31 protein-coding genes, 1 tRNA gene and 2 pseudogenes are annotated in these 48,482 nt (G+C 45.4%); 20 read left to right on the forward strand and 14 right to left on the reverse strand.

Annotated features, from left to right (window positions below; all coding sequences use genetic code 11):
- Positions 1–354: 354 nt before the first annotated feature.
- Entirely contained in the window at positions 355–2,772 is a 2,418-nt protein-coding gene (locus DXA15_RS12930; RefSeq protein WP_128134303.1) for a hypothetical protein, read from the forward strand.
- A gap of 84 nt (positions 2,773–2,856) precedes the next feature.
- Here the strand turns inward: DXA15_RS12930 and DXA15_RS12935 are convergent.
- From DXA15_RS12935 to DXA15_RS26475, 3 genes and pseudogenes are all read right to left on the reverse strand, one after another.
- Positions 2,857–4,403, reverse strand: a pseudogene (locus tag DXA15_RS12935) (ATP-binding protein).
- Between the two features lie 154 nt (positions 4,404–4,557).
- Complete coding sequence (locus DXA15_RS12940; protein ID WP_233567246.1) at positions 4,558–5,226, reverse strand: AraC family transcriptional regulator; 669 nt, start codon at positions 5,224–5,226, stop codon at positions 4,558–4,560.
- Positions 5,160–5,459 carry an AraC family ligand binding domain-containing protein gene (locus DXA15_RS26475; protein ID WP_233567247.1) on the reverse strand — a complete coding sequence of 100 codons (300 nt, stop codon included), beginning with the start codon at positions 5,457–5,459 and terminating at the stop codon, positions 5,160–5,162. Before DXA15_RS26475 ends, DXA15_RS12940 begins: the two co-directional genes overlap by 67 nt.
- Before the next feature lie 164 nt (positions 5,460–5,623).
- Between DXA15_RS26475 and DXA15_RS12945 the strand changes: the two genes are divergently transcribed.
- Both DXA15_RS12945 and DXA15_RS12950 read left to right on the forward strand, forming a co-directional pair.
- Positions 5,624–8,950: an SUMF1/EgtB/PvdO family nonheme iron enzyme gene (locus DXA15_RS12945; RefSeq protein WP_128134304.1), complete on the forward strand. Its 3,327-nt coding sequence runs from the start codon at positions 5,624–5,626 to the stop codon at positions 8,948–8,950.
- Positions 8,947–9,834 (forward strand): hypothetical protein, encoded by an 888-nt coding sequence (locus DXA15_RS12950; protein ID WP_128134305.1) that lies wholly within the window; start codon positions 8,947–8,949, stop codon positions 9,832–9,834. Before DXA15_RS12945 ends, DXA15_RS12950 begins: the two co-directional genes overlap by 4 nt.
- Positions 9,835–9,848: 14 nt before the next feature.
- Here the strand turns inward: DXA15_RS12950 and DXA15_RS12955 are convergent, their stop codons facing one another.
- The 3 genes from DXA15_RS12955 to DXA15_RS12965 are packed head-to-tail and all read right to left on the reverse strand — an operon-like array spanning position 9,849 to position 14,069.
- Positions 9,849–11,150, reverse strand: coding sequence for a PAS domain-containing sensor histidine kinase (locus tag DXA15_RS12955; protein WP_128134306.1), 1,302 nt, complete (start codon positions 11,148–11,150; stop codon positions 9,849–9,851).
- An 11-nt stretch (positions 11,151–11,161) separates the two neighbouring features.
- Entirely contained in the window at positions 11,162–12,541 is a 1,380-nt protein-coding gene (locus tag DXA15_RS12960; RefSeq protein ID WP_128134307.1) for a sigma-54 dependent transcriptional regulator, read from the reverse strand.
- Positions 12,542–12,584: 43 nt separating this feature from the next.
- Positions 12,585–14,069, reverse strand: coding sequence for a TolC family protein (locus DXA15_RS12965; protein ID WP_128134308.1), 1,485 nt, complete (start codon positions 14,067–14,069; stop codon positions 12,585–12,587).
- A gap of 899 nt (positions 14,070–14,968) precedes the next feature.
- Here DXA15_RS12965 and DXA15_RS12970 point away from each other — a divergent pair.
- The 3 genes from DXA15_RS12970 (at position 14,969) to DXA15_RS12980 (ending at position 16,846) form a co-directional block, all read left to right on the forward strand.
- On the forward strand, positions 14,969–15,244 hold the full coding sequence (locus DXA15_RS12970; RefSeq protein WP_128134309.1) for an HU family DNA-binding protein: 276 nt from the start codon (positions 14,969–14,971) through the stop codon (positions 15,242–15,244).
- Between the two features lie 103 nt (positions 15,245–15,347).
- The gene (locus DXA15_RS12975; RefSeq protein ID WP_128134310.1) at positions 15,348–16,004 is read left to right on the forward strand and encodes a hypothetical protein; all 657 of its coding nucleotides are present in this window, start codon (positions 15,348–15,350) and stop codon (positions 16,002–16,004) included.
- Positions 16,005–16,114: 110 nt separating this feature from the next.
- Entirely contained in the window at positions 16,115–16,846 is a 732-nt protein-coding gene (locus DXA15_RS12980) for a M20/M25/M40 family metallo-hydrolase (RefSeq protein WP_128134311.1), read from the forward strand.
- Positions 16,847–17,184: 338 nt separating this feature from the next.
- Here the strand turns inward: DXA15_RS12980 and DXA15_RS12985 are convergent, their stop codons facing one another.
- Positions 17,185–19,953 (reverse strand): family 78 glycoside hydrolase catalytic domain, encoded by a 2,769-nt coding sequence (locus DXA15_RS12985; RefSeq protein ID WP_128134312.1) that lies wholly within the window; start codon positions 19,951–19,953, stop codon positions 17,185–17,187.
- A gap of 37 nt (positions 19,954–19,990) precedes the next feature.
- Positions 19,991–22,798: a glycosyl hydrolase gene (locus tag DXA15_RS12990; protein ID WP_233567248.1), complete on the reverse strand. Its 2,808-nt coding sequence runs from the start codon at positions 22,796–22,798 to the stop codon at positions 19,991–19,993.
- 242 nt (positions 22,799–23,040) lie between these two features.
- Here DXA15_RS12990 and DXA15_RS12995 point away from each other — a divergent pair, with 242 nt between their 5' ends.
- The 14 genes and pseudogenes from DXA15_RS12995 (at position 23,041) to DXA15_RS13045 (ending at position 35,951) form a co-directional block, all read left to right on the forward strand.
- On the forward strand, positions 23,041–24,687 hold the full coding sequence (locus DXA15_RS12995) for a family 78 glycoside hydrolase catalytic domain (RefSeq protein ID WP_128134314.1): 1,647 nt from the start codon (positions 23,041–23,043) through the stop codon (positions 24,685–24,687).
- Between the two features lie 41 nt (positions 24,688–24,728).
- Positions 24,729–25,238, forward strand: coding sequence for a DUF2867 domain-containing protein (locus DXA15_RS13000; protein WP_128134315.1), 510 nt, complete (start codon positions 24,729–24,731; stop codon positions 25,236–25,238).
- A 163-nt stretch (positions 25,239–25,401) separates the two neighbouring features.
- The gene (locus tag DXA15_RS13005) at positions 25,402–26,451 is read left to right on the forward strand and encodes an SMP-30/gluconolactonase/LRE family protein (RefSeq protein WP_128134316.1); all 1,050 of its coding nucleotides are present in this window, start codon (positions 25,402–25,404) and stop codon (positions 26,449–26,451) included.
- 21 nt (positions 26,452–26,472) lie between these two features.
- A complete protein-coding gene (locus tag DXA15_RS13010) occupies positions 26,473–26,856 on the forward strand; it encodes an electron transporter RnfD (RefSeq protein ID WP_128134317.1) in 384 nt (127 codons plus the stop codon).
- Positions 26,853–27,332: a hypothetical protein gene (locus DXA15_RS13015; RefSeq protein WP_128134318.1), complete on the forward strand. Its 480-nt coding sequence runs from the start codon at positions 26,853–26,855 to the stop codon at positions 27,330–27,332. Before DXA15_RS13010 ends, DXA15_RS13015 begins: the two co-directional genes overlap by 4 nt.
- Before the next feature lie 16 nt (positions 27,333–27,348).
- Positions 27,349–28,148: pseudogene (locus DXA15_RS26480) on the forward strand (FGGY-family carbohydrate kinase).
- A gap of 2 nt (positions 28,149–28,150) precedes the next feature.
- A complete protein-coding gene (locus DXA15_RS26485) occupies positions 28,151–28,870 on the forward strand; it encodes an FGGY-family carbohydrate kinase (protein ID WP_233567249.1) in 720 nt (239 codons plus the stop codon).
- A 2-nt stretch (positions 28,871–28,872) separates the two neighbouring features.
- On the forward strand, positions 28,873–29,067 hold the full coding sequence (locus DXA15_RS26490) for a hypothetical protein (RefSeq protein WP_233567250.1): 195 nt from the start codon (positions 28,873–28,875) through the stop codon (positions 29,065–29,067).
- A gap of 80 nt (positions 29,068–29,147) precedes the next feature.
- The gene (locus tag DXA15_RS13025; RefSeq protein ID WP_233567251.1) at positions 29,148–29,924 is read left to right on the forward strand and encodes a zinc-binding dehydrogenase; all 777 of its coding nucleotides are present in this window, start codon (positions 29,148–29,150) and stop codon (positions 29,922–29,924) included.
- Positions 29,925–29,936: 12 nt separating this feature from the next.
- Positions 29,937–30,632: a deoxyribose-phosphate aldolase gene (gene deoC / locus DXA15_RS13030; protein ID WP_128134319.1), complete on the forward strand. Its 696-nt coding sequence runs from the start codon at positions 29,937–29,939 to the stop codon at positions 30,630–30,632.
- A gap of 135 nt (positions 30,633–30,767) precedes the next feature.
- The gene (locus DXA15_RS13035; RefSeq protein WP_128134320.1) at positions 30,768–33,257 is read left to right on the forward strand and encodes a hypothetical protein; all 2,490 of its coding nucleotides are present in this window, start codon (positions 30,768–30,770) and stop codon (positions 33,255–33,257) included.
- Between the two features lie 5 nt (positions 33,258–33,262).
- A complete protein-coding gene (locus DXA15_RS26500) occupies positions 33,263–34,456 on the forward strand; it encodes a hypothetical protein (protein ID WP_233567252.1) in 1,194 nt (397 codons plus the stop codon).
- Positions 34,443–35,057 carry a cytochrome c gene (locus DXA15_RS26505; protein ID WP_233567253.1) on the forward strand — a complete coding sequence of 205 codons (615 nt, stop codon included), beginning with the start codon at positions 34,443–34,445 and terminating at the stop codon, positions 35,055–35,057. Before DXA15_RS26500 ends, DXA15_RS26505 begins: the two co-directional genes overlap by 14 nt.
- 123 nt (positions 35,058–35,180) lie before the next feature.
- On the forward strand, positions 35,181–35,951 hold the full coding sequence (locus tag DXA15_RS13045; RefSeq protein ID WP_233567254.1) for an aryl-sulfate sulfotransferase: 771 nt from the start codon (positions 35,181–35,183) through the stop codon (positions 35,949–35,951).
- Positions 35,952–36,005: 54 nt separating this feature from the next.
- Here DXA15_RS13045 and DXA15_RS13050 read toward each other — a convergent pair.
- From DXA15_RS13050 to DXA15_RS13075, 6 genes are all read right to left on the reverse strand, one after another.
- Positions 36,006–36,079: transfer RNA gene (locus tag DXA15_RS13050), tRNA-Arg, on the reverse strand.
- A gap of 67 nt (positions 36,080–36,146) precedes the next feature.
- The gene (locus DXA15_RS13055; RefSeq protein WP_128134321.1) at positions 36,147–38,498 is read right to left on the reverse strand and encodes a BamA/TamA family outer membrane protein; all 2,352 of its coding nucleotides are present in this window, start codon (positions 38,496–38,498) and stop codon (positions 36,147–36,149) included.
- 169 nt (positions 38,499–38,667) lie between these two features.
- Positions 38,668–44,205: a T9SS type A sorting domain-containing protein gene (locus tag DXA15_RS13060; RefSeq protein WP_128134322.1), complete on the reverse strand. Its 5,538-nt coding sequence runs from the start codon at positions 44,203–44,205 to the stop codon at positions 38,668–38,670.
- Positions 44,206–44,415: 210 nt separating this feature from the next.
- The gene (locus DXA15_RS13065; protein WP_233567255.1) at positions 44,416–45,720 is read right to left on the reverse strand and encodes a hypothetical protein; all 1,305 of its coding nucleotides are present in this window, start codon (positions 45,718–45,720) and stop codon (positions 44,416–44,418) included.
- A gap of 70 nt (positions 45,721–45,790) precedes the next feature.
- Positions 45,791–46,813: a FimB/Mfa2 family fimbrial subunit gene (locus DXA15_RS13070; protein WP_128134323.1), complete on the reverse strand. Its 1,023-nt coding sequence runs from the start codon at positions 46,811–46,813 to the stop codon at positions 45,791–45,793.
- Positions 46,814–46,832: 19 nt separating this feature from the next.
- On the reverse strand, positions 46,833–48,335 hold the full coding sequence (locus DXA15_RS13075) for a fimbria major subunit (protein ID WP_233567256.1): 1,503 nt from the start codon (positions 48,333–48,335) through the stop codon (positions 46,833–46,835).
- Between the last annotated feature and the right edge of the window lie 147 nt (positions 48,336–48,482).

Below are 48,482 nucleotides of genomic sequence, written 5' to 3' on the forward strand. Positions count from 1 at the left end.
AGACCTCTTATAAGATCTCACGAATCATAGTCAAGAGACTTTGGTTTGCAAAATCTTCACGTAAAAAATCCAGTCGTTAAGGTTCTATTTTCATAGTTAAGACTTTTCTATCTGCAAGATTACCTTTATTCCCCAATTACACAACTTTTTTTGAAATATTTTAATGATTTATGCCACAAAACATATTTTAATAGAAATTTTGGTGCGGTTGCCCTGCATTCAGGATCAGATGCTTTTCATGTATAAAGAAAAACTATTATCTTCGCTCGTCTTTTGCCCGAAGACTCAACAACAAGCAAATAAGAATCATCAATCGGTGAAATAAAAATAGATAAACACTTTAAACGAACGAACATGAAACAACTCTCTGTAATTGGCAGACTAGTGCTGCTTTTTGCCTTCGTGCTGGTTTTTCAGACCAGGGCCCAGCATGTAAATCTGAAAACCCGTTCCACCCAGATAGGGATAAACAATGAAGGTTACTTTTCTTCTATCCAGGTAGAAGGCAAGGACATTCTTCACACGGGTAAATATCCGCTCGTAACGGCCTGCACAGACAACAAACTCATAACACCGTCCAAAATGAGCGCCAGCGGAAACCAACTTAAACTAACGATGTCCGACGGCGGCACAATCACACTAAAACATAAGGAAAGCGATGTCTGCATCACATTGGAGGTAGCAAATATTCCGGAAAAATACGACGTATTGCTGTTCGGCCCGTTGGCCGTTACGATCAATGAAGTTGTTGGAGACGTAGTCGGCGTTGCGCAGGGTAACGGTGTTGCTTTCGGTATACAGGCGCTGAACATTAAAACGAATGCCGGCATCCCTGACGAATACGGACAATTGATTACCAGCACATACGGTTATAAAGGAAAATCTGCTGAACTGTCGGTAGCCAGCATCCCTGACTTCAAACTGGCAGCCGCCGATATTTCTGACGGGACGGTATTCCATTTCTCCGCCCGCAGAAGAAACAAACAGGAATATCGCAAAGTACAGCAAATACAGAAATCACTGGTCCTCCCGGTCGAAGGGGAAGACGGACTGATAAAAGGTTCAAAAATAGCCTTCTTCGGCTGTAAGAATACAGACGCGCTGGCCCGTATCGGCGAGATTGAAATCGAGCAGGGACTTCCCCACCCGATGTTCGACGGCGAATGGGGGAAAACAGCCCGCGCAGCCATGAAATCTTATCTGATCTCTGATTTCTCGGAAGACAATTTTGATATGATCCTGGACAAGGCTAAGATTGCCGGTTTCGAATATGTTTACCATAGTGACCCGTTCCTGGACTGGGGACATTTCAACTGGGACCCCAAATTCACCAAAGGCGGGGATGAAGGCGTAAAGAAGATGGTAGACAAGGCAAAGGCACAGGGTATCGCTGTCGGTGTCCATACACTCAGTAACTTCACGACTACAAACGACGCCTATGTAACACCGATTCCTTCCGACCACTTGCTGAAACAAGGCATACTCACCCTGACAGCCGACCTGAACAAAGACCAGACCGACATTACAGTCAAAAAGTCGGACCTGTTCTCCATGCCGATGACGCTCAACACCCTTCAGATCGATAAAGAGCTGATTACTTACGGCACAACAGAAGAGCAGGGAGAAAACATTCTGTTGAAAAACTGTAAAAGAGGCGCCTGGGGAACAACAGCCGCCAGCCATTCACAGAAAACACCGCTGTACAAACTCTGGGACTACCCTTACAAAACCCTCTTCCCTGATCTGGTCCTGCAAGACAAATACGCTGACCGCCTGGCTGAGATAATGAATAAAACAGGTATCCGCCAGATATCCTTCGACGGTTTGGAAGGATGTTCCTATACCGGTCAGGACGAATATGCAAACAACCGTTTCGTCTATCGCTTCTACAACCAGCTCGACCAGAATGTGCTTAACGACGCCAGCCGCCTCAGCCACAACTTATGGCACATCCATACCCGTATGAACTGGGGCGAACCCTGGGGTGAAGCGATGCGCACCGGCCAGGTTGAAAACCGTATCAAGAACCAGTCATTCTTCCACCGCAACCTGTTCCCGCGTATGCTGGGTTGGTTCCTGATCCGTCTGGCCGACCGTAATTTCGAATGTTCTTCCCTCGAAGACCTGGAATGGGCATTATCCGAATCAGCCGGTTTCGATGCCGGTTATGCGATGACAATCAACAGTAACACATTGCGCCGTCACGGACAAATCGATAAATTACTGGAAGCGATTAAAAACTGGGATAAGCTGCGCGAAGCAGAAGCATTCACGGACGAGCAGAAAGCCCGTCTGAGAGATCCTCAGACAGAATGGCACCTGGAAAAAACAGACGAACAGAACTACAACCTGTATCCGCTCTATATATCCAAACATTTCCGGTGCAACCTGTCCGAAATGCAACCGGGACAACCGGGCGGTGCCGACTGGTCATGGAGCAGTCCTTATGAAAGCACATATGCCATCCGCCTGAAAGTAGAGGGAGACGGAACCATCAAAGACCCGTCATTCACCACACCTCAAGGGGTGATTAAGTTCCCCTGCGAGATTTCAGACCGCCAGTATCTGCTTTACACATTCGACGGTAAGGCCGTAGTAACCGATAAGAACTATAATGTAATCAGCGAAGTGCAGCCCCAGGGAAATGCCGTACTTCCCGCAGGTTCTTCTGCCGTAGCCTTCTCCTGTGAGCAGACCAGTGAAGACGCTCCCGAAGTAATCATCCGTTACATTACCAAAGGGACTCCGGAAGTGATAAAACTTAATAAATAACAACAATACACAAATCGTCCGGCAAAAGAGGTAAAACTGAATACCTCATTTGGCCGGACGTATTTATTTCACTCTTTTACTCAGTCACTCTACAATCCACTTTTCGATATTACGGATCTTCGCACTGAAATTGACACCTATTTTAAACAATTTACGTCCATCCGCTTCAAAGGGCTGTGCATACTGTTTTTCGTTTATTTGCTGCAAGGCCTCCTCTGCCGTGCCATCCAGTTTAAACTCCATGACGTAAATGTATTTATCTGTTTGCAGGACAAGGTCGATGCGGCCATAGGATGTATGGTATTCCGCTTTTACATAAAAGCCAACCAGTTTGAAGACGATAAAGAGCACATTCTGATAATGCAGTTCCAGATCTTTTACCAACTCATAAGGCGTATCAGCAAAGAAACTTTGCAGGCGGCGGAAAAAGGTATCGATCTCGCCAGCACGTATCTCGCGGACAAATTTCTGTATCTCAAACGGAGCTTCAATCTTATTAAACCGTGTGTAGAAAGGCATCAGGAATTTGATAAAACCTTCTTCCACCTCTTCATTGGGAAAACCGAGACGATAAAGGCCAAATTCCTCGTCATACCCTTTTATCGTCAGATAACCACTCTGGAAAATGACCGGGATAGGCTGCTCATCGCCATAAATACTATTCAGCACATCGACATCAGTCTCTTCATGTGCCATACGTTCCAGATCATAGTGGCTGCGTTTCAATAATTCCACAAGGTAGGTAGGGGTGCCTGTTTCAAACCAGTAACTACCAAACTTCATCTTGTAAAAGGTATTCAATAAACTAAATGGATTATAGATACCTCAGTATTTTCCACAAAATGATAACCGTCATAACGTTTCTTCAATTCGGCAAACGCTTCCTCGTAACTCATTTTCAGCTTATCAGCCAGTTCTTGCAAATCTTCTTTCAGGTTATCACGTATCTCCTGCCCAGTTACTCCGCACAAAGAGACATAACGTTCATCCATCGAAATATCGATTAAATTGTTCAGATCACTGAAAACGCTTACCTTACCAAACTTCGTGACACCTGTCAATATAGCGAATTTGATGCAACCGTCCATTGTTTTGAGCACGCCATAAAACGGTTTCAGGGTATTCCTGTATTCCTTTTGTAAAGCCTCATTACCTATGGCTTGCAGTAAAGGTTTATCGTATTCGTCTACAAGGATAACAACGCGCTGGCCGGTCTGCTCACAGGCACGTTTCACAACACCTTTGAAACGCAAGGCAAGAGTAACCTCTCCAGGGCCTGTACCATAAAGAATTTCCCAATTCAGAAGAGCTTCGTTCAGGATTTTATCAAGGCTGTCCGGTGTATCATATTTCCCGATATTGAGATCCAGATGCAGTATCGGATGCTTTATCCAATCCTTTTCCAGCTTTTCCATTGCCAGGTCCTCAAACAGTTCCTTCTTTCCTTGGAAATAGGCTTCGAGGGTGGAAATCATCAGACTTTTACCAAAGCGGCGCGGACGGCTCAGGAAGTAATAACGTCCTGTTTTCACCATCTGATAGATCAACGCCGTTTTATCTATATAGAAATAACCGTCTTTGCGAAGACTTTCAAAGTTCTGTATGCCGATGGGGTAAATCTTACTGCTCATACATTTTTTATTTTAACCGGATAATGACTCTGACAAAAGTACGAAAAAGAACACTGCCTACATCCTTTTTTCGAAGATAATCCTTTTTTTGACATCAGTAGAAGTTCGTGTCCCTACCTTATATACGGCATAATCGGGCATGTAACACATCAACTCACATAGGATGATTATCCGACTTCAATTCATTGAATTGTTTCACACGATACTCTCTCGGGGAACAACGGACCATTTTTGAGAACAAGCGGGAAAACTGAGAAAGATTGGTGATGCCTACTTTTTCCGCAATTTCGATAATCGACATATGGGAAGTAAGCAGTAAAGTTTGTGCCCGTTCGATTCGTTTCATCTGGATATATTCGCAAGGGGGCATGCCAATAATCCGTTTAAAGACTTTGGAGAAATGGTCGGGAGTAATACACATCAAATCAGCCAAGACCGAAACAGAGATACGCTTGTCCAGATGCTTATTTATATATTGTATAGCCACATCCAGTTTTTCATACAAGCTGTTCGCCTCCGGTGAAAGCAAACACTCTTCCGTTATAAAGCGGGAAAACAGTTGCAGCAGGATACCGCTACTCTCCACCAGGTTGGAGAATGTCGAAACCGAAACCTCATCTTCCCGGGTATAAATATTCCTGTCGTTATCATAATGCTTCGGGTCGGACGTCGGCAACGACTTATACGGGTTCAGCGCCAGAAAACGTTCCATCAGGGAATAATCCATCGGGGTAGCCTCGACCTGCAAATCCATTTTCATCGGATTGCTGATACCTTTCCCTCCTTTCGTCTCATCGAAAAAACAGATATAATAATGCTCCATAAAATCATCACATTCATAACTATGGAAAGCAAACTTGGTATAAGGAAAAGTTGCCCGGGCAATAATTCGTATCCCTTCTGATTAATATAGACTTTTCCTTTCCCTTTCGTAATCAGGTAAAGTCGGTAAAACGGACTGATGACATCCTGATAATTCCACCAGGTTTCAACCCGGGAATAGTCGGCATAAAGCAAGGGCAACGACAGGTCGTATGGAGAATAAGAAACAAGCATATCAGACATTTATTAGTTAACCGGTGTAAATATAGGAATAATATTTAAATGCACAATATCGGATTATGCAAAGTATTCATCTTATTTTGTCAAAGATTATAGCCGAATAGCCTTTACTTTTGTAATTACTAAACTTCATCTTATCACATAATTCTAATTACACTATGAAACGGCTTATAACAGCATTACTTATCGTGTCCGGACTATGTAGTCCGTTCCTCCTTTCGGCGCAGGACTCCTGGCAAAGCCTGATTAACAGGCTTACCTATTACTCACCGGAAAAATACAAATCGGCAATAGATAACCTGAAAAAGAAATATCCCGACAGTTACCGCCCCGATAAAGATTGGGAGAAAGCGCTCAACGAACTGAAAACCGATAAGGAAACACTTATCAGCGGTTTGAAGGCCAAAGACCCCAAAGCGGAAAAACAGGCAAAGAAACTGTTGAAACAACTGGACGCTGCCCTGCTGGCTAACCCTTTGCTAGCAGACAAACAGGTGGTAGCCATCCGCCGGACGCTGGGCGATAAGGCCCGTACAGCCATGAGCGGGCAACTGGGCATCGCCCCTTCCAATTTTCAGAATAATTCGGAGATTGGAAATCCGAAAGCAGGCTGGACCAACGAGTTTGTTTCATTGACCGTCAATCCGGATAAAATAAAACAATCGCTCCTGTACAAACCGGAAGACGGAAAAATCATCACCGACCCGGAACCGCACTTCGACGGGAAAAGACTAATGTTTTCTTCCATCGGCACCTCCGACCGCTGGCATCTGTTCGAACTCGACCTGACCACAGGTAAAACCCAACAACTAACCCCGGATACATATAAAGATTTCGACAGCTTCGACGGTTGCTATACACCGGACGGACGATACATCTTCTGTTCGACAGGTACCTTCCTCGGACTGCCTTGTACAGATGGAGGAAATAAAATGTGCGGACTATTCCTGTATGATCCAAAAACAAAACAAACCCGTCAGTTGACATACGACCAGGACAGCAATTGGGGACCGGTCATGATGGACAACGGTACCGTGCTCTACCAGCGTTGGGAGTATGCTGACCTGCCCCATTCCAATTCGCGCCTGCTGTTTACCATGAATCCGGACGGCACCACACAATCGGCTTTCTATGGTTCCAACTCCTACTTTCCGACTTCATTCTTCAATGCTCGCCCCATACCGGGACGACCATCAGCCGTGGTTGGCATAGCCTCCGGTCATCACAGCGTTTCGCGCAGCGGACGCATGCTGATCATCGATACCAATAAAGGCCGCCACGAAGCGGACGGAGTCGTTGCCGAAATCCCGTATGCCGGCAGAAAAGTGGAAGCTGTCGTTCGCGACCGCCTGCCCGACGGTATATGGCCGCAGTTCCTGCAACCGTATCCATTGAACGATACATACTTTTTGGTTTCCATGAAGGAAAACCCGGAAAGCTTGTGGGGACTTTATCTGGTCGACACGTTCGATAACCGTACTCTGATTGCTGAAGAGGAGAACGTAGCTTATCTTGAACCGGTGTTGATGGACAGTCGTAAATCACCGAATGTAATTCCCGACCGTATCAATCTGGCATCTTCAACTTCCACTGTTTTCCTGCAAGATATTTATGAAGGTGAAGGACTAAAAGGTATTCCACGTGGTACAGTAAAGAAACTACGCATCGGCTCTTTCAGCTTCAGCCCGTGGGGTCAGGGCGGATTGCTGGGCACTATTGGTATGGACGGACCGTGGGACATCAAGCGAATCCTGGGCGAAGTGGATGTTGAAGAAGACGGCTCGGCCATGTTCACAATCCCTGCCAATACGGCCGTATTCGTACAACCGCTGGATGCAGAGGGAAAAGCATTACAGATTATGAGAAGCTGGTTTACCGGAATGCCGGGCGAAACGGTCTCTTGTATCGGTTGCCATGAAGAAAAATCAACAATAGCCATTCCGAAGCGGACAAAAGCATCCCTGCAAAAACCGCAAGCCATCAAAGAATGGTACGGAAAAGAGAGAGGATTCAGCTACCGTCACGAAGTACAACCCGTTTTGGATAAATATTGTATCTCCTGCCATAATCAGGACAAACCCGGAAAGCCGTACCTGAAAGGAGACAAATGGATTAATGACTGGACTTCAAACATATCGGGAAGAGCCTGGAAAAACGGCGGACATTTTACACTTTCGTATGCCAACCTGCACCGTTACGTACGTCGGCCGGGTATTGAGAGCGATATGCACATGCTGGTTCCGATGGACGTACATGCCGATCAGACCGAACTGATGCAGATTCTCCAGAAAGGGCATTACGGCGTTAAACTGGATAAAGAGTCTATGGAGAAGCTTGCCTGCTGGATAGACTTCAATGCTCCTTTCCACGGACGTCGTTCTGACATTCCGAAGTTTGAAGATGCAGAAAAGAGTAATGAACTTCGGGAATTATACCGCGAAATGTTCGGTGCCCCGGAATCGACAGCCGAATGGTTACCGGAAATCCCACAGAATATAGAACCCGTCAGATTTGAAAAGGAACAGAAACTTTTAGGCGATACCCTGCTGGCTAAATGGCCTCTTTATAACCCAACCGAAAAATCATACGCACAATGGGACAACACGCAATGGAAGCAATTGGCATTAGGTAACTTCCAGAAAAGCATCCCGCTGGGTAACGGTATTACTTTGGAATTGGTGAAAATCCCGGCAGGTTCCTTCATCATGGGTAGCGACCGGCATCCGGACGAATTGCCCCAGACAATCGTACAGGTAGACAAACCTTTCTGGATGGGACGTTTCGAAATCACTAACGCACAGTTCAGGGCCTATAACCCGGCACACGATAGTCGCGACGAACACCGCCACGGCTACCAGTTCGGACGCAAAGGCTATTCCATGAACCATCCCGACCAACCGGCCGTACGCATCTCCTGGCAAGAAGCGATGGAGTATTGCAAATGGTTATCCGAAAAGACAGGTATGAAGTTCTCGCTTCCAACCGAAGCGCAATGGGAATGGGCTTGCCGTGCCGGAAGCGATACGCCTTTCTGGTATGGTGATATGTCGACCGATTTCTCACGCTATGCCAACCTGGGAGACATCAAGCTGAAAGAGTTCGCCGCCTGCACCGCTTATAAATTCTACGAAAGCGCCATGGTGGTAGAGAATCCCAACAAATACGACGACTGGATCCCACGCGACACGACTTACAACGACGGAGGTTTCATCTCCGAACCGGTAGGACGTTACGTCCGCAACCCATGGGACTTGTTCGATATGCACGGAAATGTATGGGAATGGACCTTGTCTTCCTATCTGCCTTACCCGTACAACGAAAATGACGGACGAAACGAGTTGTCTTCAGAAAACGGCAAACGGGTTGTACGCGGAGGTTCCTGGTACGACCGTCCTTACCGTTCGACATCTTCTTTCCGCCTGCCGTACCGTGAATATCAGAAAGTATATAATGTTGGATTCCGTGTAGTAATGACTGAAGAATGATAGAACGCTATTTTAAATATCTGTTTTGCATTGTAGTAGTAATTAGCACTTGTTGCTCGTGCAGCAATACCAGAGAAAAGTTGCTTGTTTCCGGCTGTGGCTGGAAACAAGTAGCAATTCTCGACAAAAAAACAGGAGAGATAGAATGGAGTCACCCGCTTAACAAAGGGGAAGACTGCAACGATGTTGAAATAACCAGGGAAGGAAATATCCTGTATGCCTACACTTCCGGTGCCCGGATGATTACCCGTGACCAGCAGACGGTGTGGGACTTCAAAGCGAAGAAAGGGGAAGAATTATTCACCGCAACCCAGCTGCCTTCCGGCCATTACATGCTAGCAATCTGCGGCACCCCTTCCCGCATCATCGAACTCGACCCGCAAGGTCATCCTGTCGAAGAGATTGAGTTTGACACCAGCATCACCGGTGTGCACGACCAGTTCCGCCAGATTGTAAAGACACCGCAAAACACTTACCTGATACCACTGATGGGAAAAGGGGAAGTAGTTGAAATGACTAAAGAAAAGGAAATTATCAACAGGGTCGAATGCGGTGGCAATCCCTTCGCCATCCAGATACTGAAAAACGGAAACTGGCTGGTATCCTGCGGCGATGCACATAATTTCGTGGAGATAGACCCTGCCGGCAAACAGATTGTCAGAAAAGTCGGAAGCGACGACTTACAGAACATCTCTTTGTTGTTTGTTGCCGAACTGGTCCGGTATGACAACGGAAACACGCTGATAAGCAACTGGAACGGACATAGTAAAGACAAATCGCAACCACTACTGGTAGAAGTAACTCCGGACAATACAGTTGTCTGGACGCTTCCGCTACATCAGGACATTATCAATATCTCAGCCGTCTATTCATTCAAGGAATAGACGTTGTTCCCGGTTTATTCAAACAATATACGGAACCTTGTCAAACCGTCCGTATAAGTACGCAGGGAAAAAGAGCAGTTCTGTTTCTGCAATACTTCGCGTATAAAGATCAGGCCGATCCCCTGCCCGTTCGGTTTGGTGGAGAAGAAAGGACTGAACAGCTTCTTTTCAGTTTCTTTGTCTATTCCTTTGCCGGTATCTGCTATTTCCAGGCAGACAGGGTTACGTGAAGTACGTATGTAAATCTTGCCGTCGCGCCCGATCGACTCGGCGGCATTCTTTATAATATTGACAAGCACCTGTTCAAAAAGCGAACTATCCAGCCGCACGACAGGAGACACTTCATCCAGCTCCATAATGATTTGGATGTTGCGGTTCTGGCAAACCGTCTCCATAAACCGCTTACAGGAAGTCACCACCGTATTTAATTCATGGTTACGTATTTGCGGTTTAGGGATGCGCACCACATCGGCAAAGTTTGTAATGAAATGACTCATGCTGTAACAGCGTTCGATGGAAACACGCAACACGTCGCATATATCTTCCGTATTTTCCATCTCGCTGAAAGTGGATTCCAACGTATCCAATGTAGATATAATACCGGCAGTTGTATTATTTACCTCATGGGCTATCATGCGGATTACCTTTTCATAGGCTTTCTTTTCTGCCTTAAATACTTCCTGCGTCAGTATTTCCACCAGATAGAATGAGTGATGGAATCCCCGGTCGACAAAAGAGGAATGCGTACATTTATATATATTGGCATCGTTCAGGCGAACAGTCTGCGATTCATACAAAGGAATACGCGCCAACTCCACTGCCAACGGGGAATCTATCTCTGTAAAAGATTTTCCGGCGAAATCGACCGACAAAGGTTGTCCGAACATCTTGCGGGCAGCGGGATTCAGCGATATGATCTCATTATCCAGATTCAGCATAATCACTCCCATAGGAGAAGCATTGATCAGCAAATCCAGGAAATGATTCTGTTCCCTCAGATGCAGGCGTTCGTTTTTCAACTGTTCCATCATCTTATTGAAGATGTCCACGATACGGTCGGCCTCCTTCTGCCCGACACGGCTCAGGCGGGAACTGAAGTCCTGCTCTTTCAGCAACTCCATACCATTGCCGATAATATCCAACGGCTTGATGATACGCCGGTAAAAAAGGAAAAGGTACAAGATCGTGACCAGGACAACACCTTCCACAACAAAGAACATGAAGGAAGAATAATTATAGAAGACATGGTAAGTGATAACTGCCAGAATAGTCAGCAGCAACCCGGTCAATATCCAGAACAATCCTTTTATCCTCATTCGAATATCATTTATTTATCGGTAGGTATTCCGTATTTCTCCAACCGGCGGTATAAGGCTGCCCGGCTGATTCCCAGAGCGGATGCGACATGCGAGAGATTTCCCTCATGTGTATCCAAAGCCTGAAGGATGGTCTGTCTTTCAATCTCGTCCAGCGTCATCCCCTCAAAACTGACGGTTCCGCCTTTTCTCACGGCCTGTTTGTTCCCCAGGTTCAGGCATTGTCCTTCAAAATCGGACACATCCAACAACGATTTACCGGATACCAGCATCGTTCTTTCCACTAGGTTCTTCAATTCACGGATATTTCCGGGGTACGGAAGACGTTGTAGGAAACTTACGGCATCCGAAGAGAAAGTGACTTTAGGCAAACCGTTGACTTCCGACTGCTTATCGGCAAAATAACGGGCCAGCAGAGGAATATCGTCTTTCCGCTCGCGAAGGGCGGGCAGATGGATCGTGATCAAATTGATACGGTAGAACAGGTCTTCGCGAAACGTACGTGCGGCAACCATTTCCGGAAGGTTGCAGTTGGTAGCACTCACCACCCGGATATCCACTTTCCGGGGACGGCTGTCGCCCAACACTTCAAATGTCTGGTCCTGCAATACACGCAATAGTTTTACCTGGCAGGACAACTCCAGGTCACCTATCTCATCCAGGAAGATAGTTCCTTTGTTTGCCATTTCGAAACGTCCGGTACGGTCTATATAGGCATCCGTAAACGCACCTTTCTTATGACCGAACATCTCGCTCTCAAAAAGGCTCTGTGACAATCCTCCCAGGTTGACCTTGACGAAAGCCTCTTTCATACGGGGGCTATTGGCATGGATCGCTTCCGCAATCAGTTCCTTGCCTGTCCCGCTTTCACCGGTAATCAGCACCGAAGCATTAGTCGGTGCTATGCGGGAAACGGTTCCCAGCACATCCATCAGCGCATCACTCTGTCCGACAATCTTCTCAAAATGGAATTTACTGTCCGCATCATTCCGGTTCAACGGAGATTTCTGCATCTTCTTCTGCTCATTCAGTTCCAGAGCCGTACGGATCGACTTCAGCAACACCAGGTTGTTCCAGGGCTTGGTCACAAAATCGAAAGCGCCGGCTTGCATACCCTGCACAGCCAGCGAAATGGAGCCCCAGGCGGTCATTAAGATCACCGGGACATCCGGCTGAAATATCTTTACTTGTTTTAATAGCTGTATTCCTTCTTCTCCCGTCGTAGTCAAGGTAAAGTTCATATCCATCAGAATCAGTTGGGGCGCTTCCCGGCGCACAATAACCAACGCTTCTTCAGGCCCCGGAACAGCTTCCGGTTCAAAGCCTGCCCGCTTCAACAAAAAAGTAAGCGAAGAACGGACAGCTGCGTCATCATCAATAATTAATATCATATAGGTTTCTTTAATTGCGTTTGTAAAGATACGAATAAGTTACCTACTTTCTGACAATTTCCTCAAAATCGGCATCCAGATTACGGTCGTTCAGAAAATCGTAAAGCGTCACGCTGCGGACATTATAGAAATAACTCCAGAAACCGTACAATTCCTGTATATGCTTCTGTTTGGCATCATCTTTCGATTGCTGGGCATCATTCAGGTCGAGAATATTGATCTTGCCGATCATAAATGTTTCGATAGATGTCTGATAGCGTTTCTGGGCGATCTCATCGGCTTCTTCCGCGATTTCCAACTGGGCAGCCTGGTTGTTGAAGTTCTCCACCAGCAAGAAGATATTCTGGTTGAAAGTCATCTGGTCCTGACGGTTTTTAGAGAGTACCACTTCGCGGTTGGATTCGGCGACCTTAACCTTTCCCTTCCGTTTTCCCCAGTCCAGCAAAGGGATGCTGAAACCGACTTCCACCACCTGGTTATCTTTCAGCGGATTGTAAGCGCCACTGAAATCACGGTCTTTTCCCGTATATCCCACGGAAGCAAACAGGTTGATATCGCGGCGTTTCCCTTTGGCCGTCGCTACTGCATAATCGGCCTCAAGTTGTTCGCGCAGTATGCGTTTCGCAAACGAGTTGTTTTCCTGGGCTTTCCCCAGTACTTCCTGATAGACCAGCCGCATGTCGGGGACAGATTCGGGGATGACCGGTTCTATCACATCATCTTCGCTCAATCCCAGGAAAGAACGTAGCTGGAACATTTTGGCGTTCAAGTTCGACTGCGCTTCCGTCAACTTACCTTTCGCCTGTAAAGCGGATAATTTCAATTGCATCAGTTCACTTTCAGAGATGTGACCGATCTTGCGTTTCGCGATAGCGATATCATACAGTTTATTTGCGTTATCCAGATTCTGCACAGACGTTGCCAGGTTTTCTTTCGCCAGCAGAAGATTGAAGAAGTAAGCGATCGTCGAGATAGTTACCCCCTCTACGCTTTCAATATAAGCGGCTTTTGCTTCCTGATAGCGGACTGGTTCGATGCGGCGGTTCCATTTCTGGTCGTTCACGCCGAAGATAGGTTGCGTCAGGGTCAGGCCGACCGGGACACTCATATATTCATTGAAGGCGCCATGTCCCAACTGGCGGGAGAAATTAAGAGAAGAGTTCAACGAGATCTTACCGCCTGTCAGAGCGATATTCTGGTCAATAGAGATCGCTCCGTCCATCGACAGGTTATTGTCCTGCACAAAAGCATAGGTTCCGTCCGATTGCTGGTAACGCGAATATTGCTTGCTGTAGCTGGGGAGCGTTCCTTTAAAATTAACCTCCGGCAACTGGTCGGCGACATGGGTACGGTATTCCCAGTAAGACGTCTTTAATTCGTTCAGGGCCACAGCCGCATCGACCGACTGGTGTTGTGCCAGCGTAATGGCATCTTTCAAGGTCAGACGGACTACATTATCTTGTTCTTCGGCCTGTAAACCAAAGCATGTCAGCAATAAAGAAGTAATGGCTATATAGATCTTTTTCATCGTAATATATGTTTTGCCATGCTACAGGCAAAAGCTATGCCAAAAACATATATCATTGATTTTCTGAGCGTAACGCAAAAGAATAGTGTCCGATAATGAACAGTATGTCCGATAATGGAGTTGTGAAGGGAAAATGGACAGAGTTCGTTAAGAACTTTGTTATTAATGGAGGCAAAGATAATAAATACAAAGGATACGCAATCAAACATGCGATAAAATTCATCTTTTGTCCTCTTTTTCTCCTCTTTCACCAAGGATAATGCGATAAAGCCGGATTCCGTAAAAGTACCACAAGAGAATTGGCTGGGGAGGAAACAGGGGGAAATCCTGTCGGAAATAAGCAGTTTTTAATTAAGTGACTTGGCTGTTACAGGTTTATTTGCCGTCTGCTTTAGCTGACGGATTAGTAAAGGATGTATATCTTTGGACTTTAGTCTCATTTTATATCTTTCTATTTAAGAGAAATGTGGCTAAAGCCTAAAAGAGAGAAATGGCTTGTAAACCGTCAGCTAAAGCAGACGGCAAATTAACCTGCAACAATTAAATCTTTCTGTTTCATGGATAACTCCATTATTTCTATAGCAACATTCATTTTCCTGAGTTCTTAACGAACTCCATTAAATCAGAGGAAATGGCCTCCTACAAATTATCGAATACGCTGTATTTCCGGTAATACGGTAGTTAATCCACTGATTGAGGGTGAAGAACAGAGAGTGAACAATTTATATTAACTAATATCAAAGAACAAAAAGAAGTAAACCATACTCCCGAAAACGGAGTATTTATACCGATTTAAAGGATATTATGCTGAAAAGTTATACCCTGCTTCTACCGCAGAACTACGTCTCCAGCCAAGTATCCCGAACACTTGTTTTAAAAACGATTTAAACCTGTAGTATATGAATAAAAGTAAATTGATCGGACAAATAGCCGCAGACACCGGCATGACGAGAGCAGCGATAAAGGCGGTACTCAACTCCTTCATCAACAATACCACCGAAGCCCTGCAAGAGGGAGATACGGTCGTATTCCAGGGATTCGGTACCTTCCTGCCCTGGGAGCAGACCGAACGCCCCGCCCGGAATCCACAGACCGGAGAGCCTGTGATGATCAAGCCGCGTACCTCCGTCAAGTTCCGCGCCGGCTCAGACCTGATAAAGGCGCTGAACAAATAATTTTACACATTCTCAGGCAATCAGCTTCCCTGAAACACAGATTTACTATCTTTGAAGAGCTTATCGGCAGATAATACTTATGTGAAACTTTAAAGAGATAGAAATGAGAAGCTTATTGATTGTTTTGATGATCGGGGCGTCATCCGTTATGGCTCAGAATGAAAAGATCGACCTGTCCATCGCCCAAAAGATCAAACAGGAAGAACGGTTGAACTCCGATATAGAGCGGCTTTCCTACCGTTTGCTGGACTATGCCGGTCCACGCCTGACCGGTTCCGACGGAATGGAAAGAGGCTATAAAGTGGCAAAAGAAATGATGGAGGAATACGGGTTATCCAACCCCCGCATTGAATTTGCCCGCGACTGGCCCCGGGGTGGCTGGGACATACAAAAGGCTTATGCCGCCATGACCGTCCCCTACTACATCCCGATCTTCCCCGCCCCCGTTGCCTGGACCAACGGCACCAATGGCCCTGCCAAAGGCGAAGTGACACTGATCACAGCCAAAGACCGACAGGAGTTGCAGGCTTTGAAAGGAACATTAAAAGGCAAAATCGTATTGATGCCTTCCGTCACGGAATACCAAATCAGCTTCGAACCGATGGCACGCCGCCACACCGAAGAATCCCTGAAACAAACCGCCGAGTATCCAATCACCCAAGTACAACCACGCCGGCGACGTCCTGCCCCAGCCATCGAGGCAGCGAACTGTCTTATGCAGAAATACTCAGTTTCGTCCATCAGGAAGAACCGGCTGTAATCATTCATGAATCGGGCAGTTACAGCGTACCGGGACTGAATTTCCACAAACTGGAAGAAGCCGGTCCCGTCCCCTGCGAACTGAATATCTCCTGCGAGAACCACGGCCTGATGGAACGCCTGATCAAAAACGGCGAAAAGGTGGAGATGGAAGTCGACATTGCCGTCAAGTTCGAATCCGACCGCAAAATATATAACGTCATAGCCGAACTACCCGGTACCGACCCCAAACTGAAAGACCAGTTGGTCATTATCGGCGGCCACCTCGACTGCTTCCACATGAGCCCGGGCGCCGGCGACAATGGTGCGGGCTTTATCGCCATGCTTGAAGCCATGCGTATCCTCAAGACAATCGGTGTCCAGCCCCGCCGGACCATCCGGGTTGTTTTCTGGGGTGGCGAAGAAGTCGGATTGCACGGTTCTACCGGATATGTGGAGCAATTCGTACAAGACCCGAAAACATTGGAGAAAAAGAAAGAATATGACAAAATATCAGTCTACTTCAATTCGGATTACGGTCCCGGTAAGTTCCGCGGGATATTCACCCAGGACAACCTGATGGCTCACTCGATCTTTATCGACTGGATGCAACCTTTCCTGGATACAGGTTTCACCACCGTCTCAAACCGGAGCGTGGGAAGCACCGACCATGTGCCTTTCGACAATGCCGGAATCCCCGCTTTCCAATTCATCCAGGACCCTATGGAATGGGGACGCCATTCCCACCGCACACAGGATTTCTCTGACCGTCTGGTGTTGGACGATATACGTCATAATGCGGTGATCGTAGCCTGGTTTGCCTATAATGCAGCGATGAGGGATGAGAGGATGCCGAGGAAATAAGTGAATATAGAAATAATTGAGCTATCTGCTAATTATAAGATGAACCAATTAGTGACGGTGCCTTCAGGCTGTAGGCCTGTAACAAACTAACCCAGGGTTCTAACCCTGGGCTCCCTTGAATCCTTCTCTTTCTGAGGTACCCTGTAGGGGTGCGACAAGACGAAAAGGCTTGATATTTATCTTGTACCGCCCTTACAGGGCGGAAAGGCAGGAGCGAGTTCTCATAAACCCAGGGTTAGAACCCTGGGCTGGTTTGTTAAAGCCTTACAGGCTTACATTGACACCGTAAGGGCGGTTCGCGAACGACGCTACATTCAAATTTGATAAATTCTGTACTATCACTTATCCCCTACTACAAATGTATAATCACCCGATCCGACCTCTAAACAGGTAAAGCCATCGACATAGCCGAGATTTTTTATATCCTGTATAACATTCAACGAACAACCGCTTTCCATTATCTTTGAACCGGTCGACGAGGGAAGGCATATCTGCGCTGTTGTATTGGCCGGAATTTTTACCCGAAGTTCAAAGGTATCTCCCTCCTTCTTCCAGTTACTTACGATTGTCCCGTTTACAGATTCATAGCTGCAATTCACCCAGTTCAGATCGCCAGCCGGCTGCGGCTTGATCATAATTTTACTGAAACCGGGGGCCGCCGGGGTGATTCCGCCTAAAGACTGGTACATCCACTCGCCCACACTACCGAACATCGGATGGTTTTGTGAAAAGACATTATCCGAATACCTCCAGGTTTCCCACAATGTAGTTGCACCGGATTCCAGCATATGGCCCCAACCCGGAAAGTCTTTCTTGGTTACCATTTCATAGGCTATATCATTCCGGTTGTTCAGACGCAGCACTTCAAGTACAGCGGGAACTCCGAAGATGCCCGAAGCGACATGCCCGTTCCACTTATCAATTGCCTGCAACAGAATATCGAAAGCTGCCGCCCTTTCATTTTCCGGAATCAGGTCATAGAACAAGGCGAAAGCCTGTGCTGCCTGGGTACAATTACCTACTTTCCCGGTTCCGGCTTTCAGGAACTCTTTTATGAAAGCCTCCTTTATCTCTGAAGCCAGTTGAGTATATATCTGTACATCTTTTGTCTGTTTCGTCAGGGAAGCAAACTCTGCCAGTAAAATCACATGATGATAATAATGGGCCGTTGCGAACAGGGCCGGAATACGTTCCTCCAGACTTTCATGGTCATTGATACACATCCTTATCCTGTTCCCTTCCGCTTTCGAACGGAGAAACTCCACCTGTTTACGTAAAGCCGGGTAAAAGGCCCTAATAGTTCGCAGGTCACCGTAATATTCGTATAACTGCTTCTGCATGAAAGCAAAAGCCAATTGCCAACCGACCGGACCGGAATCGTCACCCAATCCCTCAGCAGCAATCCCGTTATAAGGAGCTGTTTCCGTCATTCCGCCTTCGGGACGCTGATCGTTCGCAAAATCCTGAATGGCTTTCCGATAGAAATTCTCCATATCATAGAACCAGCAGAATGTCCTGGCAGTACCGACGATATCACCGCCATAACCAAACTTTTCACGTGCCGGACAGTCGGACTGCACACTGAACAGATTACTGTGAAATGTATAATCAAGCACTTTGTCCAAACGGTTCAACATCGGATTGGAACATTCGAAACACCCTGCCTTCTGCAAATCCGCACTCAAACGAACCCCTTCAATATCTGCCAGAGACGGCCGGTCGGGCCACCCGGTTACTTCAATATACCGGAAACCGTGGAATGTAAAGCGGGGCGACCATATTTCCTCGCCTTCGCCTTTCAAAGTATAGACATCTTCCTGCCAGGCCGTCTGAGGCTGTCCGGGCATGCTCCAGTCGGCATTCCAGACTTTCTTCTGTTGCCCGGCAACCGAGGTCATGACATTCAGGCTACCATCCGAATAGACATCTTCCCCGTAACGGATTTTCACGGTTGTTCCTTTCGGACCTCTTACTTTGATACGTGCTACACCGGCAAAGTTCTGTCCCATATCGAATATAAACTCTCCCGGACGACACTCCGTCATCCTGACCGGTTTAATGACTTCAAGAACCCGGACAGGCGGCTGCATCTGGGCACTCAGTTGCCCGGCCGGTATTTTCGGTACCAGTACAGCCTGTTTCCAGCGGCTGTCGTCGAATGTTCCGGTATCCCAACCGGGAATCTCGCTACGGGCATCGTAATGTTCCCCCAAATAAACATTATTGCGCATAACCGGACCAGTAGCCGTCTTCCAGCTTTCATCGGTACAGACAGTCTCTACCGAACCATCCGTATATAGAACACGAAGCTGCGCCTTCACACAAGGCCGGCCAATAGTCAGGTATTCTCTTAACGGCTGAAAAATGCGGATAGGCAGTGGGTTATAGAATCCGTTTCCCAACATAACGCCAACCGTATTCTTTCCGGAGGCGATCAATGGAGTAATATCATATGTACTATATAATATTTGTTTCCCGTAATTGGTCCAACCCGGATCGAGAACATGGTCACCGACACGTTTTCCGTTCACACTGGCCTCGTAATATCCGATACCGGCTATATATAAACGGGCTTCGCGTACCGGTTTACGCAATTGGAAATCCCTGCGGAAGAGCGGGGCGGGATCATCTTTATAGAAATCCTCTTCCTTTTCCGGCGCATTCGAGCCGTCTGCGATCCATTCGGCTTTCCAATCTGCCGGAGACAACATAGCTGTCTCCCACCAGGCTGTCCGGCTCCAACCGGAAACTTCGCCGTCCTGATTATAGACACGAACCCGCCAGTAGTAACGGGTGAAAGGTTTCAACTTCTTACCGGCATAAGTGATATTCACATTCTGCCGGCTATTAACCTTTCCGCTTTTCCATACCAGTCCTTTTCCATTCAGAAGGTCGTCTTCATTCAAAGAGACCTGTATCTCATAAGCCGATTGCAGCTGATTACGGGCTTGCGACTCCAACTGCCATCCAAGCACCGGGGTAAGAGCATCCGTACCCAGCGGGTTTTCCGCATACTCGCAGGTCAGTTTCTTCAACTGTAAAGGCTCGGCTACTGCAAACCATGCAAAACCAGCCAGGAGACAGATCAAAAGTCCTGTTCTTCTCATTATAGAGTTGTTATTCATTATTCGTTTATTCCTGATGTTACATTAATTTAACGGGGCCCAACATACCTGTCGGTGCCCATTTCTGATGATGGGTCCATGCCTGCCCTATTTTGTTTTCGGGCGTAGCTTTCAGATAATTACCGACGGTTGTCGTGATCTTTATCTGCAATGATTTGACCGGTGCCTTAGCCAAATGTTCCGGCAGCTGATACACACGGTTTCCATACCATTTGCATCCCAGGTTCTCCCCATTCAGGGTTACTTCCGAAACGCCATATACTTTCCCTAAATCCAGGTAATTGAATCCTGCAGCATTATCGACCGTCTTTTCATAATACAGGTCGCCGGAAAACGATTGTGTTTCCGGGTTTGCAGAGAAGTCCACCAACGTATCCAGCTCACGTTTGGCCGACTCGCCATTGATATGCGCCATTCTGACCGTCCATCCGTTCAGTTCGACCGGAGACGAACTCTGAAGCGGCAAAGCCGGAATGGAGATCTTCGCGCCTTTCGTTTCCTCAAAAACAATCAGTTTGGATGCGGCCGGCCCCAGGTCGATCTGTAAAGTGGAACCGGAAGAGACCGGATAAGGTGTCCGTTCGCCTGTTTCCGGATTCCATAACCAAGGTGTTCTGCCATTCGCCTCAAATGTTGCCTGTATCCGTATTTCATCCTCCGGATTACAATTTGTAATAAAGTAAATGTCTTTATCTTTCGTCTGGTGACGAATCTGGCTGATGTAAGGACTCGGTGCATCGATCTTCATATAAGGAACAATGCCGCATTGCTGCTGTACCTGGCGGAACCATGGGATCATCTCAACCGGAGCCTCTACGGAAAATACCTGCGAAGGATAAGATTCCCTGATCCGGCCGATCGCCTGTCTGACTCTTTCATCGTTTGCCTGATGATCTTTAAACCCGGGAGATTTATAAGGTTCTTTACCGACAAAGATCAGTTTACCTCCGGCTTTAACGAATTCAACCAGTGTTTCTGCGGTTGTCGGCATCATCGACTCAACTTCCAGCAGCATCAATGTATTATATTTCCTGTTATTGAAAACAAGATTGCCTTTCTTGAAACTACTTTGCTGAATGATATTCTCACTTATGTAGTCACAACTATTTCCGTTCTGATGGATTGCTTCCCACACATGATATTGATAAGACGGATAATGCAGGCTGGGGAACGGATCACGCTGTGGTCCGTGTATCGTCCACATATCAGCCAGCGGATGCATCACGGCAATATCAGCAAAGAAATCGGATTCCTGAAGGACAGTCGATACACGGCTTTTATAGGTTGCCCACAAATTGAAATAAGGCCACCAGCTATTCCGTTCGTTCAGAAATGCACCGTACATGATCCAACCGGGGAACGGCACTTCCAGCGGACTATAATTAAAACCGTGCAGGATCGAATGGGTCACACCGGAAAGGTTACTCTGGTCGCCCGTCATCTTTATTTTTTCCAACGAGGCATTAAATGCATTGTTGGTATTGGTTATCTCCTCGCAGCTGACCAGTCTCTTACCGGAATAATGTGCCGCCGATGCCACAAATTTATTCACATTCGTATTTGTCGGTGACTTCACAAAGGCATCCTTATCACAACTGTCCGCATTCCAAAACCAGGTCTCGCATTCGGGAATATCGACTTCCAGAGAGGCTTCCAGAGGATGGAATTCACGGCCGTAAGCCTGAACCCTGGATTTAAAATTATATTTATTACACCATTGCGTATAAGGTTTCAGGAAACGGTCCCTGACAATATCCATACAGGTGACAAAAAAGTCATAACGAACGCGATCGACTTCTTCTTTCGCCTCTCCGGAGAGGGTTGTTGCTGCCGCTCCTTCGATCGCATGCCCCATATGCCCGACTTTATACAAGATAAAAGGCAGATAAGGAGTTACGTCGTATCCCCTACGCCGTTGAAATTCTTCTGCAAAGTCATGACACCAGTTCGCTCCTTCCAGTTCCATACTGTCACAGAACATAGCCCTGAATCCTTTCAGACCCTGAATCGCCGGGAACAGATGATCCGACATACGATTCAGAAATTTCTCTACCGCAACCTGGTTATAATGGTTCAGAACAGGTCCGGCGGCACCGGGAGCCCCATTAATCACAGCCTGGAAACCAGTGACCTTGACCAGGGCATACAGAATATGTTCGCCTTCCGGCAATTCGACAGTGATCACTTCCGCTCCTTTTTCAAAAGGAATGTCTTTACCCGGAGAGAATGTATTCATTTCCACAGGGGCCAAGCACAATGAATGTAATTCACTGGTCGATCCTTCATACTTAGAACCGACTTGCGGAGAAGCATCTTTCAGCAAATCGGCTGTCTTCAACTGAATTTTACCAGGGCCTTTTACTTTCTGGGCCGTCTGTGTCATTAATTGGGTTTGCTCCTCCGGTTGCAGAAATTCTCCGCCAAATGGCCAGCCGGATCCCACGATAATATCGCAGATCATCCCACGTTCTTCAGCCCCTTTCAGAGCTGTTTTCACCATTTCTATCCATTCGGGACTCAGCCATTCCAATGACGGGATCCCCAGGTCGTCTCCGCCAGGAAACCTGATCGGATTGATCTCGACACCACCGATACCGGCAGCTTTCATTATATCCAGTTCACGGAGAATCTCTTTAGCTGTTACTTTATCCCCGTTCCACCACCAGCGGACAAACGGCTTGGAAGTAACAGGAGGGTTCCGGAACAGCATAAACAAACTGTCATCTTCATTTTCTCTACTGTCAATAAACCGGCATCCTTGCATAAAAGGAATTCCCAACACTGATATCACACTCGACTTGATAAAGGTTCTTCTTGAAAGGCTCATATTCATCTGTATATTGATTAGCAAAAAGTTAGATTTGTAAATGTAGAAAAAAAACTTTATTATAAATACATAATCCCAACACGAAAAAAGATAAAATAATTCAAACCTTACCATTGTGTCATTTTTTGTAAACATTTAATATCAATAATACAACATACATCCACCCGGTAAATAGTAATTTTACCAACTATTTATAAGAAAGAATACTTTTGATAAAACACTTATTCATATTTTATAGAAACATGAAAACGACCTTAAAAACACTTATATTAAACTGTTTACTTGCCAGTTGTTTTATAACAGTCCACGGACAAGATTTTTATGCCAGCCAGCGGGCATCCTGGTTGCAAAAAGCAAAAGAAAGCATTCCTCAACTGACCGTTACAGAAAAAAAGCCGATCGGTTTAGTACATATAATAAAAGATGAAAATGCTTTCCAGCAATACAAAGCAGAGCAAACAGCACCTATAAATACACTCTACGATAACTCTTTTAAAGAGACAAAAGCCGTCATTGTCGATTTCGGAGAACACATAACAGGTAGTTTCAGTTTCAGCACAGAGTTGCTAAAAGCCGAGGCAGACGCACCGGCACGCTTCAAACTTACATTCGGAGAAGTTCCTTCTGAACTGGTAACACCTTTCGATCCTTATCAGGGAGGACTCAGCCGTGCGTGGTTACAAGATGAAATAGTCACCATGATGACAATGCCGTCAACGATCACCATTCCACGCCGTGTATCCTTCAGATATGTAAAAATAGAACTTATCGCGACTCCTCCCGGATATGATTTCTGTATCTCCGGAATGAAATGCGACGCTGTTACTTCTGCCGTCAATACGCCCGGAGAATTATCGGCCGCCACGCCACAGATATTTAAAGATATAGACCGGGTTAGTTTAAATACCCTGAAAGAATGTATGCAAACCGTTTACGAAGACGGTCCCAAAAGGGATCAGCGTCTGTGGTTAGGCGACTTGTATCTGGAAGCATTGGCTAACAACTATTCCTTCAAACAATACAATCTGACCAAACGCTGCCTCTACCTGCTGGCCGGACTAAGCGAGTATAACGGAAAATTAAACGCAACTGTTTTTGAAACCCGGGAGCCCAAGCCCCAGGCAAAACAACATTTATATGATTATTCTTTCCTGTTTGGCGTTACCCTCAAAGACTATTTGCAGGAAACGGGAGACAGAGAGACAGCTGAGGACCTTTGGCCCGTTGCAAAAAAACAATTAGAATCAGCTTACCAATACCTGCAGGATGACGGAACAATGGATTACGAACGGGCATCCCGTGAATGGTGGATATTCTTCGATTGGAAAGACGGATTACACAGAGAAGTTGCTTTTCATGGCGTTACTGCTTTTGCTTTCAAAGAGACCTACGAACTGGCTAAATTACTGAACAAAGAAAATGAAGTCGCCCAACTTCCAGGACTCATCAAAAAGATGAAAAAAGCTGCCCGAAAGCATTTCTATAATCCTAAAACGAGTTTATTCACAGGCAAATTGAATGATCAGGTTTCTTATGCTTCCCAGATATGGATGATACTGGGAGAAATACCTACACAAAAAGAAGCTCAACGATCTTTAAAAGCCTTGAAAACAACAGAAAATGTCTGTACTCCGGGAGCACCTTACCTGTTCCATTATTACATTGAGGCCCTGATCAAAAGCGGAATGTCGCAAGAAGCCCGAGATGAAGTAGCGGAATACTGGGGAGGAATGATCCACAAAGGCGCTGATACATTTTGGGAAGTTTATGATCCTAAAAATGAGTTTTTATCTCCATACAACTTTTTCCCGGTCAATAGCTATTGCCATGCCTGGAGTTGTACGCCAACGTATTTCATCCGGAAATACCCTGAGATATTCCAGAAATAAACTTATATTTGTCTCTGTTCTAACTGAAAAACAGAGACATTATGAAAGTCAGAAACTCGTCAATTCCGCCTGACAGCTTGATAAATAAATATCTTCCGGCGAACTATTCGGATTCATTTGAATGTGAAATAATCTCAGACAAAGAGATCACCGCAGATGATATTCAGATTTCGCTCTGGACAGATATGCCAGATTGGGTTAATCAGCTTTTCAAACTGCGTAACCTTTTGGTTAAGCCATTCGGACTGAAAGGAGGAGAAGATAAAATTCAGGATTTCAAGGAAAGCATCAGATCCGGGGGAAGTTGTGGTTTTGCTGCTGTACCGGACAAATCACCACAGGAAACGATCGTACGATTGGATGACAAACACCTGTGTGCCTATTTATCTGTGCATATAGAAAACCTCGAAGAGAATCGCAAAAAGGTAAGAATCATTACAGTTGTGCATTTCCATTACTGGCTGGGATATGTTTATTTCTATACGATATGCCCGTTTCATTATCTGGTGGTCAGGAATATTCTTAAATACACGTTGAAAAAGTTCATCTAGATTTATTCCGGTATATAAAAGCCTGATCTTATCACCTACTAAATATCAACACCTTACAACAACACAAATCATTCACTGACCGAATTTTGAAAGATTTTGACCGATAGCTGAAACTCTTTCAGGGCAGGATTATATTTCTTTGCCAATGAAAAATCTATATATCATGAAGAACGTGTTTTTAATATCTGTTTTATTATCCGCATTACTGGGAGCCTGTACACCGGCAATGCAAAAAAGTGAACTATTCATGGAATTGCCGGATGATTGTCCGACACCCGACGGGATGGCAATTGCCCCTAATGGCGACCTGATCCTGGCCTGTCCGAACTTTGCCGATTTATCGAAACCCGCCTGCCTGATGCGGATCACTAAAGACGGGAAAATCAGTAAATGGATGAATGTACCCGTATTAGAAGAAACAGGTTGGGCTGCTCCCATGGGAATCACCTTCGATGATGAAGGGAACTTATTTATTTGTGACAACCAGGGATGGAGCGGAACTGATAAGGCCAGAAACAAAGGCCGAATCTTATGCTTAAAATTAGATGGCTACGAACTGAAAGAAGTTATCGAAGTAGCCACCGGTATGGAACACCCCAACGGCATCCGCTTCAGAAATGGGAAATTATATGTAACGCAAAGTTCCCTCTCCTCCATCCAGGATCCGTCCGGACTACTGGTAAGCGGAGTCTATTGCTTCGACAAGAACGATAAGAATATAAAAGTAACCAATACAAAAGCTGATAAAAACCTGCTCACAACCGTTATTACGAAAAACAAAGAAGTTCAGTACGGACTGGATGGAATCGTATTCGATAAAGAAGACAATTTATATGTAGGAAATTTTGGAGACGGCACCATTCACCGAATAACCATGGATTCCGATGGCAACGTTATCGGAAATGAGATATGGGCACAGGACCCGTCTCAACTACGCACCACCGACGGAATGTGCATGGATGACGACGGAAATATCTGGGTAGCCGACTTTTCTGAAAATGCAGTAGCCCGTATAGACAAGAACGGCCGCATTCAGCGTATCGCCCAAAGTCCGGATTGCGACGGCAGCGACGGCGGTCTGGACCAGCCGGGAGAACCGATCGTCTGGAACGGCCAGGTGATCGTTTCCTGCTTCGACATCGTGACAGGTCCCGACAAAGTAAATACCAAACACGACAAGCCTTTTACACTGGCTAAATTACAATTGAACTAACAGATCATAAACCTAAATAACATGAAACACTACTTATCTACATTTGCAGGTTCGGCAATATGCGGAGGATTTGCTTTCGGCATCTGGCCGGAACTCTGGAAAACATACGGTTTAATGGGAGGCTGGCTGGCTGCAACCCTTATTATCGGGATCATGTGGTACATGAACCATTATAACGGAGCCATATTAAATCCGGAAGGAAAAATATGGCTGGATCAGGGATGGTGTATCGGCTCTGCCGGCATAGCCTGGGGAATCGTCCGTTTCCAGGGTGATTTCACTCAGTTTTTCCTGGCTGTCCCCACTTTGTTTTGTTGTCTGATCGGAGGTACTTTAGCCGGAATAACTATCTGGATGATGCGTTCATGCGGTAATCGCCTGTCAAAAGAGGAGGATACAATATGAGCGAGTGGTTACAAACTTACAATGAATTGTTCGGCATGTACAATGCCGGTATCATAACCAGTATATTCGGTTCTTTCGCCGTCACTTTTACAGTTATATTCTGTTGGCCCAAACTGGTGAAAGATTTTGGAGCAAAAGGCGGATTTATTGCGGCTGCCTTAATTATAGGAACATTCTGGCTGGTGAATCACAAATTGCCCGGTTTCGGTTTCTCTAACGGTTTAGCTACCGATGTAAACGGATTACCCATGCAATTCAGCCTCATCCATCAGGGAGCCCGCGGAAGTGCCCCCTGGGTGGATATGGGCTGGGCTATCGCTATGGGATTTGTCGTATGTGATACACTCTGCGCTCCCAAAGGGAAACGTTTGGGATTATTGAAAGAGGCTTTCCCACGTTGGGCCGTTATTATTGCCGGCGGGATAGCAGGAGGCATTCTGGTCGGACTGACCGGATATACGAATGCTGCATTATAAATAAAATTCAAAGACCATGGCAAAATACGTCATTGCACACGATTTAGGAACAAGTGGCAATAAAGCCACTTTATTCAATGAAGAGGGCATGCTGGTTGCATCCCGTGTCGCCTCTTACCAGACCGTTTATGCCGCCGGTAACCGGGCGGAACAGGATCCGGCGGACTGGTGGAAAGCCATAACAGAAACAACAAATGCATTACTCCAACTCGTATCACCCGAAGAGATCGCCGGAGTTGCCCTGAGCGGCCAGATGATGGGATGCTTATGTATCGATAAAAAAGGGACTCCGCTTTCTCCCCACTTGTTGTACTGCGACCAGCGTTCACAGGAGGAAGAATCTTTCCTGTGCGAAAAAATAGACCCGCTTCATTTCTATGAAATAACAGGACACCGTATCAGCGCCTCCTATTCAATAGAGAAATTAATGTGGATACGGAAACATATGCCGGAAGTTTTTGCAAAACGTACAAAATGCTGAATGCAAAAGACTACATCAACTTCCGCCTTTGCGGTACGATCGCCACCGACCCGTCGGATGCTTCCGGAACAAATGCCTACGATCTGAACAGATGGTCATGGAGCGAAGAGATCATAGAGGCAGCCGGACTGGATATCTCCCTCTTCCCGGAAGTCCGTTCTTCTATTGATGTTATAGGAGAAGTAACGGAGGAAGCAGCCAAAGCCACCGGACTCCGTAAAGGTACACCGGTTATCTGCGGAGGAGGCGACGGCAGTTGTGCCGGAGTCGGCGTAGGTTGCGTAGCCCCGGGGACATCCTACAATTATCTGGCTCCTCCTCATGGGTTGCCCTGACGGTGGAAAAGCCGGTTGTAGACGAACAACGCCGTACTATGAACTGGGCACATGTCGTGCCGGGCATGCTGCATCCGTCGGGAACTATGCAGACGGCAGGCGCTTCCTATAACTGGATGGTGCAACAACTCTGCCTGTTTGAACAGGAAGAAGCCAGAATCAGGAAAGGGAATGTGTACGAACTGATCGACGAACAGATACGGAAATCTCCGGTAGGCTCCAACAAACTGCTGTTCCTGCCTTACCTGATGGGCGAACGTTCTCCCCGCTGGAACGTAAATGCCAAAGGCGCTTTTATCGGACTGACAGTAGGACACACGCATGGCGATATGCTCCGTTCCGTCATGGAAGGTATCACCCTGAACCTGGGACTTATCGTCAATATATTTCGCAGCCACGTCCCCGTAGAAAATATGACGGTAATAGGAGGCTGTGCCAAAAATCCGATCTGGCAGCAGATGATGGCCGATATTTATCAGACTGAAATAAAAATCCCGAACTATCTGGAAGAAGCGACCTCCATGGGTGCCGCCATCCTGGCAGGGATCGGAGCCGGCTTATTCAAAGATTTCAGTGTAACCGACCGGTTTATCCATATCGACAAAAAGATCAGCCCTATCCCCGCCAATGTTGAGAAATACAAAGAATTAATTGCTGTTTTCGACCGGACGTACAATCATTTGAAAGATGTTTATACAGATCTGTCGGATTTAAATCTATAAGAATGAATATGAAAGGAAAAATGAAAAGCGTAATCGCAACAGCTCCCGGCATAGTAGAAATCCGGGAAATAGATATACCTGTTATCACTCCGTACCAGGCCCTGGTAAAAACAGAAATGGTCGCTTTGTGCAATGCCACCGATAGCAAACTGATAGCCGGGCATTTCCCGGGGGCAGATCGGTTCCCGATGCTTTAGGCCATGAAAATGTCGGCATTGTAATAGAAGTCGGAAGTAAAGTTCGAAATTTCAAGGTAGGCGACAGGGCGATCGGCGGATTGAATGCCACCTTTACGACACTGGGGCTGAACAGTGCCTGGGGCGGTTTCAGTGAATATGTCGTAGTAAACGATTTCGAAGTTTTGCAGGAAGAAGGCCTTGCCACTCCGGAACAAGGCTGCTGGGACAGCTTCGAAATACAGAATGCAATACCGGCCGATATACAGCCGGAAGAAGCGGTCATTGCCTGTACCTGGCGTGAAATAGTGGGTACATTCAAAGACTTCCGCCTGGAACCGGGAAAGAAAGTGATGGTATTCGGTGCCGGTCCTGTCGGGTTGAGTTTTGTGAAACTCGGCAAACTATTCGGTCTCGGACAAGTGGATATTGTCGACATGCTACCTGCCAAACTGGAACTAGCCAGACAAATGGGTGCTGATAATGGCTATACGCCGGCTGAGATTGCGACACCCGAATTTATCGCTACCGCAAATCGTTCATACGATACGGTCATCGACGCTGTCGGCCTGCCTTCCATCGTCCATTCGGCCCTGCCCCTTATAAAAATGGCCGGAGATATTTGTGTATATGGGGTAATGACAAAGAATCCGACGATCGACCTGGACCAGGCTCCTTACAATTTCAACCTGTTCATCCACCGCTGGCCGACCCGTTCGGAAGAGAAACGGGCAATGATAGCGCTGACCGAATGGATACGCGAAGGCCGGCTGTCCGCATCCGATTTCATCTCCCACCGCTTTAAGATAGAACAAATAAACGAGGCCTTGGAAGCCATAAAACGTAACGAAGTTATAAAAACAGTTTTAACATTCTAAACATCATTTATCATGAACGAAATAATAGCGAACTTATCAGTAAAACAATTGGCAGGAATGATCGACCATACTTTCCTGAAACCTTTCGGCACAGCAGAAAACATTGAGAAACTATGTGCCGAAGCACGCAAATACGAATTCGCCATGGTTGCCATCAATCCGGCGGAAGTAGAAACCTGCGTCAAACTGCTGGAAGGTTCGCCCGTCCGTGTCGGTGCAGCCATCGGCTTTCCGTTAGGACAGACCACGACCGAATGCAAGGCTTTCGAAACACGCGACGCTATCGCTAAAGGAGCAACAGAAATAGATACAGTAATAAATGTACGCGCGTTACAAAAAGGCTGCCTGGATATTGTAAAGAAAGAAATCGAAGAGATGGTTGCCATCTGTAGACCGGCAGGCGTTATCTGCAAAGTAATTCTGGAAACCTGCTATCTGTCGGATACCGAAAAGGAAACAGTCTGCCGGATAGCCAAAGAGGCTGGAGTTGATTTTGTTAAGACCTCGACAGGTTTTGGAACAGCCGGTGCGACAGTAGAAGATGTAGCCCTGATGCGCCGTGTAGTTGGTCCGGAAATCGGAGTAAAAGCGGCTGGCGGTATCCGCGACCTCGATACTGCTTTAGCCATGATCAAGGCAGGAGCAACCCGCATCGGTACATCCAGCGGAGTTACTATTGTGGAGGCTTATAAAAGTGCTATTAAGTGAAAATCCCCACTAGCATGGGGATAATTCCCCATTGCAAAGGGGATTATTCCCCACAAATAAAAAATAAGTGGGGAAAAATGACTTCCGTTTGCCAATTCCGGCAAACCAATAATAACAAAGAAGGGAGTAATAGAAATGAATAACTTACACAAAATAGGATTAGGACTTATGCTTCTCATTCTGGCTGCTTGCCAGAATAAGGAAAAGGCATGTAAGGACCATCACCCTGCCGACAAGCAGGAATTTATAACAGACATACAAGACCGGTTTAATAAAATAAAGGCAACCGAAGGTCTGGTTTCAAAAGACAGCACTGCCACCCTGATCCGGGAGGCACATCTGCATTTCTATCACCACTATCCGGTTTACTACGACTGGTGGTTACAGGATGGAAGCGATGTAAAATGGTTTGACAAAACATTGCCCGAACAAATTTCAGAGCGCTTACAAAAATTGCAGCAGGAAAGCCAAGTCACCGACACGCCGGAAAGTATAACACAGGCTTTATCCGCCTATCTGGATGCCTGTAAAGCAAGAAGGGAACAGCGGCTGGCATCCTTTATTAAAAACACTCCCGAAGTCGTATTTACCAAATTCCGCACACTTCGCCCTTCCTTTTTCGCTTATACGGAAGGTCTGTCGGATGCCCGTGCAGAATGCAACTTCTTTGCTGGTGGCGAGCTGACTTATTTCAAAATGGACGGGATCTGGGCAAAGGAAGAAACATTATTGAAAGATACAGCCGGCGTCTTCCGGGATCCGGATGTTCATTTCGACGGTAAACATATTCTTTTTGCCTGGAAGAAATCCCAAAAGGAGGATGACTTTCACCTCTATGAAATGGAAATGCCGTCGCGGAAACTGAAACAGATCACTTCCGGTCTGGGATTTGCCGATATAGAGCCGATCTATCTGCCCGACGAAAATATCCTGTTCAATTCGACCCGCAACGGAAGTGCAGTGGATTGCTGGACTGTAGAAGTCAGCAACCTCTATCTCTGCGACCGCGAAGGACGTTATATGCGCCAGGTTGGTTTCGACCAGGTACATACATCAAACCCGACACTGCTCGATGACGGACGGGTGGTCTATACCCGCTGGGAATACAATGACCGTGGCCAGGTATTCATGCAACCGCTTTGCCAAATGAATCCGGACGGTACCGGACAAGCGGAATACTATGGCGGGAACAGTTTTTTCCCAACCACACTCACCCACACCCGGCAAATTCCCGGAACACGGAAAGTGATGGCGACAATCCTGGGACATCACACTCCCCAGCATGGCAAACTATGTATCATCGACCCGGAAGCCGGACGTGACGAGAATGAAGGCGTCATGCTGGTTGCCCCTCTCCGGAAACCGGAAGCCTTAAAAATCGACGCTTACGGGCAGTTCGCCGACCAGTTCCAGCATCCTTACCCATTGAATGAAAAGGAGTTTTTAATATCCTATACCCCCTTAGGTTACCATGTAGGTCATCCGATGGAATTCAGTATTTACTGGATGACACCGGACGGTGAACGGGAACTGCTGGTTTCAGACGCCAGCATATCCTGTAACCAACCGGTCTTGCTGTCCGAACGTGAACGTCCTTTCCAGCGCGTAGACAATGTGGACTATACAAAAGATGAAGGTGTCTATTATATGCAAAATATCTACGAAGGCAACGGCTTGAAAGGTGTTCAGCCCGGAACAATCAAAAAACTAAGAATTGTAGAACCCATCTACCGGGTAGCCAGTATCGGTGCAGCTTACGGTTTTGATGCGGGTGGCGGCGGACATGCCTTCTCCCCGGTAGGTGTCGGCAACGCCAGCTGGGATGTAAAACGTATATTGGGAACTGTCGATGTTAATCCCGACGGTTCGGCTTTCTTTAAAGTTCCTTGCCGTACTCCGTTGTATTTCCAGGCATTAGACGAGAACAACCGGGTTGTGCAAACCATGCGTAGCTGGTCGACGCTGCAACCGGGAGAAACGCAAAGTTGCGTAGGCTGCCATGAACATAAAAACACCGTTCCGATAGCCTCGCATCCGGTATCTATGGCGATGAACACAGGTATTCGTGAAATCAAACCGGAAGGTATCGGCGACCGCTGTTTCAGTTATATCAAAGAAGTTCAGCCCATTTGGGACGCTCATTGCATTTCCTGCCACGACGGGGTAAAAAGCAAGCTAAGCCTGAAAGGTGAGTTAAAGGTAGTAGACCAGCAGACGAAGCGTAAATTCTCAGACTCCTACCTGAACCTGACTCATGCCCGTCAAATGACCAGAGATAACGACTCCTGGCAGGGAGACGCTCATCATCCGGAAGTGAACTGGATCAGCAATTTATCGGAGCCGACTTTACTTGCCCCTTATTTTGCCGGTTCCAATACAAGTAATCTGATCAAGCGACTTGAAAACGGGCATGGCGGCTGCAAATTGAGCAAGGAGGAAATGGAAACGATCGCTTTATGGATCGACCTGTGTGTTCCGTTCATCGGAGATTACCGGGAAGCGAATAACTGGACACAGGAAGAAAAAGAGTATTATACTTATTATGAGAAGAAACGGGAAACATCCCGTGCTGCGGAAAAAGAAAATATCCGCCAGTATCTTCAATCGTTAAAAGCTAAGAAGTAATGATCATGAAAATAAACTGGACCTATATAGCCTGTCTCTCCCTGACCATTCTGACCGGATGCAGCGGAGATGATATTTTTGCTCCGGACCATATCTGGAATGCCGGAAAGCAAGGCGGACTCCTGGTGACAAACCGGGATAAAAAAGAAATATACCTCATCGACGCCAATTTCAATAAAACCGGGACAAAAGCGGTATTATCTGCCCCGGCAAACGATCTGGCGGAAACACCCGACCAGCATCTCTGGGTGGTGTGTGACGGTGCAGACGGTTCTCTGTGCGAATTGGACGGAAAAGATTTATCCGTCATATCGGATACCCGATTGGGACATACACCCTCCGCCCTGTTATTCAATAAACGAACTGCATCCTTGTGGACTACGCTGCGTTTCAATAATGAACTTTGGGAAGTTTCTCCGAAAACAAAAGAAGTACTGAACCGAATTCCCGTTGGACGTGAACCGGTAGACCTGGTCTCATTTGCAAACGACAGCATGCTGCTTGTAGCCAATAACCTGCCGGAAATGTCGTCGCTTGCTTATCCGGTCGCCTGTCAGTTGGATATTGTGGATGTGAACCATAAAAAGGTTGTGAAACGATTACAACTCCCGAACGGTTCGACTGATGTAAAAGCCCTGGCAACAGACAGTAAAGGCGACTATGCATATGCCGTCCATTTGCTGGCACGCTACCAGCTCCCGACCAATCAGGTGGATCGTGGATGGATGAGTACCAATGTTCTATCTGTCATCAACCTGCATTCACAGGAAGTGGAAAACACTGTTTTACTGGATACTCCCCAGAAAGGAGCCTCAAATCCCTGGAATGTCGTTGTTTCACCGGACGACAGCAAAATATGGGTGGCAATTTCCGGCACCCACGAACTGGCCTGTATAGACAGAGCGATGTTGCATAACCGTCTGGCACAGGTAAAAGAAGGAGGAAAAGCAACGCCTTCGACAAAAGATTATGCACATATCCGGGATGATGCCGGCTTCTTATACGGTATCCGCGATTTTTACAAGACACAAGGTAAAGGTCCCCGAGCCTTACACGTCACTCCGGATAAAGTATATACGGCAAATTACTACACCGGTGAATTGGTAGCCTTCAACCAAAGTGGAAAAGAGATGGTTTCTTCTTCATTGGGAACTCCTCTCGTTTCCACTCAAAGGCAAAGGCGACATGTATTTCCATGACGCATCGATCGGTTTCCAGGGATGGCAGAGTTGCGCCAGTTGTCATCCGAATGATGCCCGGATGGACGGACTGAACTGGGACCTGCTGAATGATGGAATGGGGAATCCTAAGAACACCAAGACGTTAGTCCTCTCCCATCAGACACCGCCCTGTATGGTTTCCGGAATCCGTAAAGATGCAGAAACCGCAGTTGTTTCGGGAATCAAATATATTTTATTCTCGGCTTCAACCGAAGAAGTGGCTCCGGCTATCGATGCCTATCTGAAATCGTTATCCCCGGTTCCCAGTCCCCGGCTGGTGAACGGCAACCTGTCGGAAGCGGCAAAGAGAGGCAAAGCTCATTTTGAAAAAGATTGTTCTTCCTGCCATTCCGGAACCTACTACACAGATATGAAACAATATAAAGTGAGCTGGACCAACGGACCGGACGAGCATGTCAAAATGGATGTTCCCGCCCTGAACGAAGTATGGAGAACAGCCCCCTATTTATATGACGGACGTGCTTACACAATGCAGGATATGCTGAAAATACATGCTCCGGCAGAAACATTATCCGAAAGCGAACTGAATGACCTGGCAGAATACGTATTATCTTTATAATCAATAAAAGATCATGAGAACCATTATTTATACACTCATTCTTTCCTGTATCTGTTGCCTGGCAACCGTGGCCCAGTGCGGGAATTTTGCCGGAGCAGACTATTCGCAGGGATAGTGTTCATTATGGAAAACAACCGGATCGTCTGGCAGCATAAAGCTCCGGAATCGAATGACATCTGGGTATTACCCAACGGTAACCTGTTATTTTCTACCGGTAAAGGTGTACTGGAAGTCACCCGTCAGAACGACACTGTTTTCCATTATGCTTCCGAAAGTCCGATCTTTGCCTGCCAGCGGTTGAAGAATGGAAATACTTTTATCGGAGAATGTAATGCCGGACGTTTGCTGGAAGTATCTCCCGAAGGAAATATTGTCAGTGATATATGTATTTTACCGGAAGGCATTTCAGACGGGACATTTGCTTTTATGCGCAATGCCCGGAAACTGGATAACGGACATTATCTGGTCGCTCATTACGGCGATGAATGTGTCAAAGAATATGACCGGGCTGGCAAAGTTGTATGGCAGGTAAAAATACCCGGTGGCCCACATTCCGTAATCCGACTGCCGGATGGACACACATTGGTCGCTGTTGCCGATAAGACACAAAATCCCCGCATCGTGGAGCTGGACAAACAAGGTAAAACCGTTTGGGAAATATCCAACAAGGATATTCCCGGTAAACCGTTGAAGTTTCTGGGAGGTATGCAATATTTCCCGGACGGACGCTTGTTGTTTACCAATTGGGTAGGACATGTCAACCCTGAACAACGGAACCATCTGTTTCTTGTAGACAGGGAGAAAAATATTCTTTGTACAGTAGAGAACCGGGAAGGAATACAAACCATGTCATCTGTATTCAGCCTCGATGAAAACGGGAAATCGTACCATTAAAATACATAAAAAAATAGGCAGTCATCACTTACTGATAACCGCCTGTTTTTTATGTGATCGGGCTGGGATTCGAACCCAGGACCCACAGCTTAGAAGGCTGTTGCTCTATCCAGCTGAGCTACCTGACCATCCTTATTTGCGGTGCAAAGGTAGCATTAATATTTATATTTGCAAACAGGAAAGTCTTTTTTTTCATCAGAAAGGATATCCTACTGCAAAATGCCAGGCAAAATTATTCTTTAAATTAGGATTCAGAATAGCCCACCGGTCTTTTCCACGTACCTGTGGATTATAGGCTTTCATACCTGTATCAAAACGAATCAGGAAGAAATCGAAATCCAGACGCAATCCCAAACCGTAAGACACAGCTATCTCCTTATAGAAACGGGAAAAATCGAAGTTTCCATTTTTATGATCCTTATCCGGCTTCATCATCCAGACATTTCCTGCATCGACGTAAGCCGCCAGTTCAAATTTCCAGAACATCTTGGTCCGGTATTCCAGATTCAAGTCCAAACGGATATCCCCAACCTGGTCGGCAAACGATGTAACGGAGTCTGCCAACATTCCTCCTGGCCCCAATGACCGGACAGACCATCCGCGGACGCTGTTCGCCCCACCGGAGAAATAACGCCGTTCAAAAGGCAGCATCCTCGCATTTCCATAAGGATAACCGACACCTACTCCCACATGAAATGCGATCTTATTACGACTATCCAATACATAACTTTTGCTGAAATCAACATCCCCCTTTACAAACTGTGAATAGTTAATTCCAAACAGATTATACAATCCGTCCTTGTCTTTCTTTGCATTCGTTATCTTGGAAAACGCATACAACAAGTTACCGGCCATCTCGAAAGACACACGCAAAGAGTGTGTATTCCTCAAACGGTTCTGAGGATTATAATTCGTAAATGAATAGGTATAACCGGAACCAACGACAAACTGGTCCGTAAAATTATATATCCGGGTAGAGTTAGGCAGACTCTCTTCAAAATCATGATCGATCTTCGGCAAATGCACATAATCGATATCCAGCAATTTAAATACATGCCGTGCTTGTGTATTCGAGCGTTCCTGCCAGATATAACTCCATCCGCCGGAAAGGATCGCACGTCTGTACTCCGGACGTGTCTGAATACCGTAGCTGACTTTCAACTCCGTAGAAGCACGCACTCTTCGTTTAAAACTTTCATTGACAAAGGGAAACAGAAAACGAGGAAACAGAACAGACGCCTCCGCTCCTAACTCCCAATAGCTGCCGCCCGCCGAACTCTTAGATAAGGCCTCATAGGCTCCACGCACTTTCGTTGATAAAATTTCCGAACCTCTGAACAGATTCCTGTGCTGATAATTCACACTGGAGGCAAAACCGAAATCTCCGGCCGAGTTCGTTCCTTCCAGATCAACACCAAAACCTTGTAGCTTTGCCGGAGAAGTCAGGATGGTACAATTCAACATCATCGTGTCGCGTTCTTCCACTTCCGTAAAACGTATATTTACATTCCTCAATGCGCGGAGAGCAGCAAACGAAGAGTAAGTTTGTTCAACAGCCCGTTCATTGAATAACCTGCCGGGAGTTATATAAGTACTTCTACGTAAAACATTTGGGCGGATAGTTCTACCATTCTCTCCGTAGAGAATCTGTAAATCTCCTGCTTTCACCGTATCGGCAGAAGCAAACGATAAATCACTCTGCGTCTGATTCAGCGGATCATAATCTGTCACAATCGTTACATCTTTGATATAATATTGACGATGCAGGGTATCGACAACAGAACCGTCCGGCTTTAATTTACGGTAAGGTTTAAGAACCATATCCAAATCCACAATATTTCTATTGTAGGAACTATCAGCCAGATAAGCCAGGTAATCACGATTAAATGCATAATATCCTCTTCTACGGAGCAATGTCGTGATGCGTTGCCGCTCCTTATCCAGTATATCCCTGTCAAACAGGGAACTGTCTTTCACCAAAGAGGTATAGTCTTCCGGATATACCCGAAAAGCCGAAGAGGCAGCCGAGCGCTTGGGTGCTTTCAGATGGGCAATACTGTCAATCTTCGAATCATCCAGTTCCATCGTATAATTATGTATCCGGTAAGGCTCATTCGAATCAATCTTATAAATGACAACCGCCTTCTTCTGCCGCGAAGTATCTATCTCGGCCGAGACCTCCGCATTCACGTATCCTTTATTGATAAAGAACCGCCTCAACTCATCCGTCGATTGCTCCACCAATGTAGTATCCAGAATAACAGGCGGCTCCCCAATCCGACGGAGCTGCTTGCTAAGCCAACGTTTTTCATTCCGGCCCGACCAGTCATAAACAAAAAGCTGCCATTTCATCAACCCGAACACTTTAAAGTTCGGTTGCTGTCTGAGATATGGCTTCAACTCATTTGTTCTATAAGATTTATTATCGGAGACAATCTCTACTTTATCCAGCAGATATTCACCGTCACCGACATATTTCGTCGTACTACAGGCGGCCAGTATCCAAACAAGGCATATGAAATATAGTATATGGAGGATTCCCTTCATTATTCGAGCTTTTACGCAGGCAAATGTAGCTGAAATTATTCAGAAAGCCAACTAGTCAATACAAGATACAATAAAGGGGATGCCTTTTTCAATAAAAAAATGGCGGCCATTAATAATATGACCGCCATTCAGTTACAAATATCTATGAAGATTTATATTGTATCCACAATTACTTAACCTCCATTTTCTCCGAACATACCTGTGTTACACTTTCGGCTTTGACGATATAAATGCCGGGAACCAAGTCTTTGACATAGACCGTCTGCATATTCAGATTATCCAAATAACGCAAACGCTGTCCGGAGACGCTATAGACGGAGATCCGGGTAAGCGGATCAACCGATGAAACCACAATCTGACCGTTTCCATTGGCATAACATACAATCTCGTTGCGAGCAATCACCTCGTTCGACGTAGCGATCGAGCCATTCAGGAAGTAGCGTCCGGAAGTATTGCCGGAGACAGTCAGGGTCAAACCGTCAGTCACCGGATAGACCTTGCCACTCTGCTTGTCTACGAATGTAACATTCTGCATATCTCCCGACAGCTTGAAACTCAGCTCTACCGGAGAAGCATCTTTACCATAGATGCCGACCGGAATATCTTTGAGTTCCGGTGTCACGTTGATAGCTGTCATCTGATTACCGGCAAGTGTATAAACTTGCGGAGCGGCGACTTCCTCATTGATCAGCAAGGCTGCATCTTCACCTTCTATATAGCTGTCTGATGCTGTAACAAGACCTGCCACAAGCGCTGTGTTATGTACACCACCACGGCTGGCAGTGATACGCAATTGAGGCAATGTCTTTTCTGATGCCGCAGCAGTAGCAGAACGCAAGCCGACTTTCTTTCCTGAAGTGGGGGCTTTGGCTATCATATCAGTAGTAAATACAGCATTTTTCAAATCATTTTTAATAAATGATTGAAGAGGAGCTACATAGTTTGGATCGTCACTTTCTGTGGATAATTTATACTCGTCACCTGCAATATTGGTTATCGTAGTATTGCCACTCATAATATAATATGTATTATTTGTTGAATGGTTAGCATCGAAGAACTTTTTCATATCCAAATGCGACATAAACGGATTACCCAACATACCAGTTGTTGTAACATTCAAACTTGTTGTATCGGGACTAAAATAAAAACGTCCATTACCCTGTCGATTTTTACTAGTTATATTCTTTTCATCTTCGCTTGTCTTATTGTCGTTTTCATAATAATGATATAATACATCAGCTTTAGGCAAACGGAATAATACACTCTCCTTTTCAAGCTTCGATGACGCCTTTGTTCCGATAGAAAATCCGGAACCCGAAACAAACGGAACATCTACATCATTATACAAATTCGACCAATTGGCTAATTCTCCATAATTAACTTCATCTTTCGGATAAATAACTTTTACAGAAGTACTATTCCACCCACGCATATAAACAGCAGGTTCCCAACGAGTATAATCTGTTGTATTATATTTGATATCTTCAAATGCAGGAGTCTCTTGCCGTGCATATTTACCGATACCATTATTACCTGTCGGCAAATACATATCTCCCGAAACAACACCTTTCAAAGGTGAAGCAAGCATATACCAACGGTTCGGATCCGTTTCGTAGTCTACATGAGCTTTGTTGTAGGTCAGGTATTCCGTATGCAGGATTTCCGATTCGGGTTTGATATAAATTTCATCGCAGGTGTTACCGTAGAAACGGACACAAGAGTAGGAATGGCCTTGTTTTTTATCCGGATTCTCAAAATTAATACCTTCTCCGAACAACTCCTGTTCATAATCTGGATCGGCCAACAAGTCATATTCGATATTCTTGGTGGCAGAACCGATAGTTGCATCCATGTTTGTCGGAGCCATATCCAACAAGACAGTCGGATCTGTTCCCCGTTTACTCAATTTGTACAAATGGGGATAGGCAGCATAAGCATTGCCATCAATAGCATAATTGCCATCCTTGTCTTTTGCTTTACCATAAATTGTCACTTTCGTGAAACGCATTGGGGTGTAGGCTTCTGGATGTGTGCCATTGGCCTCGGCTCCTTCCTTATCGCCCGACATATAAAGTTCTGCATTTTTAGAACGTCTCCAATGTTTCAAATCGTCGTTGTTCCAGTTGTGCATGCCGTTTTCGCTTCCCACCCAAGTCACGTATTCGGGAACGATTTTAAGGGTGAGTTTCATAGAACCTCTATGAACTACAACTCCGTTTCCGTTTCCATCTTTTACAGCGTATGGTATTTCAACCATATACCAGAAACCTTCACGGAAACCTTCTTTCGGTTTAACAGCCAAGTCTTCAAATTTGATTTTGAAATAGTTTTTATCCCATTTCGGTTTAGCATCCGTAGCTACATATTCATCTCCAAAACCGTCCAATGTAGCAACTTCCTTATTAACTAAACCATCTCTCCTTTCTTGATCCGAAGTTTCGCAAACCATTATTTTACTATTCTCCGTATCTACAACAAACCTTTCATCTACTGCTGATTTACGGATATGAACAGGGATACGCAATGTTCCCTGATTTGCCTGCATATCCTGTATTTGGATTAAGCCAAGACGTACAGAACGGACAGGAGAACCGTCTTCCGGATCTTTATCAGGCTGAGGATCTTTAGGTTCTTCAGGTGTATCGGGATCATCCGGATCGTCAGGATCGGGTACATCGGGATCACCCGGATCGATAGTCGGAGGTGTACCACCTAAATCAAATTGAACTGGTTTTGAACAATACAATGTTTCTTTTATAGGTTGCCCATTAGCCATTTGATTTTCTTGTGCCCGAATAACAACAGATTGATATCCCAAATTCATTGTATATTCAAAACTAGACTCACCTAATATAAGCCTCCATTCTTTCTCCTTATTGTTATCATCCTTTATTCCATACTTTTCATCCAACAAACGCTTAATAGCTTCTTTATCTGCAACACTGTTTTCTTTCGTAAGTTCACTCAATGCATCTTGAATTGAATAAGAACCTCCATTAGGCAAAACTATCATACCCTTTGCTGTAAACTCATCAAGTGTCCCCAAGAACCAATTGAATTTAGCATCTTTCAACTCCAAAAAATCATTTGCTTCTATACTCTCTTTATACCAAAATTTTCCGGTTATAGTATAAGTTTCATTAACTACAGCATCCTCTGGTTTAATAACCTCCGTTTGTCCATGCGTTATCTCATAATTACTATTTGAAATAGTCAATTGGAAAGGATTACCAATCAGGGCACACTGATTATCTGTAATATCTAAATCACTTTCTGTCAAAGGATTTGTAGACAGTCGAGCAATATAATCTACTCCAGGTTCTAATTCTCTATCTTCTATATCAAGATAAACCGGAGCTGATGCTATCTTTGGATTAGGAAGATCCTTGTTTAACTCATAATCAAATGTTTGAGTCCACACCATATCTTCCAATTTAGTAGAAACATAGGAAGTACGATAGTTCTGTTTACCACTAGCTCTTAAATTAGTATAGTTTATTTGTATTGGTTTACTTTTATCACTTTCCTTATAAACCGAATAATAAATACTTGTAAAATAATCAATAGCATCATCAGGCTTATCTTTAAGATAATCTTGTAATAACTGTGGTAAATCCTCCTTTTTCACACGCTGATTTAACGGAACTTTTTCTCCTTTTTTTAATCCCAACACGTCTAATGCACGATTATAATCTGTCACAAATCGCAGCGTATTAATATCGGTTTCACACAGATCTCCTGCCTTAACAAGATCTACCTGCGGCTTCGTTTTGAAGATACGAATGTCATCGATAGCGTAGTCAGCACCGTCGGTGTGAGGTTCGTTGTTTTGGATTTCAAGGTGGAAATTTGTATATCCATCCAAACTTTTGTCAATAACAAAAGAATAACAAAGTTGTTGCCATTGCATAAGGTATGTATTAAAATCTCCACTTTTGCCATAATCCGTTAGTGCATCTCCAGAAGTAAACCTATGAAGAATAACCTCCTTTCCATCTCCATCTTTAGCTTTAAAAATCAAATTTAAATTTGGAGCTAAAGGCAACACATTTCCTGTAACATTATTTGATGAATATCCTGGACGTGTCATATCTGCTAACCAAGCCGTTACAGTAATTTCCGTATCTGAACAAATGTCACTTATAGGAACATCAACCAATGTTCCAGGATCATCTGACGCATCTATATAATAAAAATAACCATATTCGTTTTTACCAGATTCTTTTGCTATAGCATGAGTTCTATCATAAAACTCAAACTCCTTCTTTTGATAATAAGGATTCAATGCCGGAACCCAAACATAACATTTATTAAAATCCAATTTATCTGTATTCGCAAAAACAATAGGAGATTGCGTAAAGCCTGTTGAATAATTAGGGACATTGGCACTCCTATATAACCCATATACATTTTGAAGGGATAATTGAGAGAATTTGCCTTGTGTATAGGTACCCGCAGGTCGTTCCAAAGAAGATATATTTTTATTCATAAACCCATAGGAAGTCTGCGCTAAATCATAGGTTCCAAAAGGGTTTACAGACATATTATTTTCCCTTGTTAATTCTGTCTTGACATCATCTTGATCAAAATCAACATTTCCAATCTCTACATATTTAGATTTATTATATCTAGGCCATCGATCTATATTTGCTTCTTTATCTGCTATCTCTGTCTCTAACTTAAAACCTACATTTTTCTTTGGAGAAAAATTAAACTCAGCTACTTCCTTAGAATGAGTTCCTGTTTCATCTACAACTATTACACTTACATTAATTACTCCTCCATCATAATACCCTGTTTCTTTACCACCTTCTTCATAAGGAATTCTTTGAACTTGTTGGGAAGATATAGTAGCATTTCTTGTTACGAGTTTAAAATCATGATAATCTGTATCTTTTCCTTTTACTTGATATTGAAATTTTTTCCCTTGATATTGTTCACTTCCTTCCATCCAAAAATAATTTTCAGGAGCAGATGGCATCAAAAAGTTTATAGACTTACTCTCCGCTGGATAATCTATATCAAAAACATCCTTTTCTTTATTTATACAATCCTTTGCTGATTTTATTTCATAAATAAAACGTTTCAACAATGTTGGTTCATTATATGTACCTTTGATATCATTATCGCTTCCTGATAAATCCAAACTTCCATTATTATAAACACTAACATCACAATATACCCTATCTCCACCTTTATAATCAGCAGGTAAAATATATTCTATTGTGGACACATCCATGCCACATCCTCCCAAGTTTAAATCTTTTCTTAATCTATTAGACCAAATCAATCCCTTCTCATCTTTAACTTTACAAAAAACATTACTAGATGAATACGTTGCATTTGGATCTGAATTAATAAGTCCCCCTCCACGAGCAGCAGCTTCTTTGTTTGAAAAGATCCTTTGTTTATAAGAAATATCACCTTCCCCTTCAATATACCAATGGACAAACCAATTATATCGTGGATCATTATCAGATCCTTGATTAATTGTCAATTCTGGAATACTTAGTTCTCGCTTATCTGATACATAAATAGTTTTAATAGAAAAAAAAACCTCATCATGATTATCCGAATGAATCAATTCGATCGTCGGTCTGTCAACATCCGTCTGCCCCCAAGCCATCCAGCCCCCGCCGGTTAGCAGGGCTAACGACAAGAGTAGCATCCGGAGCCACCTGTCATATTTTATTTTATTTCGTTTCATTGTATTCTAATTTTGTTGTTATATCTGTTGTTTTTATATTTTGAACGGCTTAATAAGTAAGCCGAAATCTACTTACTAAGTAGACCCTACCTCTACTTAGTAAGCAGATGAGCGTCTACTTATCGAGTAGATGGACATCTATGGGTCGAGTAGACGAGCGTCTACGGGTCGAGTAAATTTTGCAGGCCTCGATAACCTGCAAAATCTCGCTTAAGGTTGCGATTGGGCCTGCTCGAATATCTCCGCAAAATTCAACGTAACGGGGAAAACGGATATCGTCCGAACGCCGCTGGTCGCTTTCAACTTAAAGGTAAGTGGGCCTGTTGCATTTATGGCATAACCGGCCATACGTCCTGTTATAGTTGTACCGGCTAATTGCAAGTCCTCTATCAACCATTCTGGATTTTCAATACTTCTATCAATAGACCATTGAATATTTTCCGGTACTGGTGTCCCTTCATTCAACGATTTCAATTCTATAATTTCTATCGTAAACGGACCGCCACCATACAGCGTACCATTCAAACCCTCCAGCTTGGATGTTAATACGGGATAACCACCGATCGGCGGATTTTCTCCTTTCAACGTCAAAGTCAAGCTGTAGCCACAAACCCACAAGTTCAGGTTCCAGATATGATTGCGTTTGACTTCCGTGTTTTCAGTAAACCTTATTCCGCTATGCATACCAGAACCATGATAAACATTGTCCTGGCTTGTTGTTTTAAAATCAAGTTTAAAGCCATTTTGCATACTGGATTCAAATACATACATCCAACCGGAGGTATATTCATCCAGCTTATCCCCCATCGGTTGCAGCGTTTTTGTCTCCGCAGGTAAAAAATCCACATCACCTTTTCCAGACCAATCCTTGATAGATCCTCCCAACAAAAGTGTTTTATTATTGAAAGAACCCAACGTAAGACCATCCAACTTCAACCCGTGGTTTGTCGCATTAGTGACCTTCACCTGCAAACGACTCACTAAACGGGTAAGTTCGATTCTTTTCTTTACCGAAGAAGAAACCTCCCACGTCTCAGCGTAACTCATCGGAAGATAAACTTTTTTTTGCTTCGGGTCAAAACCACCTTCAGGCCAGGAGACCTCTTCCGGCAGCTTCGGTATCTCATCACCTTCTTCTGCTGCGATAACAGCATTTAGCATCTCATTCTTCAGCGACTCCCAATTGGCAAAGGCATAAATCCGTTTCGTACCTTGGGGCAACCGGAACTCTTCGGAAGTCCAACTTGTCAGTTCACCCTCTTTAGCCTTCTCATCATTCGTTAAATCGGGCAAAAACTTCTTCTCAATCTTTTGGGTAGAATTATTGACAATCAGCACGGCCAGTGAATGAATCTGTTCACCCGACAAAGCATTATCGTCTTTCTTTTCTACCTCCTCACCTTCGTCAGCTTTCGTTTGCAGCGGGGACATAACATCCGCTATGCCCACTTGCAAATCCACCTCCACCATTTCGGGAAGGTCCAGGTCGCCGGAGCCACCCTTCTCGCCACTCACACAACCGAGGCGAGAAAAGCAAGCAGGCAGACAACCGCTGACAGGTTCCTATATGGATTCAATCGACCTTTCATAATGTCATCTCCTCATTTCCAAGTGTCAAGTCTTCCAAACGAACAATCCAGTCGTCAACGATCACCTCAAGACAATGTGCCCGTCCGCCGACAATGTCGACGTATGCTGTGATGACATACTCGTCTTGCCGATCCAGATACTCCTGCCCCGGTAGTTTATGAGAAGCGATCTGTGTCAATTTCAGGAGTTCCGTGAGACTGACGTTGATAAACGGCGTCTCCTCGCTCGCATAACGGATACGAAGCGTGCCGGTGTTGTTGTCGATCAAACGAAGCGTATTCAATTCCGTGCAGACAGCCTCATACTTAACCGTTTCGCTGCCGGAGGCTTTCACTTCCTCTACTTGTTGCAGATAAGGCAACCAGGTGATCCGCGTAGGAGAAACCGGTTCATTGTGCGCATCAAGATCGCCGTTTGTAGTAGTAACAGCAAAGTCGAATGCATCCGACGTCAGTTTCGTTCCCCGGTTGGCATCGATCAGTATGAAACGGATCTTATTGGTATTCTTTACCAATGGGAACTCGGTATCGGTAGTACCTCCGATAGGTATCGTATATTCCAGTTCCCCTTGAAAAAGACCGGACAATTCGCGGTCGACACGATTTTCCACCATTTGTACCGACATACGGAAGTCATCGATAGAAGAACCGGGGGCCGGTTCCGTCCACGTATAATCCTGAGCGTTCAAACCGGCCCAAGCCAACAGGCGGTAATCGCCCGGGTCAAGTTCGCTCAGATCCACTTCGTTCTTTTTTAACTCTTCCCCCTCGATCAGGCGAGATGAAAGAAACTTGCCTTCAGCACTATAAATATACAAACGAACATTTTTTGCTGCCTCCTGATTCTCCATTTCATAGGCAAATGCATCGGCATGTTTGATATTATGCCGGTAAACAAAACGGAGTGTATGCCGGCAAAGAGGCAATTCATCATGGATATAATCGCATGAGGCCAACCCGGCCAGGCACAACAATACCAGTACCGGGAAAAAGATATATTTTGTTGTTATTGATTTCATCGTTCTCTTATTTTAACGGTTAGAAATAAAACGTTTCAGGGTCGATTATCAACCAAGGCTTCACAACCACCTCGATCTGGATAAGCGGATCGGTATCGGGATCATCTGGGTCATCAGGTCCAGGAGGTGTTGGATCGTCAGGATCGTCCGGGTCGTCAGGACCAGGAGGCGTCGGGTCGTCAGGATCGTCAGGATCATCCGGGCCAGGAGGAGTCGGATCGACAGGTTCCGGATCAAACGGTGGTTCGTAAGGAATATCCTTTCCCAAACCGTAAATATCACTGATGCGCAGCTTATAAACATTGTTGCGCACAATAGCATACTCCATAATCCCCTTTGAAGGGTCGTTGTTGTTAGAATGACGAATCCAATGAGTATAATAGCAAACTCCGTCAGCATACGTATGTAGTCCGTAACGCGCCAACAATCGGCGAGTGTCCTTACCATTCAGATTTATAGTCGGTATGCTGTTCGTACCCAGCGAGTACCCAAAAGTGACATACATATAATTATTCCAGGACAACAGGGAGGCTTCAGCTTCGGTCAAACGATCGGTTGCCGTTTTACCTTTTGCCTTCCGGGTAAGAAAACGACAGTAACCCACCGGATCGTTTTCCTTTAACACCTTTGTCAACTTCTCGACATCGCCCCAAGTCTTACCGGCAAAATCATAGCCGACCACATTTGTACCGTTGCCTGCAAAGGCAGCCATTGCAGCTTCCGCTGAACCATATATCACGCCATTGAATGCAAAGAAAGTAAAAGGCGCACCATCCAAGCCCGTCCGTTCGACCGCTTTACCGGAAACCGGATCATAAACAATGCATTTCTTAGGTCCATAGGAAGCTTTAAATACGACTCCCGTATTGATATAAGGCGATTGTTCCGCCTTGGCCACCGCATTTTCTTTCGTGTACCCCACCCGGTACCAGTCACCCACACGTTCACCCAAACCAGGAGCAAACTTCCAGTTGGATACTGATGTACCGTAGCTCGTTAAATAATTTTCGTAAAGCGAAGCAAGCGGTTGTCCGGAACCGGAAGGCTGTTCCGGATTAAAAACACGACGATCCACATTTGCCAGCGTCTTCTTGCGACTCCACGGATCCAGCACGTAGTTGGTCTGGTGATCGCCCCATTCAGGCAATTCCAAGCCGAGGTATTCAAGCGTACTTTCCGCACCGTACGAGCCATCCGATGCCGCACCTATCACTCGTTTGAGCATATAGGAACCGGCATCCAGCTTGTTTACAATCAAGGCTCCGGTAATGGAAACCTGGGCCTCGCCAGCTGTCTTGTCCGTCACATCATAATATTTGTGTACCAATTGATAATCGATACGTGCCGCATGACGTTCCACCTCGACTGTGGCCGAAGCCGGATTATCGATCGTATTCTCACCACAGATATACACTTGTGTGTCCAAGTGACCATCCGAAGCCATCACAAAACGAGAATATTTTCCTCCATTCTCCGTCCAGGCGCGCTTTTGCAAATAGTCACGCACACCGCCAAGCGTCATTCCCTGAAGCTGCGAACGTATGTTGTCGGTGTTAGTTATAACCCAATGTCATCAATTTAAGAAAAAATACCCTTAAAACGAAAAAAGCCATTGGAAATATCAAAGAAAGAATTACTTTAAAGTTACCACACAACAAGTAATCCATGA

The sequence above is a fragment of the Parabacteroides sp. AM58-2XD genome (assembly GCF_003463685.1).
In the GTDB taxonomy this organism is placed as follows: Bacteria; Bacteroidota; Bacteroidia; order Bacteroidales; family Tannerellaceae; genus Parabacteroides; species Parabacteroides segnis.

Excerpts from the sequence above, each read along its gene's own strand:
- DXA15_RS12930 (WP_128134303.1), top strand. The coding sequence starts at position 355 with ATGAAACAACTCTCTGTAATTGGCAGACTAGTGCTGCTTTTTGCCTTC.
- DXA15_RS12940 (WP_233567246.1), bottom strand. The coding sequence starts at position 5,226 with ATGGAGCATTATTATATCTGTTTTTTCGATGAGACGAAAGGAGGGAAA.
- DXA15_RS26475 (WP_233567247.1), bottom strand. The coding sequence starts at position 5,459 with ATGCTTGTTTCTTATTCTCCATACGACCTGTCGTTGCCCTTGCTTTAT.
- DXA15_RS12945 (WP_128134304.1), top strand. The coding sequence starts at position 5,624 with ATGAAACGGCTTATAACAGCATTACTTATCGTGTCCGGACTATGTAGT.
- DXA15_RS12950 (WP_128134305.1), top strand. The coding sequence starts at position 8,947 with ATGATAGAACGCTATTTTAAATATCTGTTTTGCATTGTAGTAGTAATT.
- DXA15_RS12955 (WP_128134306.1), bottom strand. The coding sequence starts at position 11,150 with ATGAGGATAAAAGGATTGTTCTGGATATTGACCGGGTTGCTGCTGACT.
- DXA15_RS12960 (WP_128134307.1), bottom strand. The coding sequence starts at position 12,541 with ATGATATTAATTATTGATGATGACGCAGCTGTCCGTTCTTCGCTTACT.
- DXA15_RS12965 (WP_128134308.1), bottom strand. The coding sequence starts at position 14,069 with ATGAAAAAGATCTATATAGCCATTACTTCTTTATTGCTGACATGCTTT.
- DXA15_RS12970 (WP_128134309.1), top strand. The coding sequence starts at position 14,969 with ATGAATAAAAGTAAATTGATCGGACAAATAGCCGCAGACACCGGCATG.
- DXA15_RS12975 (WP_128134310.1), top strand. The coding sequence starts at position 15,348 with ATGAGAAGCTTATTGATTGTTTTGATGATCGGGGCGTCATCCGTTATG.
- DXA15_RS12980 (WP_128134311.1), top strand. The coding sequence starts at position 16,115 with ATGGAACGCCTGATCAAAAACGGCGAAAAGGTGGAGATGGAAGTCGAC.
- DXA15_RS12985 (WP_128134312.1), bottom strand. The coding sequence starts at position 19,953 with ATGAGAAGAACAGGACTTTTGATCTGTCTCCTGGCTGGTTTTGCATGG.
- DXA15_RS12990 (WP_233567248.1), bottom strand. The coding sequence starts at position 22,798 with ATGAGCCTTTCAAGAAGAACCTTTATCAAGTCGAGTGTGATATCAGTG.
- DXA15_RS12995 (WP_128134314.1), top strand. The coding sequence starts at position 23,041 with ATGAAAACGACCTTAAAAACACTTATATTAAACTGTTTACTTGCCAGT.
- DXA15_RS13000 (WP_128134315.1), top strand. The coding sequence starts at position 24,729 with ATGAAAGTCAGAAACTCGTCAATTCCGCCTGACAGCTTGATAAATAAA.
- DXA15_RS13005 (WP_128134316.1), top strand. The coding sequence starts at position 25,402 with ATGAAGAACGTGTTTTTAATATCTGTTTTATTATCCGCATTACTGGGA.
- DXA15_RS13010 (WP_128134317.1), top strand. The coding sequence starts at position 26,473 with ATGAAACACTACTTATCTACATTTGCAGGTTCGGCAATATGCGGAGGA.
- DXA15_RS13015 (WP_128134318.1), top strand. The coding sequence starts at position 26,853 with ATGAGCGAGTGGTTACAAACTTACAATGAATTGTTCGGCATGTACAAT.
- DXA15_RS26490 (WP_233567250.1), top strand. The coding sequence starts at position 28,873 with ATGAATATGAAAGGAAAAATGAAAAGCGTAATCGCAACAGCTCCCGGC.
- deoC (WP_128134319.1), top strand. The coding sequence starts at position 29,937 with ATGAACGAAATAATAGCGAACTTATCAGTAAAACAATTGGCAGGAATG.
- DXA15_RS13035 (WP_128134320.1), top strand. The coding sequence starts at position 30,768 with ATGAATAACTTACACAAAATAGGATTAGGACTTATGCTTCTCATTCTG.
- DXA15_RS26500 (WP_233567252.1), top strand. The coding sequence starts at position 33,263 with ATGAAAATAAACTGGACCTATATAGCCTGTCTCTCCCTGACCATTCTG.
- DXA15_RS26505 (WP_233567253.1), top strand. The coding sequence starts at position 34,443 with ATGTATTTCCATGACGCATCGATCGGTTTCCAGGGATGGCAGAGTTGC.
- DXA15_RS13045 (WP_233567254.1), top strand. The coding sequence starts at position 35,181 with ATGGAAAACAACCGGATCGTCTGGCAGCATAAAGCTCCGGAATCGAAT.
- DXA15_RS13055 (WP_128134321.1), bottom strand. The coding sequence starts at position 38,498 with ATGAAGGGAATCCTCCATATACTATATTTCATATGCCTTGTTTGGATA.
- DXA15_RS13060 (WP_128134322.1), bottom strand. The coding sequence starts at position 44,205 with ATGAAACGAAATAAAATAAAATATGACAGGTGGCTCCGGATGCTACTC.
- DXA15_RS13070 (WP_128134323.1), bottom strand. The coding sequence starts at position 46,813 with ATGAAATCAATAACAACAAAATATATCTTTTTCCCGGTACTGGTATTG.
- DXA15_RS13075 (WP_233567256.1), bottom strand. The coding sequence starts at position 48,335 with ATGACGCTTGGCGGTGTGCGTGACTATTTGCAAAAGCGCGCCTGGACG.